The sequence below is a fragment of the Streptomyces sp. WMMC1477 genome (genome assembly GCF_027460245.1).
Taxonomy (GTDB): Bacteria; Actinomycetota; Actinomycetes; order Streptomycetales; family Streptomycetaceae; genus Streptomyces.
Genome location: NZ_JAPZBD010000003.1, coordinates 3,020,001 through 3,076,572 on the forward strand (window position 1 = coordinate 3,020,001; position 56,572 = coordinate 3,076,572).

The window sequence follows — 56,572 nt, forward strand, 5'->3', positions numbered from 1 at the left end:
TCTTGCCGGAGGTAGAGCACTGGATAGGCGATGGGCCTTACCGGGTTACTGACCTTAGCCAAACTCCGAATGCCGGTAAGTGAGAGCGCGGCAGTGAGACTGTGGGGGATAAGCTCCATGGTCGAGAGGGAAACAGCCCAGAGCATCGACTAAGGCCCCTAAGCGTGTGCTAAGTGGGAAAGGATGTGGAGTCGCAGAGACAACCAGGAGGTTGGCTTAGAAGCAGCCATCCTTGAAAGAGTGCGTAATAGCTCACTGGTCAAGTGATTCCGCGCCGATAATGTAGCGGGGCTCAAGTACACCGCCGAAGTCGTGTCACTCACATAGTAGCCTTAACGGGTGTGTGGGTGGGTAGGGGAGCGTCGTGTGCCGGGTGAAGCAGCACCGTAAGGTAGTTGTGGATGGTTCACGAGTGAGAATGCAGGCATGAGTAGCGATACAAGAGTGGGAAACTCTTGCGCCGATTGACTAAGGGTTCCTGGGTCAAGCTGATCTGCCCAGGGTAAGTCGGGGCCTAAGGCGAGGCCGACAGGCGTAGTCGATGGATAACCGGTTGATATTCCGGTACCCGCTGTGGAGCGTCCAACACTGAATCTTCTGATGCTAAGGCCGTGAAGCCCCCTGCTGGACTCTTTGAGTGTGGTGGGTGTGGTGGAGCCGCTGACCCGAGGGGGTAGTAGGTGAGTGATGGGGTGACGCAGGAAGGTAGTCCATCCCGGGCGGTGGTTGTCCCGGGGTAAGGGTGTAGCCCGAGAGGTAGGTAAATCCGTCTCTCGTTATGTGGGTGAGACCTGATGCCGAGCCGTTGTGGTGAAGTGGATGATCCTATGCTGTCGAGAAAAGCCTCTAGCGAGTTTCATGGCGGCCCGTACCCTAAACCGACTCAGGTGGTCTGGTAGAGAATACCGAGGCGTTCGGGTGAACTATGGTTAAGGAACTCGGCAAAATGCCCCCGTAACTTCGGGAGAAGGGGGGCCTCTTCTGGTGATCCCACGTGCTGGGTGAGCTGGGGGTGGCCGCAGAGACCAGCGAGAAGCGACTGTTTACTAAAAACACAGGTCCGTGCGAAGCCGTAAGGCGATGTATACGGACTGACGCCTGCCCGGTGCTGGAACGTTAAGGGGACCGGTTAGCTGCGTTTCGGCGTGGCGAAGCTGAGAACTTAAGCGCCAGTAAACGGCGGTGGTAACTATAACCATCCTAAGGTAGCGAAATTCCTTGTCGGGTAAGTTCCGACCTGCACGAATGGCGTAACGACTTCTTGACTGTCTCAACCATAGGCCCGGTGAAATTGCAGTACGAGTAAAGATGCTCGTTTCGCGCAGCAGGACGGAAAGACCCCGGGACCTTTACTATAGCTTGATATTGGTGTTCGGTTCGGCTTGTGTAGGATAGGTGGGAGACTGTGAAGTCATCACGCTAGTGGTGGTGGAGTCGTTGTTGAAATACCACTCTGGTCGTGCTGGATGTCTAACCTGGGTCCGTGATCCGGATCAGGGACAGTGTCTGGTGGGTAGTTTAACTGGGGCGGTTGCCTCCTAAAGAGTAACGGAGGCGCCCAAAGGTTCCCTCAGCCTGGTTGGTCATCAGGTGGTGAGTGTAAGTGCACAAGGGAGCTTGACTGTGAGACTGACGGGTCGAGCAGGGACGAAAGTCGGGACTAGTGATCCGGCGGTGGCTTGTGGAAGCGCCGTCGCTCAACGGATAAAAGGTACCCCGGGGATAACAGGCTGATCTTCCCCAAGAGTCCATATCGACGGGATGGTTTGGCACCTCGATGTCGGCTCGTCGCATCCTGGGGCTGGAGTCGGTCCCAAGGGTTGGGCTGTTCGCCCATTAAAGCGGTACGCGAGCTGGGTTTAGAACGTCGTGAGACAGTTCGGTCCCTATCCGCTGTGCGCGTAGGAGTCTTGAGAAGGGCTGTCCCTAGTACGAGAGGACCGGGACGGACGGACCTCTGGTGTGCCAGTTGTTCTGCCAAGGGCATGGCTGGTTGGCTACGTTCGGAAAGGATAACCGCTGAAAGCATCTAAGCGGGAAGCCTGCTTCGAGATGAGGGCTCCCTCCTCCTTTGAGAGGGTAAGGCTCCCGGTAGACGACCGGGTTGATAGGCCGGATATGGAAGCCCAGTGATGGGTGGAGTTGACCGGTACTAATAGGCCGAGGGCTTGTCCATAGTTGCTTGCGTCCACTGTGTAGGTTCTGAGACAACAACCGTGTGTTGGCCGGTTTGTTTGTTTCATGGTGTTTCGGTGGTTATAGCGTTAGGGGAACGCCCGGTCACATTCCGAACCCGGAAGCTAAGCCTTTCAGCGCCGATGGTACTGCATGCGGGAGCGTGTGGGAGAGTAGGACGCCGCCGAACAAATTGTGAGAGCCCGGGGTTCTGGATTTATCGTCCAGGACCCCGGGCTTTTTTGTGTTCCGGGTCCTGTGCACCCAGCAACACGGCACGTGCCTGTGCTGTGGACCACAGTGCTGTTTTGTTGTACCCGCTGTCGATACCGTGTGCCGTATGACGGGAACAGCGCGCGTGATGTGGGACGAAGCGGTGACCGGCTACGACTTCGGCTCGGGGCATCCCATGGACCCGGTTCGGCTGGCCCTGACGATGCGGCTCGTCGAGGCTTTCGGGCTCGACGCGAAGAGCGAGGTGCGGGCGGCCAGCCCGGCCGGGGCGTCCACGCTGGGACTGGTCCACCGCCAGGACTACATCGACGCCGTCCGCCGGGTGTCGGCCGAGCCCGGCAGGGCCGACGGTTCCTACGGTCTCGGCACCGAGGACGACCCGGCCTTCGCCGGGATGCACGAGGCTTCCGCGCTGATCGCGGGGCAGTCCATCGCCGGCGCCGAGGCCGTGTGGCGCGGTGAGGTGCAGCACGCCGTCAACTTCGCGGGTGGTCTGCATCATGCGATGCCCGGTACGGCCTCCGGTTTCTGCATCTACAACGACGCCGCCCTCGCCATCGCGCGGCTGCTGGAGCTGGGGGCTGAGCGGGTGGCCTACGTGGACATCGACGTCCACCACGGTGACGGCGTGGAGAGGGTGTTCTGGGACGACCCCCGGGTGCTGACCGTCTCCCTGCACGAGCACCCCCGGACGCTGTTCCCGGGCACGGGCCGGGCCGAGGAGTCGGGCGGTCCGGGGGCCGAGGGGACGGCGGTCAACGTGGCGTTGCCGCCCGGGACGGCGGACGGCGGCTGGCTGCGGGCCCTGCACGCCGTCGTTCCCGAGCTGCTGGCGGCCTTCCGACCGACCGTGCTGGTCACCCAGCACGGCGCCGACACACACCTGGAGGATCCGCTGGCGCATCTGGCGGTGACGGTCGACGCGCAGCGGGCCGCGGCGTCGGCACTGCACGAGTGGGCGCACCAGTATGCGGACGGGCGGTGGCTCGCGCTGGGCGGCGGGGGGTACGCGGTCGTGGACGTGGTGCCGCGCACGTGGACGCACCTGGTGGCCATCGCCGCCGGCGCGCCGATCCCGCCGGACACGGTGGTGCCGGAGGAGTGGCGGCACCAGGTGTACGCGGCGACGAGGGTGCAGGCTCCGCGCCGGATGACGGACGGGCGCGATCCGGTGTGGCGTGACTGGGCGGAGTCGGGCTACGACCCGGCGGACGCGTTGGACCAGGCGGTGCTGGCCGCACGTCGCGCGGTCTTCCCTTCCCACGGTCTCCTGCCGTAGCCGTCCACGGTGCCGTCGTGACGCGGGCGCTGCCCGGCCGTGGTGACGACGCGTGGGGTTCTGACGTCGGCTCAGGCAGCCTGCCGCTCCTCCTGTCCAGGGGGATGCCGCAAGGCGATGTATCGACTTGGAGACACGTTTCGGAGTACACGCGCGCACGTTGTCCTACGTAAGAGGAGTCGCACGTGCAGTGATCAATGCGCCCCAGTGCGCCCCTGGTGCGCCCGGCGTGCGGCCCCGCGCCCCCGGTGCTCCGGGCTCCGGGGGCGCGGGCTCTCCGGTCCCGTGGAATCACACTCCGAGGCGTGGACGCCCGACTGGCTGCGGGGCTGCCGCGCAGGTCGGCGGGGTGTTCACGCGGGGTACGGGCGACGGGAGCGCGGCCGCCGCGTCCGTAGCGGGCCGCGTGCCGCGGGGACGTGACCGGCGATGACGCTGTGCCGCCCGCCCGCTACCGGCCGCGCACGCGCTATGTACTCAAACGCGCCTGTCTGTCACAGTAGGAGGCCGATCGCTACTCCTCTTCCCCACTTGCATCACCCGCCCCTAATCTGGGGAGGAGCGCGCATGCGAGCAGGTGCATCGGAGGGGAAGCCGGTGCCCGACATGTGCGAAAGGTTCAGGTGTGACATGGCTGCTGGTGAGAAGCCTCTCAGCGAGGTCAACTTTCTGACCGTGGCGGAAGTAGCCGCGGTGATGCGCGTGTCCAAGATGACCGTGTACCGCTTGGTGCACAGCGGTCATCTGCCGGCTATCCGGGTCGGCCGTTCGTTCCGGGTCCCGGAGAACGCCGTCCACGAATACCTCCAACAGTCGTATGTGGGGGTGGAAAGCGCCTGAGGCAGGTTCTCGAAAGCCCTCGGATTACGACCATCACTCGGTGCCGGGTAGGCTGGGGCCCCGTAGGTCGTGTGGGCTCGGACGCCCCGCACCGAGTGATCAAGTGAGCGAGGGTAGTCGTGGGCTCTGTTATCAAGAAGCGGCGCAAGCGGATGGCGAAGAAGAAGCACCGCAAACTGCTCAAGCGCACGCGCGTTCAGCGTCGCAACAAGAAGTGAGCGAACGCCTCACACGCAGGTCCTGAGGACCGGCCCGCCTTGGCCCTCCCGCGCGAATCGGCGACGGGAGGGCCGCGGCGTTTCCGGTCGCGGTCCGGTCGGTGATCCGGGCTCGCCGCCCTGGGCTCGCCGCCCTGGGGCCGCCATTCTGGGGTCGCCGCCCTGGACGCGGCGGGCTCCACGCGGCGCATGGCACCGCGCGCAGGTTCCGTCACGGACGCGAAACGTCGACCCGATACGGTGACCGCGGGGATGCAACGGCTGTCAGGAGGGCACGTGGGCCAGGTCGTTCTCGTCACCGGAGCCGCTCGACGGCTGAGCGGGCGGCTGATCCGCCGACTCCAGCGTGCCGAGGGCGTCGACGCGGTTTTGGCCGTGGACACCGTGACACCCCGGCACCCGATCGGGGACGCCGAGTTCGTCGAGACGGACATCCGGCATCCGGCGGTCGGCGCGCTGATCGCGCGACGGGGCGTGAACACCGTCGTCCACCTCGACGTCGGCGGTGGCACGGCACCGCACCGCCGCAGCCGTGCCACGGTCAAGGAGACCAACGTCATCGGCACGATGCAGTTGCTCGGTGCCTGTCAGAAGGCACCGAGTGTGCGGCGGCTGGTGGTGCGGTCCAGCACCCACGTCTACGGCGGTGCGCCACGCGATCCGGCCGTGTGCCGGGAGACGACGGTGTCGGGCAGCGTGCCCGGTGGGGGCTTCGCCGAGGACACGGTCGAGGTCGAGGAGTACGTGCGCGGTTTCGCCCGACGACGTCCCGACGTCGCCGTCACGGTGCTGCGGTTCGCCGACATCCTCGGGCCCACCGCCGACGAGGCGCTCGCGGGCTACCTCACGCTTCCGGTGCTGCCCACCGTCCTCGGCTACGATCCGCGGCTGCAGTTCGTCCACGAGGACGACGCTCTGGCGGCGCTGGAGCTCGCGGCCGGGGAGGCGCGTCGCGGCTCGCTCGCGGCGGGGACGTTCAACGTCGCCGGTGACGGTGTGCTGCTGCTCTCCCAGTGCGCGCGGCGGCTGGGCCGTCCCGTGCTGCCGCTCGTCCGGCCCGCGCTGAGCTGGGCGGGCACGGCCCTGCGCACCGTCGGGATCGCCGACTTCTCGCCGGAGTACGTCCGGCTGCTCACCCACGGGCGGGTGGTGAGTACGGCGCTGATGCGGGAGACGTTGGGTTTCTCGCCGGAGTACACCACCGCCGAGGCTCTCGCCGACTTCGCCGGGCGGCACGGGCCGGGGCTGTTGCCCCCGCGGGCCGTCGCCGGCGCGGTCGACCGGTTCGAGGAGGCGGTCCGCCGTGCCTGACGCCAAGGTCATCCCCTTCGACGACGACCGGGCCCGGCGGCGCGCACGAGGCGTCCCGCACCCGTCGACGCCGCCCGAGGAGCGGCCGTCCGCCGCGGAGCCGGCGTCCGCCCCGGAGCCGGTGGACGGTTCGCCGAGGGAGCCGGGCCCGGGCCGGCCGGCCGGCCCGGGGGACGAGGATCCCTGGCTCGACCGCCTGCTCGGGGCGGGCTGGGACCGCCGGGCCGCCGCGGGGCTCTCATTCCTCCGGCGGCGGCTCACTGGGGAGTACGCCGTCGACGCGTTCGGCTACGACGCCGAGCTCACCGGACAGGTGTTGATGTCGCTGATGCGCCCGGTGTACGAGAAGTACTTCCGGGTGGAGGTGCGCGGCGTCGGGAACCTGCCGGCGGAGGGCGGCGCCCTGGTCGTCGCCAACCATTCCGGGACGCTGCCCTGGGACGGGCTCATGCTCCAGGTGGCCGTGCACGACCATCACCCGGCCGGCCGTCATCTGCGCCTGCTCGCCGCCGACCTGGTGTTCACGCTGCCGGTGGTGGGGGAGCTGGCCCGGAAGGCGGGCCACACGCTGGCGTGCGCCGAGGACGCCGGGCGGCTGCTCGCGGGCGGCGATCTGGTGGGGGTGATGCCGGAGGGGTACAAGGGTGTCGGAAAGCCCTTCGCCGACCGCTACAAGCTTCAGCGTTTCGGGCGGGGCGGATTCGTCTCGACGGCGCTGCGGGGGGGCGTGCCGATCGTGCCGTGTTCCATCGTCGGCGCGGAGGAGATCTACCCGATGATCGGCAACGCGAAGACGCTGGCCCGGGTGTTGGGCCTGCCGTACTTCCCGCTCACTCCGGCGTTCCCCTGGCTCGGGCCACTGGGCGCGGTGCCGCTGCCGACGAAGTGGACGATCGAGTTCGGTGAGCCGATCCCGACGGACGGGTACGCGCCCGGGGCCGCGGACGACCCGATGCTGATGTTCGACCTCACCGACCAGGTGCGCGAGACCATCCAGCGCACGCTGTACCAACTCCTGGTCCGGCGCCGGTCGGTGTTCTTCTGAGGGCTGCCCCGAGGCGGGCCCCAGCGGCGGCCCGCCTCGGCGCGCCCGGTCGCGACGCGTCGACGCGGGCCGGCCCGGCCACGGCATGCGGCTACGGCATGTCCTCGACGTCCACGCCGAGGCCGGGGAGCCCGCCCGGGAGGAGGGGCGGGATGGTGACGTCCGGCCCGGGGAGCGGATCCACGCCGCCCGTCAGGGGGTCTTCCGGGTCGGTGGGGAGCGGGTCGAGCAGGCCGGGGTCGCCGCCGATGAGCCCGTCCTCCGGCGTCTCGCCGCCCTCGCCGGACTCGGTGGGGCTGGGCTCGCGCTCGGAGTCCGGTGAGCTCTCGCCGCCCTGGCCGGGTGTGCCCGCTCCGGAGGAGGGATCCGAGGGCTCCGTGCGGTAGTTCTCGACCGTGCCCTCCTCCGAACCGGGTGCCGAATCCCGGTTCGCTCCGTCCCCGGCGGGGGGCAGCAGCTCGTCCCGCAGCGGTTCGACGTCCTCGTTTATGGCGTCGAACACCGAGTTGACCTCGTCGCCGACGCCCTGGAGCTGGACGGGCAGCCGGTCGCGGAGCTGCACCCACGTGTCGCGGTGGGACTGGGCGAACGCGGAGAGGGAGCGCATCGGCGCGAGGTCGCCGTCGCGTTCGTAGACGCCGCTGAGCAGCCGGTGCCCCTCGGAGGCGTTACTCCGCATGGCGTCGAGCGCGTTGCGGACCTCGCCGAGCGACTCGTGGTCGAGCGCGCCCGCGCGCCCGCGCTCCATGAGCCGACGGGCCTCGTTGAGGCGGGTGGAGGCGTGGTCGAGGTAGAGGACGCCGCGGTCGGAGTCGTTCCCCGCCATGTCGAGCTTGAGGTCCTCCATGCCGCGCTTGAGGCCGTAGAGCGTGTCGCCGGGCAGGGCGTTCGTGCTGGCGCCGGCGACGCCGGTGAACGCCCCGGCCGCGACGCCGACCGTCAGCCCGCCCGCCGCGAGGCCCTTGCCGAGCCGGCTCCGCGGCTTGAAGCGGCTCAGGGCCGGGGCGCGGTGGGCTCCCTTGCCAGAGCGGCCACGCTGCTCGGGGACGTGGGCGCCCCCGCCGGCGAACTGGTTCTCCATCGCGGCGACGAGCTGGGCGCGCTGGACGGCCTTGACCTCTGGGTCCAGCTCGGGGGCGGGGAGGGAGGAGAGCCCCTCGGCGAGTGCCAGCATGGCCCGCTGCTCGGCCTCTTCCGCGGGCCCGCCCCGGGCCGCGGCGGGCGACGCGGCGGGCGCGTCGGAAGCCGGTTGCCCGGAGTTCGGGGTGGCCGCCACGCCCCGCGGGGCGGCCTCGGCATCGTCCGCCGTCGACCCGGCCCGCTCGTCGAGCGCCTGGGCGAAGGCGTTGGCCCGCCGGTTCGTGGACACGGAGCCGATCACGGGCGGCACCTCCTTACGTCAGCACGGTTGACTCCCAGGACCGTTCGGGTGGTTGCGCGGCCCGTTTCATTACACCCGAAAGAGTGAGACCGGGTGGACGAATCGGGACCACGGGGAGTCTGCACACCCCCCAACGAGCGGCAGTGCGTCCGGGTTACGGAGGGGCGATGATGTGATGAAGAAGCTGACGCAGGGGTCATCGATCGTTGCCTGGAGTGAGATGTCGGAGCCCGGTCGCCCCGCCCGGGCCCGGGGCCCGAGGCTCCGGCCCCCGGCCCCCGGAGCCGGGAGCCGTGAGCCCGGGCCCCGGAGCCGGGAACCGCGAGCGTGGGCGGGGGCCCGGGCGGGGACGGGGCCGGGCGGACGGGGCCGGGGGCGTTCAGCGGGCGTCGTCCGGGAGCAGCCGGGCCAGGGTGCGCACGGCCCGGTACTGGAGGGTTTTGATCGCTCCTTCGTTCTTGCCCATGATCCGCGCCGTCTCCGCGACCGAGAGCCCGTGCAGGAAGCGCAGGGTCACGCACTCCTGCTGCTGTGGGTTGAGCCGGCGGACGGCGTCGAGCAGGGTGTCGTTGGACAGCCGCTCCAGGACCGACTCCTCGGGGCTGCGCTCGACCTCGTTGGCGTCGAGCATCTCGCCCGTCGTCACCTCCAGCCGGAAGCGGCTGGACTTGAAGTGGTCGGCCACCAGGTTGCGCGCGATCGTCACCAGCCAGGCGCCGAAGTCGCGGCCCTGCCAGGTGAACGTGCCGATCCGGCGCAGGGCGCGCAGGAAGGTCTCACTGGTCAGGTCCTCGGCGGTGGCCCGGCCGCCCACCCGGTAGTAGATGTAGCGGTAGACGGTGTCCGCGTACTGGTCGTAGAGCATGCCGAAGGCCTCGGCCTCGCCGTCCTGGGCCCGTTCGACCAGGTCCATCATGCGACGGCTGTCGCTGTCCACCGGGCGGCGGGCGGTCGAGGTGCCGGCGGCTCCGGCGCGGCTTCGTCTGCCGAGCGCACTGGCGGAGACGGCGCCGGTGGCCCCGTCGGCGAGCGCGTAGGCGGGGTGGGCGGGGACGGCCCCGGCGAGGGCCGGGACGGCGTAGGCGGTGGGGACGAGCGAGCGCAGCCGGTCGGCGACCGTATCGCGCAGCCTGGCCAGGCCCGAGGCGTCAACCCCGACGTGTGGGTACACGGGACTCCCAGAGGCAGAGCTTCCATCACGTGCAGTGCGGGACCGACCGTCCGATGGTGGGACGTTTGGCACCGGATTACGTCTGAGGAGAATAACCCTTAGTGCTGGCCGTGCTACGCCTAGTTGCTCAAATCACCGATTCGGTTTGTTCAATTACGCATTGATGCTCGATCACAAATCGAACGTGCGGCGTCCTTTGATCGTTCTGATATCAAGTTCGGTCTGTTTCGGGCCGAGTTGAGTATGTGCGACCCGTGGTGGACTACCCTGCCCCGCGCTGGGAAGAATGGCCTGATGCCCCGCCGGAATCTGTGCGGCGGAGCAGGTCGGACGATGCGGCGAGCCGCGTGGTCACGCGGCCGGACGCCGGTGCGCGGTGCCGGGGCACGGTGCCGGTGCGCACCGTGGCGGGCCGGCCGCCGTGGTCAGGGTGAGAGCCGGCGTCGGAGTGCGACGGCCGCCGCCGCGCCGCCCGCGACTGCGCCGACTCCGGCCGCCGCGGGCAGGCCCACGCGGGCCGCCTTCCGCCCCGTCCGGTAGTCCCGCAGCCGCCAGCCGTTGTCCCGCGCGTGCTCGCGCAGGCGGCTGTCCGGGTTGATCGCGTACGGGTAGCCGACGAGCGAGAGCATCGGGATGTCGTTGACCGAGTCGCTGTAGGCGGCGCAGCGGGCGAGATCGAGCTCCTCGGCCGCGGCGAGCGCGCGGACCGCCTCCGCCTTGGCCGGGCCGTGCAGCGGCTCGCCGACCAGACGTCCGGTGTAGACGCCGCCGACCGACTCGGCCACGGTGCCGAGGGCGCCGGTCAGGCCGAGCCGCTGGGCGATGATCGTGGCCGTCTCCACCGGGGCGGCGGTCACGAGCCAGACCTTCTGGCCCGCGTCCAGGTGCGCCTGGGCCAGGGCTCGGGTGCCGGGCCAGATGCGGCCGGCCATGTACTCGTCGTAGATCTCCTCGCCGATGGCCATGAGCTCCGCGACCCGATGGCCCTTGACGATGGACAGCGCGCTGGCCCGCACCTCGGCCATGTGCTCGGGGTTCTCGGTGCCCGCGAGGCGGAAGTACGTCTGCTGCCAGGCGAAGCGCGCCAGCTCCCGCGTCTCGAAGAAGCGGCGCTTGTAGAGGCCGCGGCCGAAGTGGAAGAGGGCGGCGCCCTGCATGACGGTGTTGTCGAGGTCGAAGAACGCCGCGGCGCGGACGTCCCCGGCCACGGGGAACTCCGCTTCCGCGGGTCCGGACTTGCGCGCGGCCTCGGCGGACGCCTCGCCGGCGAGGACGCTCGCCTCGGTGGCGGTTCGCTTACGGGGGGTGAGCCATGCCAGTGCACCCATGGGGCGAGCATAGCCATCGGACGTTCGCGCTCCGGTTACGGCCGGATGTCCCGGTCCCGTCCGGCGGGACAATGGTTCCCATGGAGACCCCAGAAGCGCCCGCCGCGGGCCGCACCGTGACCCTCATCGGCAAGCCCGGCTGTCATCTGTGTGACGACGCCCGGGAGATCGTCGCCGCCGTGTGCGCCGAGACCGGGGCGGCCGTCGAGGAGAAGGACATCGAGCAGGACGCCGAGCTGTACCGCCGGTACTGGGAGCAGATCCCCGTCGTCCTGGTCGACGGCGCGCAGCACGACTTCTGGCGTGTCGATCCGGTGCGGCTGCGCAGGGCCTTGGTGGGCTGAGCGATGGCGGGGTGCGGGTGCCCGGTCGGGGCGGGCGCCGGATCGGTTCCCCTCGCGGGCCGGAAATCGGGGAGGTGTGTGCCCTGGTGTCCGGATTGGCGCGTGTGGCGCCGATCACTTCGCACGGACAAATCGGACACTATCTTTGTGCACGCTTTCACAAAGGCATAGCCTGTGGGAGACGGAGCGGTACCGGGGCGGGCCCTGGCAGGCGGGACCGCTCCCGCCCCCAGCTGACGCGGGGGTGCCGCACCCAGCCGACGTTGGGCGGCGCCCCTAGGAGCAAACGGCAGGAGCACCGTGGCAACTGGCCGAAACCACCGACCGGCGACCCGGAGCCGAGGGATTCCCGAGGCTACCGTCGCCCGACTTCCGCTGTACCTGCGGGCCCTCACGGCGCTCTCCGAGCGCTCGGTGCCCACGGTCTCGTCGGAAGAGCTGGCCGCCGCGGCCGGGGTGAACTCGGCCAAGCTCCGCAAGGACTTCTCCTACCTGGGCTCCTACGGCACCCGCGGCGTCGGCTACGACGTCGAGTACCTCGTCTACCAGATCTCCCGTGAGCTGGGGCTCACCCAGGACTGGCCCGTCGTCATCGTCGGTATCGGTAACCTCGGCGCCGCCCTGGCGAACTACGGCGGCTTCGCCTCCCGCGGCTTCCGCGTCGCCTCGCTCATCGACGCCGACCCCGCGATGACGGGCAAGGTCGTGGCCGGGATCGGGGTCGAACACACCGACCGCCTGGAGCGGATCATCGAGGACAACGGCGTCTCCATCGGCGTGATCGCCACCCCCGCGGGCGCCGCCCAGCAGGTGTGCGACCGCCTGGTGGCCGCCGGGGTGACGTCCATCCTGAACTTCGCGCCCACCGTGCTGTCCGTGCCGGAGGGCGTGGACGTGCGCAAGGTGGACCTCTCGATAGAGCTCCAGATCCTCGCGTTCCACGAGCAGCGCAAGTCCGGAGAGCTGGAGGCCGGGGAGGCCGCCGGGCAGGACACCGCCGCCCCGGCCGCGCCCCCCGCCGTCTCCGTGACGCGCCGGAGCGCCGCGCACGCCGGCGGCGGGGCGGGCAAGGGTACCGACACCGAAGCAGGGCCGGACGGGGATGTCCCCGCCGTGATGCCGGCATGAGCCTGCTCGTCGTCGGTCTGAGCCACCGCAGCGCACCCGTCAGCGTGCTGGAGCGCGCGGCCCTCGCGCCCGAGGCGCGCGGCCCGCTGCTCGCGGACGTCGTGGGCGCCGAGCCCGCCACCGAGGCGGCCGTGCTGTCCACCTGCAACCGCATCGAGCTGTACGCGGACGTGGACAAGTTCCACGCCGGCGTCGCCGAGCTGTCCACGCTGCTCGCGCGGCACAGCGCGGTCGCGCTGGAGGAGCTGACCCCCTACCTGTACGTCCACTACGAGGACCGGGCCGTCCACCACCTGTTCTCGGTGGCCTGCGGCCTGGACTCGATGGTCGTCGGCGAGGGCCAGGTCCTGGGGCAGATCAAGGACGCGCTCGCGCTCGCCCAGGAGGTGCACAGCGCCGGCAAGCTGCTCAACGACCTGTTCCAGCAGGCGCTGCGCGTCGGCAAGCGGGCGCACAGCGAGACCGGGATCGACAAGGCCGGCCAGTCGCTCGTCACCTTCGGCCTGGAGCAGCTCGCCACCGCCGAGAGCGAGGGCCTGGACGTCGAGCGCTGGGCGAAGGACAAGCGCGCGCTGGTGATCGGCGCCGGTTCGATGTCCGCCCTGGCGGCCACCACCCTCGCCCGGGCCGGTGTGGCCGAACTGGTGATCGCCAACAGGACGTTGGAGCGTGCCGGGCGGCTCGCGGACTCGCTGGGCGGCCGGTCCGTCGCCATGGCCGACGTGCCCGCTGAGCTGGCCGCGGCCGACATCGCCGTCTCCTGCACCGGCGCCACCGGCCTCGTGCTGCCGCAGGGCGTCGTGGCCGCGGCGGTCGCCGGCCGGAAGGCGCCGCTGGCCCTGCTCGACCTGGCCATGCCCCGGGACGTCGACGCCGCCGTGCACCGCGTCGAGGGCACCCGGCTGGTGGACATCGAGTCGCTGGCCGAGGCCGCCGCCGACGCGCCGATGGCCGCCGACGTGGACGCGGTGCGCCGCATCGTCGCCGACGAGGTGGCCGCCTTCGGCGCCGCCCAGCGGGCCGCCACCATCACGCCCACCGTCATCGCCCTGCGCACCATGGCCTCCGACCTCGTCGCCGGCGAGATGGCCCGCCTCGAAGGCCGCCTGCCGGGCCTGGACGAGCGGGAGCGCGCGGAGATCACCCAGACCGTGCGCCGCGTCGTCGACAAGCTGCTGCACGCGCCCACCGTGCGCGTCAAGCAGCTCGCCGGCGAGCCGGGCGGCGCCTCCTACGCCGACGCCCTGCGGGAGCTCTTCGACCTCGACCCCCAGACGGTCGCCGCTGTCAGCAAGCCGAACAGGAGCGGCGATGCACACTGAACGGAACGCTCCGCAGAGCACCTCACCGAACACTCCACCGGACACCCCACCGACGCGCGGACGGGCCGGGGAGCGCCCGCTGCGGCTGGGCACCCGGCGCAGCGCTCTCGCCATGGCGCAGTCCGGCCAGGTCGCGCGGGAGATCACCCGGCTGACGGGCCGCGAGGTCGAGCTGGTGGAGATCACGACCTACGGTGACGTCTCCCGCGAGCAGCTGGCGCAGATCGGCGGCACCGGGGTGTTCGTCTCCGCCCTGCGGGACGCGCTGCTGGCCGGGGAGATCGATCTCGCCGTCCACTCGCTCAAGGACCTGCCCACCGCGCAGCCCGAGGGGCTGACCATCGCCGCCGTGCCGCCGCGCGTGGACCCGCGCGACGCGCTCGTCGCCCGCGACGGCCTCACCTTCGAGCGGCTCGCCGCCCAGGGCACGGACGCCCGCCCCGTCCGCGTCGGCACGGGGTCGCCGCGACGGATGTCGCAGCTGAACGCCTGGGCCCGTACGCTGGGCCACCGGATCGAGACGGTGCCCGTTCGGGGGAACGTCGGCACCCGGATCGGATTCGTCCGCTCCGGGGAGCTCGACGCCGTCGTCCTCGCGGCCGCGGGCCTGACCCGCCTCGGCAGCCTGGACGAGGCGACCGAGCTGCTCGACACCGACGCCGTCCTGCCCGCCCCCGGGCAGGGCGCACTGGCTGTGGAGTGCGTCGCGAACGACGCACGACTCGCCGCCCAGCTCGCCGGCCTCGACGACCCGCACACCCGGGCCGCCGTGACCGCCGAGCGAACCCTGCTCGCCGCCCTGGAGGCCGGTTGCAGTGCGCCCGTGGGCGCTCTGGCCGATCCCCGGGACGACGGGAAGTCTGTCACCGAAATGCGCCTGCGTGGCGTCGTCGGCACTGTCGACGGCTCGACGCTGGTGCAGCTGTCCACCACCGGTCACGTACCGGCGTCCGCCGACGAGCAGAGGGCCTGGGCCGAACGCCTGGGCCGGGATCTCGCCGACGCGATGCTTGCCAAGGGTGCGGCCGGTCTGATGGGGGAGCGCGCACATTGAGCCCCACCACCGCCCAGAACGCGACCAAGGCAGGGACCCGCACGTCCCGCGGCAGGACGGACGCGAGCACGCCGAAAGCCGACGCCGCGCCAGCCGCGGCGGCAGCGCCCACCGGTAGCGGTGGCAAGACCGCGCGCGGCGCCACCGCGCCGGTCTCCGCGGCACCGGCGCCCAACCGGCACCTCTACGGCGCCGACGGCCACGTGACCTTCCTCGGCGCCGGTCCCGGCGACCCGGGGCTGCTCACGCTCCGCGCCGTCGAGGCCCTGGCCAACGCCGACGTGCTCGTCGCCGACCCCCAGGTGCACGACGTCGTGCGGCCCCACGCCCGGGCAGGCGTGGACATGCCCGGACAGGCGGCGGCAGACGACTCGACCGAGACTTCCGCCACATCTGCCGTCGCAGCAGATCTTGTCATGGCGGCCGCGCGCTCCGGCAAGCGGGTGGTCCGTGCGGTGCTCGGCGACCCCGGGCTGGACGCCGACGCCGCACGCGAGATGCTCGGCTGCGCCGAGGCGGGCATCACCTTCGAGGTGGTGCCCGGCATCGCGACGGCCGTGGGCGTGCCCGCCTACGCGGGAGTGCCGCTGCGCGACGAGCACGGCACGGACGTCCGCTTCATCGACGCCCGCTCCGCCGACGCCCGCTGCTGGACGGAGGTGGGGGCCTCCGACGCCACCGTCGTCATCTCCACCGTGCTCGACTCGGTGACGGCCGCCGCGGCCGAGCTGGTGACCGCCGGGCGCAAGCCCGACACCCCGCTCACCGTCACCGTCGCCGGGACGACGACGCGCCAGCGCACCTGGAGCGCGACGCTGGGCACCCTCCAGCAGACGCTCAAGCAGGCCAAGGTGCTGCCCGCCGCCGAGGCCGGTCAGCCGGTGATAGCCGTCGTCGGGGAGCGCAGCGCCCCCGCGCAGCGCGACCAGCTCGCCTGGTTCGAGTCCAAGCCCCTGTTCGGCTGGAACGTTTTGGTGCCGCGCACCAAGGAGCAGGCCGCCTCCCTGTCCGACCAGCTCCGCTCCTACGGCGCCGTCCCGGCCGAGGTGCCGACGATCGCCGTCGAACCGCCGCGCACCCCGCAGCAGATGGAGCGGGCCGTCAAGGGCCTGGTCACCGGGCGGTACGAGTGGATCGCGTTCACCTCGGTCAACGCGGTGCGGGCGGTGCGGGAGAAGTTCGAGGAGTACGGCCTCGACGCACGCGCCTTCGCGGGCATCAAGGTCGCCGCCGTCGGCGACCAGACGGCCGCCGCGCTGGTGGACTTCGGCGTCAAGCCCGACCTCGTCCCCTCGGGCGAGCAGTCGGCCGCCGGGCTGCTGGAGGACTGGCCGCCCTACGACCCCGTCTTCGACCCGATCGACCGCGTCTTCCTGCCGCGCGCCGACATCGCCACCGAGACGCTGGTCGCCGGGCTCATCGAGCTGGGCTGGGAGGTGGACGACGTCACCGCCTACCGGACGGTGCGCGCCTCGCCGCCGCCGGCCGAGACCCGCGAGATGATCAAGGGTGGCGGCTTCGACGCCGTCCTGTTCACCTCGTCCAGCACCGTGCGCAACCTCGTCGGGATCGCCGGCAAGCCGCACAATGTGACGGTCATCGCCTGCATCGGACCGGCCACCGCGAAGACGGCCGAGGAGCACGGGCTGCGCGTCGACGTGCTCGCCCCCGAGCCGTCGGTGCACCGCCTGGCCGAGGCCCTCGCCGAGTTCGGCACCCGGCGCCGCAAGGCCGCCGTCGAGGCGGGCGAACCCGTCAAGCGGCCGAGCGAGAAGCGGCCGACGAGGAGGAGAACGCGGTCGTGAGCAGTGTCAACGACAGGTCCGGGGTGAGCGGTGGGTACGGCGGCGCGAGCAGCGCCTACGGCGGCTTCCCCGCGGCGCGCCCGCGGCGGCTGCGTACCACGTCGGCCATGCGCCGCATGGTCGCCGAACACCGCCCGCACCCCGCCGACCTGATCCTCCCGGCCTTCGTCCGGGAGGGCATCAGCGAGCCGGTGCCGGTGTCCTCCATGCCCGGCGTCGTCCAGCACACCCGCGACACCCTGCGCAAGGCGGCCGTCGAGGCCGCGGCGGCGGGTGTCGGCGGGCTCATGCTGTTCGGCGTCCCCGAGCACAAGGACGCCGTCGGCTCCCAGGGCACCGACCCGGACGGCATCCTCCAGCGCGCCCTGCGCGACGTGCGCTCGGAGATCGGCGACGACCTCGTCGTCATGTCCGACCTGTGCCTGGACGAGTTCACCGACCACGGCCACTGCGGCGTGCTGGACGCCGAGGGCCGCGTCGACAACGACGCCACGCTGGAGCGGTACGCCGAGATGGCCCGCGTCCAGGCCGAGGCCGGGGCGCACGTCCTCGGGCCGAGCGGCATGATGGACGGCCAGATCGGGTACGTGCGCCGGGCCCTGGACGAGGCCGGGCACACCGACGTCGCGATGTTCGCCTACACGGCGAAGTACGCCTCCGCGTTCTTCGGACCGTTCCGCGAGGCCGTCGGCTCCTCCCTCAAGGGCGACCGCAAGACCTACCAGCAGGACCCGGCGAACGGCCGCGAGGCGCTGCGCGAGCTGGCGCTCGACCTCGCCGAGGGCGCCGACATGGTCATGGTCAAGCCCGGCCTGCCCTACCTCGACGTCCTGCGCGACTTCACCCGCGAGGTGAACGTGCCCGTCGGCGTCTACCAGGTATCCGGCGAGTACGCGATGGTCGAGGCCGCTGCGGAGAAGGGCTGGATCGAGCGCGAGCGGGCCATTCTGGAGACGCTGACGAGCTTCCGCCGCGCGGGCGCCTCGCTCGTCCTGACGTACTGGGCCGCGGAGGCCGCCCGCTGGCTGCACGAGGGCCGCTGAGCCGCTGGGGCAGGCGGCTCGGCCGCGGCGGGGGAGCGGGCGCCCACGGGGCGCGCGGGCCGGTTCGCGCACCGGGCCGGCGGGCAGGAGGCCGCGCGCCCGCGCGGGTGACGGCTCCCGGCAGCTCCCCCGGTCCGCCGAGCGCCGCCCCGGCCGTGGCCGTGTCGTCTCGTGCGCAGACGCTACCGGGCGGGGCAGGGGCGGGCCGGGGTCGTGGTGGCGTACAGGTAGGCGGAGCCGGGGTGGGTGCGGTGGGCGCAGAGCCGCTCGCGCGGGCCGAGCAGGGTGACGGCTTCGGGGTCGCCGCCGAACGGCACGGCGTTGCGCTGCACCCAGCGGAGGGCGGCCTGTTGGCCGGCGAGCCCCTCGTCGGTGACGGCGACGGTGACGGCGTCCGGGGCGGCCGAGGCCGTGGTGGGGCCGAGGTGGACGTGGACGGGGAGCCCGGCGCCGACGCTCACGCCGCGGGGCGTGGTCACCGTGAGGCGGCGGCAGGCGGGCGTGCAGGAGGGCTGGGTGGCGTCCCGCACCCCGCGCCACTCGATGGTGGGGGAGGCGTAGGGGAGGCCGTGGAAGATCCGCGCGGTGGGGGTGAGTTCGCCCCGGACCGCGCCCTGGTCCGTACGGACGACGGAGGGGTCGGGGTCGCCGTCCGATGCCTGTCCCGCGGCGGTCGGCAGCCCCGCCGCCACGGCGACGGAGATCATCGCGTAGGCCGCCCGCCGCACGGTGCCGCCACGTCTGGTCATGGTCCGCATGACGATGACGCTAGGCACTCGACGGACGGTCGAGGAGCCGGCCGGCCCCCGGGCCCGGGGTGGGGGGTGCCCCACCCCGGCCTCGGGGACTACAGGCGCTCGGGGGCGCGGATGCCGAGCAGCTCCATGCCCTGGTGCAGCGTGCGGGCCGTGAGCTCGCACAGGAAGAGCCGGTTCTCGACTGTGGCCGCGTCCTCCGCCTTGAGCACGGGGCAGTGCTCGTAGAAGGACGTGTAGTGCGTGGCCAGGGCGTAGAGGTAGGCGGCCAGCTTGTGCGGCTCGTAGGTCTCCGCGACGCCCGCCAGCGTCTGCGCGAACTCGTCCAGGTGCAGGCCGAGGGCGCGCTCCGCGGGGGCCAGGGCCAGCTCCGGGTGGGCGACGGGCCGGGCGTCCCCCGCCTTGCGCAGGATCGACTGGATGCGGGCGTAGGCGTACTGGAGGTAGACGCTGGTGTCGCCGTTGAGGGACACCATCCGGTCCAGGTCGAAGACGTAGTCGCGGGACATGGAGGTGGAGAGGTCCGCGTACTTGACGGCGCCGATGCCGACCTGGGCGGCCCGCTCGGCGATCTCCTCGTCCGTGAGGTCCTGGGCCTTCTCCCGGACGACGTCGGCCGCCCGGTCCACGGCCTCGTCGAGGAGGTCGACCAGCCGGACGGTCTCGCCCTCCCGGGTCTTGAACGGCTTGCCGTCCTTGCCCAGGACCGTGCCGAACGCGAGTTGCAGCGCGGCGCCCTCGGGCAGCCAGCCGGCCCGCCGCGCGGTCTCGAAGACCATCCGGAAGTGCAGCGCCTGCCGGGCGTCGACGACGTAGAGCAGCTTGTCGGCCTTCAGGGTGCCGATCCGGTCGCGGATGGCCGCGAGGTCGGTGGCGGCGTAGCCGAAGCCGCCGTTGGACTTCTGGACGATGAGCGGGCTCGGCGTGCCGTCGGGACCCTTGACGTCGTCGAAGAAGACGCACAGCGCGCCGTCGGAGCGCACGGCCACACCGGAGGATTCCAGGTCCTTCACGACCTGCTGGAGGTCATGGTTGTAGGCGCTCTCGCCCACCACGTCCTCGTCGCGGATCTCGACGTCCAACTGCGCGTAGACGGCCTGGAAGTAGATCTTTGACTCGTCCACGATCTTGTGCCAGAGGGCGAGGGTCTCCTCGTCGCCGCCCTGTAGCTGCACGACCCGGTCCCGGGCGCGGGTCTTGAACTCCTCGTCGGAGTCGAACAGGGCCCGGGACGCCTTGTAGAGCCGGTCGAGCCGGGCCATGGCGGCCTCGCCGCCCTCGGCGTCCGAGCTGTGGTCCAGCTCGTGCGGGTGCTCGACCAGGTACTGGATGAGCATGCCGAACTGGGTGCCCCAGTCCCCGATGTGGTGCCGCCGGACGACGTGCTCGCCCCGGTGCTCCAGGATGCGCATGACCGCATCGCCGATCACCGTCGACCGCAGGTGGCCGACGTGCATCTGCTTGGCCACGTTCGGCTGCGAGTAGTCGATGACGGTGGTGCCGGGGTGCTCGGCCCGGGGCACGCCCAGCCGCTCGTCGGCGGCCCGGGCGGCCAGCGTCCGCACGATGGCCCCGTCCGTGACGCTGATGTTCAGGAAGCCGGGGCCCGAGACCTCGACGGAGGCGAGGACGTCGTCCTCCTCCGGCAGCCGTTCCACGACCTGTCCGGCCAGCTCGCGCGGGTTCCCCTTCAGCTTCTTGGCGAGCGCCAGCATGCCGTTGGCCTGGAAGTCCGCCCGGTCGCTGCGTCGCAGCAGCGGGTCGGCGGAGGCGGCCTCCGGCAGGGCGCCCGCGAGGGCGTCCGCGACGCGCTGGTGGACCGTAGCGGTGAGCGAAGTGACCGAAGCCATGAAAGGTGAACCGTTCCGTTCGGTGGTGTGGACGCGTGGACGTTCGAACGTCCCGAGGACGTGTCGGCAGTATCCCACGCGGGGCCCCGCGACCCGGCGTGGTTTCTCACCGTGCGGACGCGGGGGGCCGACGTCCGTCTGGGACAATGGGCCTCACGAAAGCACCCGGGGACACGCGGGTCCGTGCCGGCCCGGGCGGGCCGCGCGGGGGCCCGCGGGGCCCGCGGGACACGCACCACAGGAACACACGGAAGCTAAGGACGTGCCGAACGTGGCTCAGAGCACCGAGACCGACTGGGTCTCCCGATTCGCGGACGAGGTCATCGCCGAGGCGGAGCGACACGCCCCCGGCAAACCCATCGTCTGCGCCTCGGGCCTCAGCCCCTCGGGGCCGATCCACCTGGGCAACCTGCGCGAGGTCATGACGCCGCACCTCGTCGCCGACGAGATCCGGCGCCGCGGTCACGCGTGCGTGCACCTCATCTCGTGGGACGACTACGACCGTTTCCGCAAGGTCCCGGCCGGGATCGACCCGTCCTGGGCCGAGCACATCGGCAAGCCGCTGACCTCCGTGCCCGCCCCGCCCGGCAGCGAGCACCCGAACTGGGCCGAGCACTTCAAGTCGGCCATGGTGTGGGCGCTCGCGGAACTGGGCGTCGAGTTCCGGGGCGTCAGCCAGACGCAGATGTACACCTCCGGCGCCTACCGCGAGCAGATCCTGCTGGCCATGCGCGAGCGCGGCACGATCGACGGCGTCCTGGACCGCTACCGCACCAAGGACAAGCCGGCCGGCGGGAAGGGCGGCAAGGGCGGCAAGCAGGGCCAGAAGCCGGTGGACGAGGCCGAGCTGGCCGCCGCCGAGGGCTCGGGCGCCGCGTCCGAGGACGACGGCAGCGGCACCGGCGGCGCCTACTACCCGTACAAGCCCTACTGCGGGAACTGCGAGAAGGACTACACGACCGTCGTCGCCTACGACGACGAGACCACCGAGCTGACCTACACCTGCACCTGCGGCCACCGCGAGACGGTGCTGCTGCGCGAGTACGACCGCGGCAAGCTGGTGTGGAAGGTCGACTGGCCGATGCGCTGGGCCTACGAGGGCGTGACCTTCGAGCCCTCCGGCGTCGACCACTCCTCGCCCGGCTCGTCGTTCGTCGTCGGCGGGCAGATCGTCCGCGAGGTCTTCGGCGGCCGGCAGCCCATCGGGCCGATGTACGCGTTCGTCGGCATCAGCGGCATGGCGAAGATGTCCAGCTCGCGCGGTGGCGTGCCCACGCCCGCCGACGCGCTGGAGATCATGGAGGCGCCGCTGCTGCGCTGGCTGTACGCGCGCCGCAAGCCGAACCAGTCCTTCAAGATCGCCTTCGACCAGGAGATCCAGCGCACCTACGACGAGTGGGACGCGCTGGAGCGCCGGATCGCCGACGGCACGGCGCAGCCCGCCGACGCCGCCGCGCACGCCCGGTCCGTGCGCACGGCCGCCGCCGAGCTGCCCCGCACCCCGCGTCCGCTGCCCTACCGCACGCTGGCCTCGGTCGTCGACATCACCCAGGGCTCGGCGGAGCAGACCCTGCGCATCCTCGGCGAGCTCGACCCGGAGCGCCCGGTCACCTCGCTGGACCAGACCCGGCCCCGGCTGGACCGCGCCGAGCGCTGGATCTCCACCCAGGTCCCCGCCGACCAGCGCACCCGGGTGCGGGACGAGCCGGACACCGAGCTGCTGGCCTCGCTGGACGAGCGGCAGCGCGAGGGCCTGCGGCTCCTGCTGGAGGGGCTGGACACCCACTGGTCGCTGGACGGGCTGACGACGCTGGTCTACGGCGTGCCGAAGGTGCAGGCCGGGCTCGACCCGGAGGCCAGGCCGACGCCCGAGCTGAAGCTGGCCCAGCGGGCGTTCTTCGCGCTGCTGTACCGGCTGCTGGTGAGCCGGGACACCGGCCCGCGCCTGCCCACGCTGCTGCTGGCCGTCGGCGCCGACCGCGTCCGCAAGCTGCTCGCCGCGTAGGCCTGTCCGGCGGATCGGCCGCTGGCTGCCGGGTTGCCCGGTCCGGTGCATCGCCTGCTGCGGGTGCGTCGTGGCCGGCCGCGCGGTTCCCCGCGCCCGGTGCGGGCGCGGGCCCGCGGGGCTTCAGCCGACCACGCCGATCTCCTCGTTGAGGCGTTCGCGGCACTCGCGCACGTACGGGCGCAGGTAGTGCTCGCTGAGCAGGCTGCCGTCCTGGTTCCGTACTCCGAACCGTTCGTCGAGGGCCTTGGACAGACGACGGGCGTTCGGCCGCTCGCCCTTGGCGGCCAGCGCGCGGTACGCCTCGTAGAACACGTCCTCCAGCGGGACGCCGTCGGGGAGGCCCACCGGCTCGTCGGTGGGCTCGGCCGGGGCCGGGGGCTCCGGAGGACGGCGGATCGGACGGCGGCCCTGGCTGCCGGGGACGTACGCGGGCGCGGGCTCCGGCGCGGGCGCGGGCTCCGGCGCGGGCGCGGGCTCCGGCTCCGGCGCGGTCGCGGGCTCCGGGGTGGCGGCCAGGGCCGGGGGCGTCGGCTCCGGGGCCGCCGGGGCGGGCTTCGCCTCCGCCGGGTGCTCGGTGGCCGCGAGGGCGCGGGTGCTCTCCGCGAGGGGTATGCCGTAGCGCGCGAGCTTCAGGGGCATGAGCGCCTCCACGGGCGCCCTGCGGCGCCAGGCCCGCCCGTACCGGGCGCGCAGCCGCGTCTGGTAGACGAGCCGCTCCTGCTCCAGCCGGATGACCTCGTCGTAGGAGCGCAGCTCCCACAGCTTCATGCGGCGCCACAGCCGGAAGGTCGAGGGGAAGGCGAGCAGCCAGCGGGAGACGCGGACGCCGTCCATGTGCTTGTCGGCGGTGATGTCGGCGATGCGCCCGATGGCGTGCCGGGCGGCCTCCACGGCGACCACGAACAGCACGGGGATGACCGCGTGCATGCCGACACCGAGCGGGTCGGGCCAGGCGGCGGCGCCGTTGAAGGCGATGGTGGCGGCGGTGAGCAGCCAGGCGGTCTGGCGCAGCAGCGGAAAGCCGATGCGCAGCCACGTCAGCAGCAGGTCCAGCGCGAGCAGGACGACGATGCCGGCGTCGATGCCGATCGGGAAGAACGGGGCGAAGGCGCCGAAGCCCTTGCGCTCGGCGAGGTCCCGCACGGCGGCGTAGGAACCGGCGAACCCGATCGCCGCGATCACCAGCGCCCCGATCACGACCACGCCGACGAGCACACGGTGCGTTCGGCTGAGCTTCATCGCGGACACCCGCGGTCTCCTCCCGCTCTGGACACGTGAGCGGCGCCCAGCCTGGCACACGTTGTCAAGGGCATGCCCGGCGGGAGGGGGGTCCCGGATTACTCCTCGGTCTCGCCGCCGGCCTTGTCCTCCGCCTGGCCCTCGGCGTCGTCCTCCGGCTGGTCCTTGGCCTTGTCCAGGGCCGCGATGGTCTGCTTCGCGGCCTTCTCGGCGGGTTCGCCCAGGTCCTTCGCGCTCGGCTTCTCGCCGTCCTCGAAGCCGGTGCCGCCGTAGTCGACGACGACGACGACGTTGCCGGCCCGGGCCACGATGGTGCGGGTGCGGTAGTCGTCGCCGTCGGACGTGTGCTCGTAGGCGATGCCGGTGGCCTCGTCGCCGACGCCCTCGACCGCGGCCTGGTCGACGCCCTTGAGGGCCTTGTCGCCGGTGAGCTTCTTGATCTGGGACTCGGCGTACCGCGCGGCGCGTTCGTCACCGCTGCCGACCCCGACCTCCGACTCGTGCCGGCGCAGGGAGATCACCAGGGAGCGGTAGTCGTAGTCCTCCAGCGCGGACCACTGGCAGCCGTTGTAGGTGGCGACGTCGGAGGTCTTGAGCGGCTCACCGCTCTTGTAGTCGACCTCCGGCACGAGCTCCTCGACGAGCTTCTCCGGCACCAGCTCGCAGGTGACCGGCAGCGTGGCGTACGTCACCGGGTCGGGCGTGGGCTCGGCGGACTCGGCCTTCGGGGACGGGGACTCGGCCCCCTTGCCGTCGTCCCCGCCGCCGAGGCAGCCGGTGACGAGCAGCGCGGGTATGGCCGCGAGCGCGAGCGCGCGGCGCAGGGTCGGGGCGGTGTGGAACATGGTGGCTTCGCTTTCCCGGTCTCGGATCAACTGTCGAGCCGCCGGGCGATCTGCTTCGCGAGGCGGTCGGCCTGCCGCTGCAGCTCTTCGCTGTCGGGCAGGCGGCGCTTGTCGGTGGACCACTGGTTGTACTGGACGGTGACGATGACGTTGCCGGTGCGGAAGACCAGCGTGACGTCCCGGTGGACGCCGGCGTCGGCGGTGACCAGCTCGTCGTCGAGGTAGGCGTTCTCGCCCACGTCGTCCAGGGGACGCGGGGCGAGCTCCGGGTCGAGGCCGGGCGTGGCCCGGCCGCTGGGTCCGTCACCGGTGGCCCCGTCCGTGGGCGGCGGCTCCTGGCCCGCGGTGGCGGGCTGGGTGGCGCCCCCGCCGTCGTCCGGGGCTCCGGCGTCGTCCCCGGCGTCCTTCGCGGCTGCGCTGGCCGGTTCGTCCGACGCGGTGCCGGAGGCGGGGGGCGAGGCGGAACCCGAGGGCTCCTCCGACGGCTCGCCGGTCTCCTCCCCGTCCCCGTCGCTGCCCCCGTCGCCGTCCTCGCCCGCGTCCCCGGTCGGCGGCTCGGCCGGGATGCCGGCCTCCGCGGCGCGCAGGTCGAAGAGCTCGAGGGCCCGGTCGTCGTCGCTGACCTCGGGGTCGTAGGAGACGACGCGCTCGAAGTCCAGCGTGAGGTGGCGGCTGCCCAGCGGGGTGGAGCTCTTCCAACTGCACCCGACACGGCGGTCGGTGTCGAAGGTGACGGCCGCCTCGCCGTCCAGGACGGAGTCCGCGGGGTGGGCGGACGCCGTGGAGCCCTCGCCGCCGCCCTCCGGGAACAGCGCCTTGCGCAGCGCGTCCCGGTCCAGCGAACCGCACGGCTCGGGAAGGGTGCGGTACCGGCCGGGCTTCATGTCGGGCGTCGAGCTGGCGGAAGCGTCGGACTTGCCGTCGTTCGGGCCGCCGCCGACGCCGTCCGTGCAGCCCGTCAGGACCACGGTCAGCGCCGCGAGGGCCGCGGGGCCGCCCAGGTACGCCCTGCGCCGCACGTTGGCCTCCCTGCACTCGCTCGTCGCGTCGATCGGCTCGACGTCGAAAACGTGTTGCCGCCCGCACGGGGCGGCAGAAGACAATGTCTACAGCAACCCACGCACCGACGTCCGGCCTGCCGGGCTGTTTGTTGTGCCTTGTCCGGTTTCTGCGGTGGGTTGAGAATCGTCACGTAGGGGGAGTTGAGGGCCATGTCGTACACCGAAGTCCAGGGGGTGCGGGTCCCGATCCGGATGTGGACGGACCCGGCCGGGGTCGAGGACGTGGCGATGCGGCAGCTGCGGAACACGACGACCCTGCCGTGGATCGAGGGCCTGGCCGTCATGCCGGACGTCCACTTCGGCAAGGGCGCGACGGTGGGCTCCGTCATCGCCATGCGGGGCGCGGTGTGCCCGGCCGCCGTCGGTGTGGACATCGGCTGCGGCATGTCCGCCGTCCGCACCTCGCTCACCGCGAACGACCTGCCCGGGGATCTCTCGCGGCTGCGGTCGAAGATCGAGGCGGCGATCCCGGTGGGCCGCGGCATGCACGGCGAGGCCGTCGACCCGCGGCGCCTGCACGGCTTCCAGGCCGCGCGCTGGGACGACTTCTGGGCCCGCTTCGACGGCGTCGCCGAGCCCGTCCACTTCCGGCGCGACCGGGCGGCCAAGCAGATGGGCACCCTGGGGTCCGGGAACCACTTCTGGGAATTGTGCGTGGATACGTCCGGTTCCGTGTGGGTCATGCTGCACTCCGGCTCCCGCAACATCGGCAAGGAGCTGGCCGACCACCACATCGGCGTCGCCCAGAGCCTGCCGCACAACCAGGGCCTGATCGACCGCGACCTGGCGGTCTTCGTCGCCGACACCCCGCAGATGGCCGCCTACCGGCACGACCTGTTCTGGGCGCAGGAGTACGCGCGGCACAACCGCGAGGTCATGATGGCGCTCTCGCTCGACGTGATCCGCAAGGAGTTCAGGAAGGCCAGGCCGACCTTCGACCCGGTGATCTCCTGCCACCACAACTACGTCGCCGAGGAGCGCTACGCGGGCATGGACCTGCTCGTCACCCGCAAGGGCGCGATCCGTGCGGGCAGCGGCGAGTACGGCATCATCCCCGGCTCGATGGGCACCGGCTCCTACATCGTGAAGGGGCTCGGCAACCCCGCGTCCTTCAACTCCGCCTCGCACGGCGCCGGGCGCCGGATGAGCCGGAACCAGGCGCGCAAGCGGTTCACGACGCAGGACCTGGAGCGGCAGACCCACGGCGTGGAGTGCCGCAAGGACTCCGGCGTCGTCGACGAGATCCCCGGCGCCTACAAGCCGATCGAGCAGGTCATCGACCAGCAGCGGGACCTGGTCGAGGTCGTGGCCCAGCTCAGGCAGGTGGTGTGCGTGAAGGGCTGACCGCTTCTCAGCCCTCGCGGTGCACCTTGCGGTTGGCGGCCTGGGCGCGCGGGCGGACGACGAGCAGGTCCACGTTGACGTGCGGGGGACGGGTGACGGCCCAGCCGATGGTGTCGGCCACGTCCTCCGCCCGCAGCGGGTCGGGCACGCCCGCGTACACGGCCTCGGCCCGTTCCGCGTCGCCCCGGAAGCGGGTGAGCGCGAACTCCTCGGTGCGGACCATGCCGGGCGCGACCTCGACGACGCGCACCGGCTCCCCGCACAGCTCCAGCCGCAGGGTCTCCGTCAGGGCGTGGGCCCCGTACTTCGCCGCCGCGTAGCCGCCCCCGCCCTCGTACACTCCGTGCCCGGCGGTCGAGGACACGACGACGACCGTGCCGCCGTCGGGCGCGGCGGTGAGGGCGGGCAGGAGGGCCTGCGTCATGTGGAGGACGCCGAGCACGTTGATCTCGTACATCGCCCGCCAGTCCGCCGGGTCGCCCTCGGCCACGGACTCGGTGCCCAGCGCCCCGCCCGCGTTGTTGACCAGCACCTGCACGCCCCCGGGGCCCAGCGAGGCGGCGAAGGCGTCCACCGCCGCCCGGTCGGTGACGTCCAGCGGGCGGGCCTCGGCGGCCAGCCCCGCCGCCGTCAGCTCCTTCTCCAGCGCCGCCAGCCGGTCGGCCCGCCGGGCGGTCAGCACGACGCGGTAGCCCTCCTCGGCCAGCCGACGCGCGGTCGCCGCGCCGATCCCGCTGCTGGCTCCGGTCACGACGGCGGTACGGCTGGTCATGCGCGGTTCCCTTCCTGGTGTTCCTGCTGTTCCTGGCGCTTCCGGCGTCCTTGGCGTTCCCGGCGGGGTGCCCCCGACGCGGCCGGCGTGCTCGCTAGCCACGCGGTGGGTACATGATGACCGCCACGCCGACGAGGCACACGAGGGCGCCGATGACGTCCCAGCGGTCGGGGCGGAAGCCGTCCACGATCATGCCCCAGGCCAGCGACCCGGCGACGAACACCCCGCCGTAGGCCGCCAGGATGCGGCCGAAGTGGGCGTCGGGCTGGAAGGTGGCCACGAAGCCGTAGCCGCCGAGGGCCAGCACGCCCGCGCCCACCCAGAGCCAGCCGCGGTGCTCGCGCACGCCCTGCCACACCAGCCACGCCCCGCCGATCTCCAGCAACGCGGCGAGCAGGAACAGCAGCACGGATCGTCCGAGGGTCATGCCGGGAGGGTAGTCCGCGCTCAGCGGGTGACGAGGGTGACCTCCGTCGCCTTGACGCTCGTCCACACCGCGACGCCCTCGGCCAGGCCCAGTTCGGCGGCGGCCCCCGGGGTGATCTCGGCGACGAGGTCGGGCGCCGCGTCGGACGCCACGAGCACGCGCAGGCGGCTGCCGAGCCCGGTGATCTCGCGCACGGTGCCGGGCCAGACGTTGCGGGGGCTGCCGCCGGGCCGGTCGCGGTGCACGGAGACGGCCTCCGGCGGGATGATCGCCAGGGCCTCGCCCCCGGCCGGTCCGGGCTCGGCGACGACGAGGTGCCCGCCCCCGGCCAGGGCCAGTCCCTCGGCCGTCCCGGTGCCCGGCCAGGCGTTCCGGCCCAGCATCCGGGCGACCCAGGGGGAGCGCGGGTGTCGGCTCACCTCGGCGGGCGGGGCGTCCTGGAGGGCGCGGCCCTCGTCCAGCACGAGGACGCGGTCGGCGAGCGAGACGGCCTCCACGGGGTCGTGCGTGACGATGAGGCACACCCCGCCGAAGTACCGCAGATGGGTGCGCAGGGTGTGGCGGACGTGGGCGCGGGTGGTCTGGTCGAGCGCGGCGAGGGGCTCGTCGAGCAGGAGCAGCCGGGGCCGGGTGGCCAGGGCCCGGGCGAGGGCGACGCGCTGGGCCTGCCCGCCGGAGAGCTGGGCGGGCCTGCGGTGGGCGAGGTGGCCGACGCCGAGCCGCTCCAGCCAGATGCGGGCGGCCCGGCGGGCGACCACGCGGCCGGTACCGAGGGCCCGCAGCCCGTACGCGGTGTTGGACAGGGCGGACAGGTGGGGGAAGAGCGCGCCGTCCTGCGGAACCCAGGCCACGTGGCGGCGGTGCGGCGGGCGGCCGGTGACGTCGTCGTCGCCCAGGCGCAGGGTGGCGTGGGCACGGGGCGTGAGGCCGAGGAGGGCCCGCAGCAGGGTCGTCTTGCCCGCGCCGTTCGGGCCGACGACGGCGATGGTGGTGCCCGGCTCGGCGTCGAGGGTGAGGCGGGTGAAGCCGGTCAGCTCGGCGTGCAGGGCCCAGCGGCGGTCGGCGGGAGCCTCCTCGGGCAGCCGGGCCCCGCGTCCGGTGACCCGCGCCTCGGGCTCCGGGCCCGATTCCCGTTCCGCCGCCGGGGCGGGCCCCGGGCGTCCCGGCCCCGGGCCGGTGCCCACGGCCGTCCACCGGCCGCGCAGGGCGACGAGGACGGCCATCGCGACGGCGAGCAGCAGGAGGGAGACGGAGGTGGCGGCCTGCGGCTCGTCCTGGAGCAGGAGGTAGACCTCCAGCGGCAGGGTCTGGGTGACGCCGGGGAGGTTGCCCGCGAAGGTGATGGTCGCCCCGAACTCGCCCAGGGCGCGGGCCCAGGTCAGGGCCGCGCCGGCGGCGAGCCCGGGGGCCACCATCGGCAGCGTCACCGTGGCGAAGACCCGCAGCGGGGACGCGCCCAGCGAGGCCGCCGTCTCCTCGTACCGGGGCCGCAGCCCGGCGAAGGCGCCCTCCAGGCTGATGACGAGGAACGGCATGGACACGAACGTGGCCGCGACGACGGCGCCCGAGGTGTGGAACGGCAGCGTGACGCCGAACGTGTCCTCCAGCCACGGCCCGAGCAGCCCGCGCCGGCCGAGGCCGAGCAGCAGCGCCACCCCGGCCACCGTCGGGGGCAGCACCATGGGCAGCAGCACCAGGGAGCGGACGATCGCCTTGCCGGGGAACGGCACCCGGGCGAGCACCCACGCGAGCGGCACGCCCAGGAGCAGAGACAGGCCCAGCGCCCAGCCGGAGACGACGAGGGAGAGCCGCACTGCCTCGACCGTGCGCGGGTCGGCGAGGTGCCCGCCCAGCTCGTCCCACCGGGTCCGGCTCAGGACGCCGAGCAGCGGCAGGACCAGGAACGCCACGGCGAGCAGGGCGGGCAGCACGAGCGCGAGGGGCGCGCGGGGTCCGCGACGCGGACCGGGGGCCCGGGGGGCCCGCGGGGTTCGAGGAGCGGGTGCGGCGGATCGGGGCATCGCGGACACGTTCCGGGGGTCGGGGGCGGGGAGGGGCCGGTGCTGGGGGCGCTACGGCTGCTGGAAGCCGTGGTCGGCGAGGATCTTCCGCGCCTCCGGGCCCCGCAGCCACTCCACGAACCCGGCCGCGGCCTCCGGCTGCCCTGATTCCTTCAGCACGGCCACGGGGTAGGAGGCGAGCTGGTTCTGCTCCTCCGGTATCGCGACGGCGTCGACGTTCTCGGCGGCGGTGGCGGCATCCGTCCGGTAGACGATGCCCGCGTCGGCCTCGCCCAGCTCCACCTTGCTGAGGACGGCCCGCACGTTGGGCTCCTCGGAGACCGCCCGCACCGCGACGTCCTGCCGGTCGAGCACCTGGCGGCCGTAGCCGCCGACCGGGACCTCCGGCGCGGCGAGAACGACCTTGAGCCCGGGGTCGGCCAGGTCGGTCAGCGCGGCGACCCCGTGCGGATTGCCCTCGCCGACGACGATGACCAGCCGGTTGGTCGCGAAGGTGGCCCGGTGCTCGGTGTCGTCCGCGATGCCGTCCATCGTCCGGGTGTCGGCGGTGGCGATCACGTCGGCGGGGGCGCCCTGGCGCACCTGGGAGACGAGCTCCTGCGAGCCCGCGAAGGAGAACGTCACCTCCGTGCCCGGGTTGTCCTTCGCGTAGGCGGCGCCGGCCTCCTCGAAGGCGTCGGTGAGGGAGGAGGCGGCGAGCACGGTCAGCCCGGCGCCGTCCCCGTTCCCGCCGCTGCCCCCGCTGCCGCAGGCCGCCAGCGGGACGAGCAGGGCGATGGCGAGCAGGGCGGCGGCGCGGCGCCGGGCGGTGCGTCTGGCGGTGGACACGGAAGCTCCTCGCGGGCGGATCACCGGCGGATCACGGACGGTCGATGTGGACGCTGGTGGACTTCACGCGGGCGACCGCCCGGACGCCCACCTCAAGCCCCAGCTCCTCGACGGCCTCCCTGGTCAGGAGGGAGACGAGGCGGTGCGGCCCGGCCTGGATCTCCACCTGCGCCGCGACGTCGCCGAGCGTGACGCCCGTGACGATGCCGGAGAAGGCGTTGCGGGCCGAGGTGTAGGCCACCTCGTCCTCGCCGTGCGCTCCCTGGCCCAGCTCCACGGCGAAGGCGGCCAGGTCGCGGCCGTCGACGAGGCGGCGCCCGGAGTCGTCGCGGTGGGTCGCGACCCGGCCGGCGTCCGCCCAACGGCGCGCGGTGTCGGGACTGACGCCGAGCAGCCGGGCCGCCTGCCCGATGGTGTAGGACTGCATGTGCGCCAACCTACGGCCGCCTGGCTTGCACCTGCAAGGAAATCCGGAGCTTCACCCTGGTAGCTGCGTCTCAGCTTGGAGTTTCCTCCGAGGGGCTACCCCAGGCTGCGCGCGGCCACCTTCTTCACATGCGCCGCGAAGACGGCCTCCGCCTCCGGGGTGAGGGAGCGCAAGGCGACCATCGCGGTGAGGATCACGTCGCACAGCTCGTCCTGCACGTCCTCCCAGGTGTGGCTGTGACCCTTGCGCGGGTTCTGCCCCAGCGCCCCGATCACGGCCTGCGCCACCTCGCCCGCCTCCTCACTGACCTTGAGCATGCGCAGCAGCCGCTCCTGCTCGGCCGGCACCCGGCTCTCCCGCTCCAGCCAGGCCAGCAGCTCCGCCACCGTCGGCCACACCGGCGCCGTCACCGGGCCCGCTCCTCGGCCAGTGCCCGGAACGCGCGCGCCGTGGCCTCGTCCGACGGAAAGAACGACTCGATCGCCAGCTCGGACAGGGTGACGTCGGCCGGGGCGCCGAACGTCGCGATCGTGCTGAACATCGACAGCTCCCCGTGCGGGCCGCGCAGCCGCACCGGCAGCGCCACCGGCCCCGCCGCCTGCCCGCCCGCGCCGTGGCCCTCCGGCTCCTCCACCGGGGGTCCGTATGCTGCGACCTCCTCGTGCAGGGCCCGCAGCTCCGCGTCCCCGCTCGCCCGCGCCTGCCGCCGCAGCCGGTCGAGCAGGTGGTGGCGCACCTCGTCCGCGTTCACGACCCGCGTCAGCAGTCCCTCCGGGTGGAGTGCCATCCGGTACACGTTGGCCGGCGGTTCCGTCAGGCCATCCGGAAGCCCGCCGAGCAGCGCCCCCATCGCCTCGTTGGCCGACACCACGTTCCACACCCGGTCCACGACGACCGCCGGGTACGGTTCGTGCGCGGTGAGCATGACGTCGAGCGCCGAGCGGACGGCGGCCATCTCGGCGGCGTCCATCGCCGACTCCCGGAACGCGGGCGCGTAACCGGCCGCCAGCAGCAGCGTGTTGCGCTCCCGCAGCGGCACGTCCAGCGTCTCCGCCAGGCGCAGCACCATCTCCCGGCTCGGCCTGGCCCGGCCCGTCTCCACGTACGACACGTGCCGCGCGGAGGAGTCGGCGTCGAGTGCGAGTTGCAGCTGACTGAGCCTGCGGTGCTGCCGCCACTCGCGCAACAGCGTGCCCACTCCGGGCAGTTCGGCGGTCTCCATGCCCGGAGCGTAGCGAGCGGCCGGTGCGCTCGGCCATGACCTCCGTCGTCATCGAGCCCGCGACCTCCGCGCTGCGAAGGTCGCGGCAACCGACCGGAAAGACGGAGGCCGACATGACGCCGCACACCCTCGACCACCGCCCGCTCACCGCCCCGGCCGCTCCCGCCGTCTTCGCCGACGTCGAGTACCTCGCCCTGCGCCGCATGCGGTGACGTCACACCCCGCCGGCGGCGCGGGCGTGCCCGGACGGGGCCCGCGTCGTACGGTGGGGATGGATACCAGGGGGCCGGACGACCGTGGGTAAGGAGCCCCGTGATGCGGAGTCCCGACAGCGAGTACTGCGTCAGCGTCCACCTGACGGGCTGCGGCCACGAGACGGCCAGCGTGGTCTTCGGCGCGCTGGAGGCCGCGTACCCGGAGGGCTGCGACCCGACACCGCGCGCCGCGCGCGGCACCGCCGAAGCGGAGCACCACGTCGTCTGGACCTCGACGGTGGACACCGAGACGCCCCGCTTGGGCCTGCCGACGGTGCCGGTGCCGCTGGACGAGGACGTCGCGGCGGAGATCCACGGCGCGGCCGACCCCGTGCGGCGGGTCCACGAGGTGCTGATGGCGGCCTTCGTCTCCGAGGACCACGGCACCGTCCCCGGTGAGCACGAACTCGAGACCCGCCTCCGCCTCACCGCCACCCGCCGCCCCGTCGCCTGACCCGTCCGGGACCGCCCGTCACGTCGGCCGGCCTGCACCAGGGCGTCGCCACGGCCAGGGACGCGGCGGCCCGGGCCGCGCGGACGGAGCTGTTGGGGGCGGCTGTCGCCGAGTTCGATCCGCTGCCGTTCGACAGTGAAGCGGCGGCCCGGTACGGCACGCTGGTCTCGCTGACGCTCGCGGCGCGCCGCGACCCGCGCCCCCGCAAGCTGGATCTGATGACCGCGGCCATCGCCTCCGTTCGCGGGCTACCGCTCTTCACCCGCAACGCCGACGACTCCAAGGCGCTGGACGGCGTCGTCACCGTCGTGCCCGTCTGACCTCAGCCGCCGGGCGTACGCGGATCGGCGAAGACCGGCGCCGCTCAGCTCCGGCCCATGTTCGGATCACGGGTCAGCGAGGGCCTCGTCCGCCCCGTTGCGGGCGGGGCCGGGGCGTGGGGAACAGGGCGGTCAGGGCCAGACGAGGCAGTAGGGTTCGTGGCCGGCGTCGTGGAGGCGGTGGCTGAAGTCCTGCCACTGGTGCAGCAGGCGGTAGACGTCGAACGCGTCGCGGGGGCCGCTGCGGTCGGGGACGGTGGACCAGATGAAGGCCGCGGCGCCGACGGACTCCTCGCCGACGCCCCGCAGGGGGTCCACGACGGTCATGGGGAGCTTGACGACGGCGTAGTCGGGGTGGAGGACGACGAGCTCCAGGGGCGGTACCCGGTGCAGGGGTATGCCCTCGAGACCGGTGAGAACCATCGCGGCCATCGTCTCGGGCTTGATGCGGGTGAACATGCCGTGGCCGAGCTCGTCGCCCCCGAGGTCCTGGGGGCGCATGGACAGGGGTACCCGGGCCGCCGTCGCGCCGTCGGGGGCGCCGAAGTACTTGTAGGTCACCTCCATACGGCCGCCGCCCCGCCCGAGGCCCTCGCTCTCGGCCGCCTCCCCGCGGTGTCGGCCGCGGGGCACGCGTTCCGGTTCGAGGTCCCCGGCGCCATCGCCCGGTCCGCCTCCGCGCTGCATGTCACCACCCGACTGTTCGCCGCATTCTCCCCCGGACTCCGCCCAAGGGTGCCCCCATACGCCCGCGGCCCGTGCCGCGCGACCCGATCATCGTCCCAGAGACCTCCCCCGCCCACGGCGGCCGAAACGCCCGGCCGCACACCCGCACGAAGCTCTGTCACCATGGCCCCTGTGAGCTATCCGTACCAAGCACCAGTATCGCAGTCCCTCTTCGACCGTGCGGCCGTCGTGACACCGGGAGGCGTGAACTCTCCGGTGCGGGCTTTCGGAGCCGTGGGCGGTACGCCCCGGTTCATGGTCTCCGGTTCCGGCCCGTACCTCACGGACGCCGACGGCCGCGAGTACGTGGACCTCGTCTGCTCCTGGGGGCCGATGATCCTCGGGCACCGGCACCCGGCCGTCCAGGAGGCCGTGGAGGCGGCCGTGGCCCGCGGCACCTCGTTCGGAACCCCTGGCCAGGGCGAGGTCGAACTGGCCGAGGAGATCGTCTCCCGCGTCGCACCGGTGGAGCAAGTCCGGCTGGTGTCCTCCGGCACGGAGGCCACGATGTCCGCGATCCGGCTGGCCCGCGGTTTCACCGGCCGGGCGAAGGTGGTCAAGTTCGCGGGCTGCTACCACGGCCACGTGGACGCGCTGCTGGCCGCCGCCGGCTCCGGGGTGGCGACGTTCGCGCTGCCGGACACCCCGGGGGTGACGGGCGCGCAGGCCGGGGACACGCTGGTGCTGCCGTACAACGATCTGGACGCGGTTCGTGAGGCGTTCGCCGCCCACCCCGACCAGATCGCCTGTGTGATCACCGAGGCGTCGCCGGGCAACATGGGCGTCGTCCCGCCAGGAGAGGGCTTCAACGCGGGGCTGAAGTCGCTGTGCCGGGAGCACGGCGCGCTCTACGTGTCCGACGAGGTCATGACCGGTTTCCGGGTCTCGAAGGCCGGCTGGTTCGGGCTGGACGGCGTCGTGCCGGACCTGATGACGTTCGGCAAGGTCATGGGCGGCGGCTTCCCGGCCGCGGCCTTCTGCGGACGGGCGGACGTCATGGCGGCCCTCGCCCCGGCCGGTCCCGTCTACCAGGCGGGGACGCTCTCCGGGAACCCGGTCGCGACGGCGGCGGGCGTGGCCCAGCTGAGGCAGCTGGACGACGCGGCCTACGCGCGGCTCGACGCGTCGGCCGCCACGCTGCGCGGGCTGGTCACGGACGCGCTGACGAAGGAGGGCGTGGCCCACACGCTCCAGCAGGCGGGGAACATGTTCTCCGTCTTCTTCACGGACCGGCCGGTCACGGACTACGACGGCGCCCGGGCGCAGGAGACGTTCCGCTTCACCGCGTTCTTCCACGCCATGCTGGCGGCCGGGGTGTACCTGCCGCCGTCGGCGTTCGAGTCGTGGTTCGTGTCGACGGCGCTGGACGACGCCGCGACCGAGCGCGTCGCCGCCGCGCTGCCGGGGGCCGCCCGGGCCGCCGCCGAGGCGGTGCCGGCATGAGCGGGGCGCCGAACGGCGAGGCGGGGGCGGGCGCGCCGAAGCCGCCCGCACGGGACAAGACGGTCACGATCGTGCACCTCATGCGGCACGGCGAGGTGCACAACCCCGACGGCATCCTCTACGGCCGGCTGCCCGGGTACCACCTCTCCGAGCTGGGCCGCCGCATGGCCGACCGGGTGGCGGAGTCGCTGGCGGGCAACGACATCGCCCACGTCGTCGCCTCGCCGCTGGAGCGGGCGCAGGAGACGGCCGCTCCCATCGCGAAGGTGCACGGCGCCGACGTGGCGACGGACGAGCGGCTGATCGAGGCGGGCAACTCCTTCCAGGGCAAGACCTTCGGCGTCGGTGACGGCGCCCTGCGGCGGCCCGGGAACTGGCGCCTCCTGCGTAACCCGTTCCAGCCGTCCTGGGGCGAGCCGTACCTCGAGCAGGTGGTGCGGATGATGGGCGCGCTGGACGCCGCCAAGGACGCGGCCCGGGGCCGGGAGGCGGTGTGCGTCAGCCACCAGCTCCCCATCTGGACGGTGCGGAGCTTCGTCGAGGGCCGCAGGCTGTGGCACGACCCCCGCAAGCGTGAGTGCACGCTCGCCTCGCTGACCAGCTTCACCTACGTCGGGGACAAGATCGTCTCCGTCGGCTACTCGGAGCCGGCCCGCGACCTGGTGCCGCCGCACCTGCTGGCCGGGGCTCGCCCGGCGAAGGGGAAGGGGAAGGTCCAGGGCAAGGGGTTCGGCGCCTGACGCCCCCTGGCCCAGGAGGCGCTTGGGGGGCGGTGGTCGGCTCCCGTCGCACCCCAGGGCCCCGGCTCCGCGCGGAAGCGCGGCCCGCCGGGGCCCTCGTGTGTCCGGGCCCCACCGCCGTGACCGGGCCCCAGCCGTCGCCCGCTACGGCCTCGTCGCGTCCGCGTGGGCCTGTCCGAGGCGGGTGACGTGGGAAGTTATGTCCGAAACGGGGGGCGTGTGAGGGGGCGCGACGGCGCATGCGAAACTTTTCACATGACTATGAGCTCGGCCCGTCGACCCCGGACCCGGCGCGGTGCCCGCGTCGCCGCCGCTCTCCTCACGGGCTCCCTGGCCCTGACCCTCGCCGGGTGCTCGGACCAGGAGGTCAGCAGTGCCGAGGGCGCGAACTTCGTGTCCGGCAACGGCCAGGTCAGCGTCATTCCGGCCGGTGACCGCGTGGCCGCCCCCGACATCGGCGGGGAGACGGTTCAGGACGACGGCAAGGGCGAGGTCAAGCTCTCCGACTACGCGGGCGACGTCGTCGTGCTCAACGTCTGGGGCTCCTGGTGCGGCCCCTGCCGGGCCGAGGCGCCGCACTTCAGCAAGGTCGCCAAGGAGCTGGAGGCGGAGGGCGTCCAGTTCCTGGGGATCAACACCCGCGACCTCGACGTCGTGCCCGCGCGGCGCTTCGAGGAGCGGTTCGGGGTTCCGTACCCGAGCATCTACGACCCCAGCGGCCGGCAGATCCTGAAGTTCCCCCGCGGGTCCCTCTCTCCGAAGGCCATCCCCTCCACGCTCGTCGTCGACCGCGACGGCAGGATCGCCGCGCGGGCGCTCAAGCCCCTGAGCGAGGAGGACCTGCGCGAGCTCGTCGAGCCGGTCCTCGCGGACAAGTGACGGCTTCGGCGGCACCCTCATGAACCAGATCCTCCTCGCCGGCACCACCGACACGGTCACCAGCGGTGCCCTTCTCCTGGCCGCGCCCATCGCCCTGCTCGCCGGCCTCGTCTCGTTCTTCTCTCCCTGCGTCCTGCCGCTCGTCCCCGGCTACCTCTCGTACGTGACGGGCATCTCCGGCGCCGACCTCGCCGACGCCCGGCGGGGCCGGATGCTCGCCGGCGCGCTCCTCTTCGTCGGCGGCTTCACCGCCGTCTTCGTCTCCACCGGGGCCCTGTTCGGCTACTTCGGCGACACCCTCCAGGTGCACCAGGAGGTCATCACGCGGGTCCTCGGCGTGCTGACGATCGCGATGGGGCTGTCGTTCATGGGTCTGCTGCTGCCCGGGCTGACCCAGCGGGAGTTCCGCATCCACCGCAAGCCCGCCGTGGGCCTGCTCGGGGCGCCGCTGCTGGGCATCCTGTTCGGCATCGGCTGGACCCCCTGCGTCGGCCCCACCCTGGGCGCGGTGCAGGGGCTCGCGCTCACCGAGGCCAGCGCCGGGCGGGGCGCGGCGCTCATGGTGGCCTACTGTCTGGGGCTCGGCCTGCCGTTCGTCGTCGCCGCCATCGCCTTCCGCAAGGCGCTCGGCGCGTTCGGCTGGGTCAAGCAGCACTACAAGCTGGTCATGCGGGTCGGCGGCGGCATGCTCGTCGGCGTCGGCCTGCTGCTGGTGACCGGAGTCTGGACCGAGATCGTGTACGAGCTGCAACTGTGGTCGTCCGACTTCACCGTGGGGATCTGAGCCGATGAGCACAGTCGAGAGCGCCGAGACGGCAGCCCGCGACGGCGAGGAGCGCGCCGCCGGAGAGCAACTCTCCACGGCACCGCGCGAGGAGCCGCCGGAGCCCGTGGGCATCGGGATCACCGGGTGGGCGCGCTGGTTCTGGCGTCAGCTCACCTCCATGCGGACGGCGCTCCTCCTGCTCCTCCTCCTGGCGCTGGCCGCCGTACCGGGCTCGATGATCCCGCAGAACGGCGTGGACCAGCTCAAGGTCCAGCTGTTCCAGCAGGACCACCCCACCCTCACGCCGATCTACGAGAAGCTCCAGCTGTTCGACGTCTTCAGCTCGGTCTGGTTCTCGGCGATCTACCTGCTGCTGTTCGTCTCCCTCATCGGCTGCATCGTCCCGCGGACCTGGCAGTTCGTCGGCCAGCTCCGGGCCGCCCCGCCGCGGGCGCCGCGCCGCCTCGACCGCATGCCCGCCCACGCGAGCTGGCGCACCGAGGCCGCGCCGGACGAGGTGCTGGACGCCGCCCGGGGCCTGCTGCGCGGCCGCCGCTTCCGGGTCGCCGACGGCGAGGGCTCGGTGGCCGCCGAGAAGGGCTACCTGCGCGAGACCGGGAACCTGCTCTTCCACCTGGCGCTCGTCCTCATGCTCATCGCCTTCGCGGTCGGCCAGCTGTGGAAGGTCGAGGGCGGCAAGCTGCTCGTCCGTGGCCACGCCTTCGCCAACACCCTCACGCAGTACGACGACATCTCCTCCGGCAGCTTCTACGACTACAACGACCTCGACGAGTTCGGTTTCACGCTCGAGGAGTTCCACTCGTCCTTCGAGCCCGACGGCCCGCAGAAGGGCACGCCACGCGAGTTCCGGGCCGACGTCACCGTCTGGGAGGGCGTCGACGGACCCGAGCGGAAGGCCAGCATCGAGGTCAACGACCCGCTGGAGATCGGCGACTCCAAGATCTATCTGATCGGCCACGGCTACGCGCCCGTCGTCTCGGTGACCGACGGGCAGGGCGAGCTGGCTTTCCGGGGCCCGGTGCCGTTCCTCCCGCGTGACGAGCAGGGCACCGCGACGGGCGTCATCAAGGTCACCGACTACAAGAACGCCGAGGGCGAGCGCGACCAGCTCGGCTTCCCCGGCGTGTTCACCCCCACCTACGGTCTGGACGCCGAGCTCGGGCCGCACTCCACCTTCCCCGGGCTCGAGTACCCCGTGCTGTCGCTGTCCGGCCGCCACGGGGACCTCGGGCTGGACTCCGGGCTGTCGCAGAACGTCTACCAGCTCGACGAGCGCAACCTGGAGCCGTTCGAGGACGAGAACGGGGAGATCCTCAAGAAGGGTCTGCGCCCGGGCGAATCCTGGGAGCTGCCGGACGGCGCGGGCACGCTGACGTTCGAGGGCGTCGAGCGGTGGGCGTCGTTCAACATCTCCCAGAAGCCCGCGAGCGGCTGGGCCCTGTTCGGGTCGCTCGCCGCCATCGCCGGGCTCGCGGGCTCGCTGTTCATCCAGCGCCGCCGCGTGTGGGTCCGGGCCCGGCGGGACGGCGACGGGCACACCGTCGTCGAGCTGGCCGGGCTGGGCCGCAGCGAGTCGGCGCGGCTCCCGGAGGAGCTGAACCGGATCGTGGCCGACCTCGCCGCCCGGGCGGAGCCGGTGGAGGCCGAGTCCGCGACCGGAACGGAAGCCGACGCCGACGCCGGGACCAAGGCCGACGCCGACGCCGGGACCAAGGCCGAGTCCGCGACCGGGACCAAGGCCGAGTCCGACTCCGCGACCGAGCCCGACGCCGAGGCCGGGACCGAAGACGAGCCCGAGGCCGAGCGCGGCGGCGCCGCCGGCCCCGCCGACCCCTCGCCGGACGGCTCCTCCGCCGTCGGCGCCGACCACCGCCGAAGGAGCTGACCCCGTGAACGTCGCAGCGGCGAACAACCAGTCACTGGCCGATCTCAGCACCACCCTCGTCCACATGGCGATGGCGGTCTACGTCCTCGCCTTCCTCGGCCACGTGGCCGAGTGGGTCTTCGGCTCGCGCAGCAAGGTCGCCAGGACGGCGGCCGCCCTGAGCCCGCAGAAGCGCGCCGCCGCCGTTCCGCAGGTGCGGGTGAACGGGGGTGCGAAGACGGCCAAGGCCGGCGGCACCGCCGTCCTGGACCGGCCGCGGGTCGTGACGCGCTCGGCCACCGGCCGCGCCGACGTGCCCGACGGGCCGGGCGCCGCAGCCGGTGACGAGCAGGGCGACCTCTACGGGACGATCGCGCTGGCCCTGACGATCCTGGCCTTCCTCATCCACGGCGTCGGCGTCGTCACCCGCGGGCTGTCCGTGGAGCGGGTGCCGTGGGCGAACATGTACGAGTTCTCCACGATGTTCTCCATGCTGGCCGTCGGCGCCTACCTCGTGCTGCTGCTGGCGAAGAAGAACGTCCGCTGGCTCGGTCTGCCGCTGGTCACCACCGTCCTGCTGGACCTGGGCCTGGCCACCACCGTCCTGTACACCGAGAGCGACCAGCTGCCGCCCGCGCTCGACTCGTACTGGCTGGTCATCCACGTCTCGCTGGCGATCGCCTGCGGGGCCCTGTTCTACCTGGGCGCCGTCGGCACCGGGCTCTACCTCTTCCGCGACCACTACGAGCTGAAGCTGGAACACGGCGGGAAGCCCGGCGCGCTCGCCACCTCGGTGCTGGAGCGGCTGCCCTCGGCCGCCTCGTTGGACAAGTTCGCCTACCGCATCAACGCGGCCGTCTTCCCGTTCTGGACCTTCACCATCGTGGCCGGGGCCATCTGGGCGGAGAGCGCCTGGGGCCGGTACTGGGGCTGGGACCCGAAGGAGGTCTGGTCCTTCATCACCTGGGCTGCCTACGCCTGCTACCTGCACGCCCGCGCGACGGTCGGCTGGAAGGGCCGCAAGGCGGCGTACCTGGCCCTGTTCGCCTTCGCCACGTTCCTGTTCAACTACTACGGCGTGAACTTCCTCTTCAACGGCAAGCACTCCTACGCGGGCGTCTGAGCACGACGCGGGGGACGGCCGGGGCTCAGGCGGCGCCGGACAGGAAGCTCTTCCAGCCCGCCGCCGGAGCCTGCCCCACAGGCAGATTCCGCAGCCGGGTCAGGACGGCCGGGTCCTGCACGTCCAGCCAGTCGACCAACTGCCGGAACGAGACCAGCCGCACGTCGGAGTAGCCCCCGTCCGCCATCCGCTTCAGGGACTCCTCGACGGCGTCCATGTAGATGCCGCCGTTCCACTCCTCGAAGTGGTTGCCTATGAACAGCGGGGCCCGGTTCGTCTCGTAGGCGCGCTGGAAGCCCTGGACGTAGGTGTCGATGGCCTGCTGACGCCACCTCGGATAGTTGGCGGGCGGGCCCTTGGTCGTCGCCTTGGACTGGTTGGCGAGGATGTTGTAGTCCATGGACAGCACCTCGAAGCTGTGCCCCGGGAACGGGAGCGACTGGAGCGGGAGGTCCCAGACCCCCTCCCGCTTGCGCGGCCACACCTGGAGCCCGCCCGAGGAGCTGGCGTCATAGCGCCATCCCAGTTCCGCCGCCGTCGGCAGCAGGTTGTCCTGGCCGAGCAGGCAGGGCGTGCGGGCGCCGATGAGCTCCTTGTCGTAGTCGAACGGCAGCGGTTCCAGATCGGTGAACCCGGTGTTCGTGCGCCACTCGGTGACGAACCTCTTCGCCTGCTCGATCTCCGAGCGCCACTCCTGCGGTGTCCAGTGCTCCACCGAACCGGAGCCGCCGCAGAAGTGGCCGTTGAAGTGCGTGCCTATCTCGTGGCCCGCCAGCCAGGCGGCCCGCAGGTTCTCCAGCGTGAGCCGGATGTTGGCGTCCTTGAGGTAACCGATGTCGGAGGCGCCCACCGCGTTGCCCGGCGGGCGGTACTTGTTCCGCTGCGACTCCGGCAGTACGTAGATGCCGGAGAGGAAGAACGTCATCGCCGCGCCGTGCTCCTCGGCCACCTTGCGGAACCGGGGGAACAGCCCGTTGCCGACCTCGCCCGCGCCGTCCCAGGAGAAGACGACGAACTGGGGCGGCTTCTCGCCCGGCTCCAGCGGCCTGGGCGCGGGCGGCTGGTTCGGCTGCGGCCCGGTGTCGGCGGTCGAGCCGTCACCGATCGGCCTCTCCTTCGGGCCCTCGGTGCTCTTGCCCGGGCCCTCGCTCCGGTCGGCCGGGGGCCGCGCCTCGACGTCCGTTCCCCCCGAGCAGCCGGTCAGCCCCGCCGCGAGCGATGCCGTCGCCGCGGCACCCAGCCCGAGCAGTGTCCGTCTGTCCATCCCGGCCATGGCTGACTCTCCCTCGTCACGACGCCGCCGTCACCGGCAAGGAGGCAGTCTGCGCCCGGGGGGTTCCGTCCGGCCGCCGATTTGCCCAGCCTTTGCCCCGGGGCGGCCTCGGGCCGGGCCCGGGCCGGGCTGTGTCGGGGGCGGGGCCGGGTCGGCGTCAGCGGGACGGGGGCGGGTCCTCGGGGCCCGCGTCGCTCGCGGGGGGCTCGTCGTCGGCGTCCCTGCGCAGGCGCCGCTCCCGCTCCCGGTCCTGGTGCTCCCCGTCCCGGTGCTCCCGGTCCCGGCGCTCCCGCTCCTGCCCTCGCCCCTGCTCTCCGTCGCGCTCGTCGAGGGACTTCAGGAAGTTCGGGTTGTCGTCCGGGGCGACCCAGCGGCGCTCGTCCGAGCGCACGGCGCCGTAGGGCGCGTTGCGCCGCGGGCGTCCCGCGATGAACCAGGCGATCGGGCCCAGCGGCACGAACAGCAGGATGATGAGCACCCATGCCACCTTGGGGAGCTTGCGCACCTCCTGCTCGGGCGTGTTGAGGCACTCCACGAAGGCGTAGATCCACACCGCGAGCATCAGCAGGAACGGAAGAGTCCGCAGCATTGTGGGCAGCCCCCAGAGCATGTGACCCGCGCGGGGTTCCGCACGGCCGAGCGCGTCGTACGCCACCAGCCTACGGTGCGTACGCGCCGCGGCGCCCGCCCCGCCGCCGCGGGCGCGCGGCGATGGCGGATACTGGCACCCATGGCATTCGAGGATCTCCGTTCGCTGCTGCGGGCGCTGGAACGCGATGGTGATCTCAAGCGCGTGACGGCTGAGGTCGACCCGTACCTGGAGGTCGGGGAAATCACCGACCGGGTGAACAAGGCGGGCGGCCCCGCTCTGCTGTTCGAGAACGTCAAGGGCTCGGCGATGCCGCTGGCCATGAACGTCTTCGGCACCGACCGACGGCTGCTGAAGGCGCTCGGCCTGAAGTCCTACGGAGAGATCTCCGAGCGCATCGGCGGGCTGCTGAAGCCCGAGCTGCCGCAGGGCTTCGTCGGCTTCCGGGAGGCCTTCGGCAAGCTGGCGGGCATGACCCACGTCCCGCCGCGCAAGGTGAAGGACGCCCCCGTGCAGGACGTCGTCCGCATGGGCGACGACGTCAACCTGGACGAGCTGCCCGCGCTGTTCACCTGGCCCGAGGACGGCGGCTCGTTCTTCAACCTGGGCCTCACCCACACCAAGGACCCGGACACCGGCGTCCGCAACCTCGGCCTGTACCGGCTCCAGCGCCACGACCGCCGCACGATCGGCATGCACTGGCAGATCCACAAGGACAGCCGCAACCACTACCAGGTCGCCGCCCGGCGCGGCGAGCGGCTGCCCGTCGCGATCGCCTTCGGCTGCCCGCCCGCCGTGACCTACGCCTCCACGGCCCCGCTGCCGGGGGACATCGACGAGTACCTGTTCGCCGGCTTCCTCCAGGGCCGCCGGGTGGAGATGGTGGACTGCAAGACCGTCCCGCTCCAGGTGCCCGCGCAGGCCGAGGTCGTCGTCGAGGGCTGGCTCGAACCGGGCAGGATGCTGCCGGAGGGACCCTTCGGGGACCACACCGGCTTCTACACGCCGCAGGAGGACTTCCCGGCGCTGACGATCGACTGCGTCACCACGCGCAAGCGCCCGCTGCTGCAGTCGATCGTCGTCGGCCGCCCGCCGACCGAGGACGGCCCGCTGGGCCGCGCCACCGAGCGTTTCTTCCTCCCCCTGCTGAAGATCATCATCCCGGACATCGTGGACTACCACCTGCCCGAGGCGGGGGGCTTCCACAACTGCGCGATCATCTCGATCGACAAGAAGTACCCCAAGCACGCCCAGAAGGTCATGCACGCCGTGTGGGGTGCCCACATGATGTCGCTGACCAAGCTGATCATCGTCGTCGACTCGGACTGCGATGTCCACGACCTGCACGAGGTGGCCTGGCGGGCCCTGGGCAACACCGACTACGCCCGCGACCTCAGCGTCGTCGAAGGCCCGGTGGACCACCTGGACCACGCCTCCTACCAGCAGTTCTGGGGCGGCAAGGCGGGTATCGACGCCACCGCGAAGTGGCCCGAGGAGGGCTACACCCGCGGCTGGCCGGAGATGGTCACCTCCGACCCGGACACGGCGGCCACCGTGGACCGGCGCTGGCGGGAGTACGGGCTGTGAGCGCAGCGGAGTCGCTGACCGGGCCGCCGCCCGCCCCGGCGCCGTCCGGCCGGGTGCGCGCGTTCCTGCGGCTGGTCATGGTCGAGCACTCGGTCTTCGCCCTGCCCTTCGCCTACATCGCCTCGCTCACCGCGATGTACCTGCACGGCGGCTCGGTGCAGTGGTGGACGCTGTTCCTGGTCACCGTGGCGATGGTGACGCTGCGCACCTTCGCGATGGCGGCGAACCGGATCATCGACCGGGAGATCGACGCCCGCAATCCCCGCACGGCCTCTCGTGAGCTCGTCACGGGTGTCGTGTCCGTGCGCACCGCGTGGACGGGCGCGCTGATCGCGCTCGCCCTCTTCCTCGCCGCGGCCGCCGCGCTCAACCCGCTGTGCCTCGCGCTGTCGCCGCTCGCCGTCGTCCCGATGGTCGTGTACCCCTACGGCAAGCGGTTCACGACCTACCCGCACGCCATCCTCGGGCTGGCGCAGGCGATCGGCCCGATCGGCGCCTGGCTCGCCGTCACCGGCGCCTGGTCCTGGGACGCGGTCCTGCTCGGCCTGGCCGTCGGTATCTGGATCGGCGGCTTCGACCTGATCTTCGCCTGCCAGGACGTCGAGGCCGACCGCGAGGAGGGCGTCGGCTCGGTACCCGCCCGCTTCGGCGTCGCCGCCGCCCTCTACGCCTCCCGGGCCAGCCACGTCGTCACGCTCGGCCTGTTCGTCTGGTTCGCCCTGGCCACGGACGCCGGCGCGTTCTTCTGGGCGGGCCTCGTCGTCGTCGCCGCCGCGTTCGCGTACGAGCACGCCATCGTCCGGCCCGGCGACCTCTCCCGTCTCAACCGCGCCTTCTTCACGGTGAACGGTTTCATCGGCATCGCCCTCTTCGCCTGCGCCCTCGCCGACCTCGCCGTCCGCGGCCTCACGCTCTGATCTCTGGGCGACCCCGAGCTTCACCTGTTCGGGTGTGACGTCCGCGGTATCCGCCCACGCGGCATGAGGGCGTTCGTGCCGATCGACGCTGCGTCACCCTGTGGAACCCGGGGCCTGACGGCTACCGGGGGCGGGACACGTTCCCGTACGGCGGGACGGTGAGCTGGACCGGCTGACGAGCTGAGCCGGCGGTCGCCCGGGGCGGCGACGTCAGCGGTCCAGAAGGAAGGCCAGCGGCCGGCGGAGGTCCGCCGGTTCGCGGTAGTGGACGCCGGTCATCCCGAGCCCGGCCGCGGCCTGGACGTTCTCGAGGCGGTCGTCCACGAAGAGGCACCGGTCGGCGGGGACGGCGGCTCGCCGCGCCGCGATCTCGTAGATCTCCCGGTCCGGCTTGGCCACGCCCACCCCGGCGCTGTTGACGACGTGGTCCGTGAGGTCCGCCAGCCCCATCAGGGCCAGGTCGTCGTCCAGTTCCACGCTGCCATTGGTCACCAGCACCAACGGCAGCGTCGCCGACGCCTGACGGAGCAGGGCGACCACCGCTTCGTCGGCCCGGAACGGTGCCGTAGCCAGCGCGGTGCCCAGGTCACGCGCTCGCTCCCTGGGCAGCCGGTCGGCGAGGGCGCCCGCTATGGACTCCACCCACCGCCTCCTGGAGATCCTCCCCAGCAGCAGGGGCGTCACGATCTCCGGGGAGAACGCCGCTCCCGCGGTCGTTCCCTCCGGCAGGCCCAGTTCGCGTTCCAGGCCCGTGAGCCGGGAGGTGTCGTAGAAGCGGATCACGTTGTCCAGATCGCACAGCACCGCGTCGAACGGCGTGCCGGTGGCCGTGGGTGAGGTCATCGCACCTGGATAGCACGACCGGCCAGCGGGTCGGCGGCGTAGGTGACGCGGGTGACGCCGTCGGCGTGCCGCCGCACGGTGGCCGCGACGCCGAACACCTCGGCCAGCAGCGCGGAGTCGAGCGTTTCCGGGACGGGCCCCCGAGGCCACGACGGCGCCCTGGTGGAGGACGACGACGCGGTCGCAGAGCCGGACGGCGAGATCGAGGTCGTGGAGGACGGCGAGGGTGGTCACGCCGGTCGAGCGGACGAGCTCCAGGACTCGGGGCGTACGCGGGGAGAAGCCCGGTGCCGCTCGTACGGGGGGCGGGTGCCGGGCGGCCGTCAGCTCCAGGGGCTCGGCCCGGCGCCGTAGGGCGCTGGACGGCGGCGACGCCGGGGCGGGGTGCGGCGCAGCCAGAACGCCGCCAGCACGCCGCCGATCAGCCCGAACAGGTGGCCCTGCCAGGAGACGCCCGAGGACGTGGGCAGGACGCCCCACAGGATCGAGCCGTAGAGCAGGAGCACGGTGATGCCCGCCGTGATGTCGAGGGCGTCGCGCTCCACGAAACCGCGCACGAGCAGGTAGCCGAAGAGGCCGAAGACGACGCCGGAGGCGCCCGCGGTGTTGGTGCCGGCGGGGGCCGTCAGCCAGACGCCCAGCCCGCTCGTCACGATGATGACGAGGACGACGCCGAGGAACCGGCCCATGCCGCGCAGCGCCGCGAGGAAGCCGAAGATCACCAGCGGGACGGTGTTCGCGAGGACGTGGTCCCAGCCGAAGTGCAGGAACGCGGCGGGGAAGATGTCCAGCAGCTCGTCGGTGTCCCGCGGCTGGATGCCGTACTCGCGCACGATCGGGCCGCTCGCGCCGTCCAGCGCGGTCAGGAACCACATCAGCGCGACCCAGGACAGCATGAACGTGCCGGCGGTGACGACGCGTGAGCGGCGTGACGGGTCGGTTCCCGTCCCGCTCGGTCCGTACGGCATGCAGACCCCCAACCCCCCGGTTCGGTTTACTCCAGATCAAGCGTACGCAAGGTGCGCAACAGCGAGGCGAGCCGTGGCTCGTGCAGGTCGGCGTAGGTGAGCGCGGCCAGCAGGTCCTGGGGCCGCAGGCGTGGCGCGTCGTGCGGCGCGGCGACGCGGGCCACCTGGCCGGGCGCGAACTCCAGCCGCAGCGGGAGCGTCGCCGCCCCGGGGCCGTCGGGCGCACGCGGGTCGAGCCGGGCGAGGTCCACGGTGAGCGAGGACAGGGCGCCGTCGCGCAGGGCGAGGTCGAGCTCGACGGGACGGTCGGGGACGCGCTCGGCCGCGCCCAGGTCCGGGTCGCCTACGCGGTAGCGGATCGGCTCCAGGGCGGCCGCCAGGGCACGGGCGGCGTCCCCCGCGGGCAGGGTCACGGTCAGGTGCCGGACGCCGCCGCGCTCCCCGGCGTCCCGCAGGGCGCCCCGCGTCGTGAGGACGTCGCGCACGGCACCGACGAGGTGCTGCCGGACCTCGTCCGAGGTCAGCAGGGTGGTGGAGCGGGCGATCCGCTCCGCCGGAGCGTGCGGTCGCCCGCCGAGGGCCTCGGCGAACTCGCCGAACTCCGCCGCCTCCACCCGCACCCACGCGCCGCGCAGCGCCGCCCGTACGGAGTGCAGCGCGGACGGCAGCTCGTCGGCGAGCGCCTCCAGCTCCGGCGCGTCCCGCAGGACCGGGCCCCGCCAGCGGGTCTCCGCCGCCATGGCCGAGAGCCCGAAGCGCAGGTGGAGCTGTTCGTCCACGGTGACGAGGCCGAGGACATCCTCGCCGCCGAATCCGACGGACGCGGCCAGGTCGACCCGGTCACCGGGGGAGAGGTCGCGCAGGTGCCCCTCGGTCCGCACGGCGACGGCCACCTCCAGGTCGGCCAGGAGCCGGGCCTGCTCGCGCAGCCGCTCGCCGTCCGCCCCGGCCCCGGCGCGCTGCCGCAGATAGGCGAGGACGGCGTCGGGCTCGGCGTCGAGCCGGGCGGTGACGGAGGCGGTGTCCAGCCTGCCGAGCCGCTCGACGGCCTCCTGCAGGCGCAGGGCGGTGGTGAGCTTCTGGGCGGTCGTGCAGGCCACGGCCCCGCCGCCGAGCAGCGGGCCGACGCACAACAGGAGGACGAGGAGCAGTCTGCGGGCCCGGCCGCGGGGCCGGGGCTCACCCGGGCGGCCGAGCGGGACGCGGACCCGGGGGCCGCCCGGGCAGCGGAGCCGGGCGCGGAACCGGGGCCAGGGGCGCGGTGCGGTGCGAGCGGTGATGGCGGGCTCCCGGGCTGGTCGGCGGGCGGCGCCCCGGCATCCCGGGGCGGGCACCATTGTGGCGCCCCGGCGCTGCGCCCCGGTTCCACGCCCCCTCCCCACGCCCACGGCTCCCGGCGTTCGGCGTGCGCTCCACCGCAGGCCCTCGCGCCGGGGCCGCACGGTGCCCGCGGCTCCCCGGCCCACCGCCCGTCCGCCCCGGCCCGTAGGCTCGGCGGTGTGACCGACGCCCAGCGCCGCCCGTGGATCGTCGGCGTCTCCGGTGCCTCCGGGACGCCGTACGCCGCCGCCGTCCTCCGCGCCCTGATCGCCGCCGGGGAGCCGGTGGACCTGGTGGTCAGCCGCGCCGCCCGCCTCACCCTCCTGGACGAGACCGGGCACCCCTTTCGGGACGCCCACTGGCGGGACGACCTGCGGCGCTGGCTCGCCCGCGGCGCGGACGGCGACCCGGACGCCTTCCCCGAGGCCCTCCCCGCCGACGGCGACCCCGGCGCCGACCCCGACGCCGTCCGGTACTGGCCGGCCGGCGACCTGGCCGCCGGGCCCTCCTCGGGCTCGTACCCGGCCCGGGGCATGCTCATCGTCCCGGCCTCCACGGCCTGCGTCGCGGGCGTCTCTCTCGGGCTGTCCAAGGACCTCCTCCAGCGGACGGCGAGCGTCACCCTGAAGGAGCGGCGCCCGCTCGTCGTCGCCGTCCGGGAGACCCCGCTGAGCGGGCCGACACTCCAGCAGCTCGTGGCGCTCGACCAGGCCGGGGCCGTCGTCCTTCCCGCCTCCCCCGCCTTCTACGCCGGGGCCCGCCACATCCAGGACCTCGTGGACTTCGTCGCCGGGCGGGCTCTGGACGCCGCCGGGATCCCGCACACGCTGTACCGGAGGTGGAGGGGCGGGCTGGGTAGTGCAGGTGCACCGGGCTCGATGGCTTAGATTCTGATAGCGAAGCCAACTGCTGCCGGACAACTGAAGGGCGACGGACCCATGGATGCCGTGGACAGACAGCTCATCCAGGCGCTGAGGGAGAACGGCAGGGCCTCCTACGCGGAGCTGGGCCGCCTGGTCGGCCTGTCCGGCCCCAGCGTCACCGACCGGATCAACCGGCTGGAGGCGGCGGGCGTCATCACCGGCTACCGCGCCACCGTCGACGCCCCCAGCCTGGGTCTCGGCGTCACGGCCCTCGTCGGCGTCCAGCTCTCCGACGCCACGGACCACGACGACGTCGCCCAGCGCCTCCGCGAGCTGGAGGAGATTGAGGACTGCTGGTTCATCGCGGGCGACGACTCCTACATGCTCAAGGTCCGCGCGACGGACGTCGACGGGCTGGAGCGGACCATCCGCCGGCTGTCGGGTACCAAGGGCGTCTCGCGCACCCGCACGACCATCGTGCTGTCGACGAAGTGGGAGAACCGCGTCGGCGAGCTGCCCGAGGGCGAGCTCCCGGGTGCCTGAGCCGCGCCGCGGACGGCCCCGGGCGACGGACCGGGCCACGGCCCCGGGCGAGGGGCCGGAGACGGCCCGTGCGGGGAGGGGACGGCCCGGTGGCCGGCCCCTACCCGCCCGGCTTGCCCCGAATGGTCGTGGCGTACGCTCGAGAGGCGCGAGCGGAGACCTGCGCAGACTTCTAGGGAGGCGCGACGCATGGACGCTGGGCTCAAGCGGGAGCTGGAGGAGAAGGTCCGCGCGGGCGAACGGCTGACCCGTGAGGACGGCATCGCCCTCTACGAGTCCGACGACCTGGCCTGGCTCGGCGGCCTGGCCCACGAGGTCCGCACCCGCAAGAACGGCGACGTCGTCCACTTCAACGTCAACCGTCACCTCAACATGACCAACGTGTGCACCGCGTCCTGCGCGTACTGCTCCTTCCAGCGCAAGCCGGGGGAGAAGGACGCCTACACGATGCGCATCGAGGAGGCCGTCAAGCTCGCCAAGGCGATGGAGGGCGACAACCTCACCGAGCTGCACATCGTCAACGGCCTCCACCCCACCCTCCCGTGGCGGTACTACCCGCGCTCGCTGCGCGCCCTCAAGGAGGCGCTGCCCGAGACGGTCTCGCTGAAGGCCTTCACCGCCACCGAGATCCACCACTTCGAGACGATCTCCGGGATGAGCGCCGACGAGATCCTCGACGAGCTGATCGACGCGGGCCTGGAGTCGCTCACGGGCGGCGGCGCGGAGATCTTCGACTGGGAGGTCCGGCAGCACATCGTGGACCACGCCACCCACTGGGAGGACTGGTCCCGCATCCACCGCCTCGCCCACTCCAAGGGCCTCAAGACGCCCAGCACCATGCTCTACGGGCACATCGAGGAGCCGCGCCACCGCGTCGACCACGTGCTGCGGCTGCGCGAACTCCAGGACGAGACCGGCGGCTTCCAGGTCTTCATCCCGCTGCGCTACCAGCACGACTTCGTCGACATGAAGGACGGCAAGGTCCGCAACCGGCTCCAGGCCCGCACGACGATGGCCACCGGTGCCGAGGCCCTCAAGACCTTCGCCGTCTCCCGGCTGCTGTTCGACAACGTGCCACACGTCAAGGTCTTCTGGGTCATGCACGGCGTGCAGACCGCCCAGCTCGCCCTCCAGCACGGCGCCGACGACATGGACGGCTCCGTCGTCGAGTACAAGATCACCCACGACGCCGACGACTTCGGCACCCCGGACAAGCTCACCCGCGAGGACCTGCTGGAGCTGATCCGGGACGCCGGTTTCCGTCCCGTCGAGCGCAACACCCGCTACGAGACGGTCCGCGAGTACCCGGGCCCGGACGCCGAGCGCCGCGAGACCCCGCAGCCCATGCGGCTCTGACCAGGTCCTTCGCAGGTGCGGTACATTCTCGACCCCGGAACGGACCGGGCCACGCTCGACGGCGTGGCCCGGCTGTGGGCCGACGTCGTCAACACGGGCGGGGCCGTCGGCTTCGTCCCGCCCGTCACGGCGGACGACGTACGGCCCGAGCTGCTCAAGCACCTGACGGCGATGACCGAGGGCCGCACCCGCCTGCTCGCCGGTTTCGACGACGCCGGTGAGGTGAAGGCCACCGCCTTCCTCACCCTGAACACCCACCGGCTGATGCGACACTGGGTGTGGCTGTACACCGTGATGGTGCACCCCGCGTACCAGCGCTCCGGTGAGGGGCGGGCCCTGATGGCCGCCGCCGAGGAGGCCGCCCGCGGCCTCGACGGCGTCCGCGGCATCCGGCTCACCTGCCGCGGCGGGCTCGGCCTGGAGCACTTCTACGCGGCGTGCGGCTACAAGGAGGTCGGCCGGGTCCCGGACGCGATCAAGGTGGCCGACGCGGACCTCCGCGACGACATCACGATGTGGCTGCCCCTGACCTGACCCCTGACCCGAACGGCCGCCCGCAGGCCCCCGTAGCACCGCAGGACGAGAAAGAGACCGCCGTGACCAGCACCCCGAGCACGACCTCCCGCGCCACGCTCCGATACACGCTGATGCGCCTCGGGCTGTTCGCCGCGAGCTTCGCCGTCGTCTCCGTCCTGGCGTACGCCGGCGTCATCCCCGAGGGGATCGGCAAGTCCAACCCGCTGTGGCTGGTCGCCCTCGCCATCCTCGTCTCCGCGCCGCTGAGCTTCGTCCTCCTGCGCCGTCAGCGGGACGAGATGGCCGAGCACATCGCGCCGCGCGTCGAGCGCGTGTCCGGCACCATGAAGGCCCGTCTCGCGGCCAACCGCGACCAGGAGGACGACGCCGCGTAACGCTCGTCACACCCTTACCAGCACCCTGTCGGGAATCCCCTTCCCCCGGCGGGGTGTTGTCGTCTCACGTGCCCTGCTCCCCAAGTGATCCTTTGGGAGCCCATAAGTCCCAGTGTTAGCGTGAGGCCCATGACGACCGCAGCCCCGAAGCGCCCCGCACCGCGGAGTGCCCTCCTCGTGGAGCGGCTGCACGTCGACCTCTGCCGCTGTCGGACGACGGCCTGTCGCCCCTGACGCAGCCCCGGCCTGAACCGGGCCCGGCGCCTGAACCGGGCCCGGCGCCTGAACCGGGCCCGGCCTGAACCAGGCCCGCCTGACGCCGGGTCTGGCGACATCTCCGAGCCCGCACGACCATGTCCGGTGCTCACCCCTGCCGCGTAACGCCCCACCACCTCACCGGAGTGTGCCCGTGTCCCCCACGCCGCCCGACACGTCCGAGACGTCACCGGCCGCGCCGTCGTCCCCCCGCCGACCCCGCCTCCCCAAGGTGCCCTTCTGGGCCCAGATCCTCACCGGTCTCGTGCTCGGCGTCCTGCTGGGCTGGGCCGCGCGCAGCGGTGGCGTCGACTGGCTCGGCACCGGCCTGGAGAAGACCGGCGACATCTTCGTCCAGCTCCTCAAGCTGGCCGTCGCCCCGCTGGTGTTCTTCGCCATCGCCATCTCGATCACCAACCTCCGCAACGTCTCCAACGCCGCCCGGCTCGCCGGGCGCACCCTGCTGTGGTTCCTGGCCACCTCGCTGATCGCCGTCGCCATCGGGCTGGCCATCGGCCTGCTCACCGACCCCGGCGCCGGTACCGGCCTCACCCCCGAGGACGGCGCGCGCCCGGAGAGCGCCGGCTCCTGGCTCGACTTCCTCACCGGCATCGTCCCCACGGACGTCATCACGCCGTTTACCGAGCTCAACGTCCTCCAGATCGTCTTCATGGCCGCCGTCACCGGCGTCGCCGCCCTCAAGCTCGGCGACAGGGCCGAACCCCTCCTCGCCTTCGGCGAGTCCGTGCTCGCCCTCCTCCAGAAGGCGCTGTGGTGGGTCATCCGCCTCGCCCCCCTCGGCACCCTCGGCCTCATCGGCAACGCCATCAACCGGTACGGCTGGGACCTGATCGGCCAGTACGCCACCTTCACCGCCGACGTCTACATCGGCTGCGCCCTCGTCATGTTCGGCGTCTACCCGCTGCTGCTCGGCCTCGTCGCGCGCGTCAGCCCGCTCCAGTTCTTCCGCGGCGCCTGGCCCGCCATCCAGCTCGCCTTCGTCTCCCGCTCCTCGGTCGGCACCATGCCCGTCACCCAGAAGGTCGTCGAGCGGCTCGGCGTCCCCAAGGAGTACGCGAGCTTCAGCGTCCCGTTCGGGGCCACCACGAAGATGGACGGCTGCGCCGCGATCTATCCGGCGCTCGCGGCGATCTTCGTCGCCGAGATCTTCGGCGTCAGCCTCGGTGCCCAGGACTACCTGCTGATCGCCTTCGTCTCCGTCGTCGGCTCCGCCGCGACCGCCGGCCTCACCGGCGCCACGGTGATGACGACCCTCACCCTGTCCACCCTGGGCCTGCCCCTCGAAGGCGTCGGCCTCCTCCTGGCCATCGACCCGGTGCTCGACATGATCCGCACCGCCACCAACGTCACCGGCCAGGCCGTCGTCCCCGTCCTCGTCTCGGCCCGCGAACGCATCCTCGACACCACCGCGTTCGCCAAGGCCACGTCCTTCGACCTGGACACCTGGGACGACACCCCTGCCGAGCCCACCGCCCCGGTCCCCGCCACCGCCTCGTAGCCCCCACACCCCACCCCGAGCCCCGCCGGCCCCGCCGGCGGGGCTCGGTCGTGGCACGCTGCGGGGTACCCGGGTTCAGGCTCGGCCAAGCCGGCTGCCCGGCGCGGCGACGTCTGACCCCGGCCGGATCGCCGACCCCGGCCGGGACCACATCCGGGGGACCCTCGGCCGCACCCGGTGGACCGGGAGGTCCTCGGGGGCCCGTCAGGCCGTGCGTGGCACGTCGTGACGGCTGCCACGGCCCACGAGGGCGCGCAGGAAGGGGACGTCGACGTCCTCCAGGCTGGTGCGGACGGTGCGGCCCGGGGCCGCCGGGATCGGGGACAGTGACGGGACGGCGAGGACGGGGCAGCCCGCGGCCTCGGCGGACGCGACGCCCGTGGGCGTGTCCTCGACGGCCACGCAGGCCGCGGGCGGGTGGCCCAGCGCCCGGGCGGCGGCCAGGTACGGGTCGGGGGCCGGCTTGGTGCGGGCGGTGTCGTCGGCGGTGAGCGTGACGGCGAACCGGCCCGCGCCCAGGGCGGGGAGGACGCAGTCCACGACGGTGCGCGGGGACGCCGTGACCAGGGCCGTGGGGACGGCGGCCCGCCGGAGCCGGTCGAGCAGCTCCAGCGCGCCCGGGCGGGGGACGACCTGGTCCCGGACGCGGGCGGTGAACTCCCGGTGCAGCGCGGCGGTCAGGGAGCCGAGCCCGGGGCCCGTACCGGCCCGGGCGGTGACGTGCCGCAGGTGGGCGGCTGTGTGTTCCACGGGGCGCCCGAGGACGTCGGGGAGGTCGGCCGCGGTGAGCTCGTACGCCAGCGTGGCCGCGACGTGCTCGACGGCGCGCCACCACAGCTCCTCGGTGTCGACGAGGGTGCCGTCCATGTCGAACAGGACGGCGCGCAGGGTCAACGGGCCACCCGCGGGGCGACGAGGACCGGGCGGTCGGGGAGCGAGAGGCGCACCGCGGTGCCGGGGGTGAGGGCCGTGGCCTCGTAGGTGGGGACGTCGGCCTTGACGACGGTGCCGTCGGCGGCGCGGCGCAGGGTCACCCGGGTCACGGCGCCCAGGAACGAGGCGGTGACGACCTGGGCGTCGCCGTCCGGGTCGGCCTCGACGCGTACCGCTTCGGGGCGGACGAGGACGTCGACCTCGGGCTCGCCGTCCGGCGCGGCGCCGTGGACGGGGAGACGGCGGCCGAGGACCTCGACCGTGCCCGGGCCCTCGCCGAGCCGGCCCGGGACGCGGCTCGTCGTGCCGACGAACTCGGCGACGAACGCGGTGGCGGGGCGGCCGTAGACGTCGGCGGGGGTCGCGCACTGCTCCAGGCTGCCGTGGTTCATCACGGCGACGCGGTCCGCCATGGACAGCGCCTCCTCCTGGTCGTGCGTGACGAAGAGGGTCGTGATCCCCAACTCCTGCTGGAGGCGCCGGATCTCCTCGCGCAGGGTGAGGCGCACCTTGGCGTCGAGGGCGGAGAGCGGCTCGTCGAGGAGCAGTACCCGGGGGCGCAGGGCGAGGGCCCGGGCGAGGGCGACGCGCTGCTGCTGGCCGCCGGAGAGCTGGTGCGGGTAGCGCCCGCCCTGCTGCGGCAGGCCGACGAGGTCGAGCAGCTCGGCGGCGCGGGCGCGGCGCGGTCCCGCGCGTTCGCCGCGCATGCGCAGGCCGAAGGCCACGTTGTCGACGGCGTTCAGGTGCGGGAAGAGGCTGTAGGACTGGAAGACCATCCCGGCGTCCCGGCGGTGCGCGGGGACGCGGGTGACGTCCTCGCCGTCCACCAGCACGTCGCCGGCGTCGGGGTGTTCGAACCCGGCCAGCATGCGCAGCGCCGTGGTCTTACCGCAGCCGGACGGGCCGAGCAGCGCGAGCAGTTCGCCGGCACGGACGGCCAGGTCGAGGCCGTCGAGGGCGAGGGTGCCGCCGAAGTCGCGGCGCAGGCCCCGGAACTCCACGGAGGCGGGGGAACCGGTCGCCGGGCCGGCGGTGCCGGGGCTGGCGATGGTGGTGACTGCCACGGTCTGTCACTCCTGGGGGGTGGTGCGGGCGGCGGGGCGGCGCCCGCCGAGGAACGCCAGTGTCAGCAGCAGAGCCCAGGTGACCAGCAGGCTCATGACGGACACGGCGACGGACAACTGGGCCTGTGAACCGGAGATGTTGACGATCCACACGGCGAAGGGGGCGAAGCCGAGGAGCTGGGCGACGGTGAACTCGCCGAGCACGAGGGCCAGCGTCAGGAACGAGGCGTTGAGCAGGGCGGTGCGCAGGTTGGGCAGGACGACGCCGAGCAGGGCCCGGGGCCAGCTCGCCCCGCAGGCGCGCGCCGCCTCGACGAGGGTGCGGACGTCGAGGGCGCGGAGCCCGGCGTCCAGGGCCCGGTACACGAACGGCAGGGCCATCACGGTGTAGGCGAGGACGAGGACGACGGGGAACCCGGGGTCCTGGATCGCCACGAAGGTCTGGAAGAACGGGGTGGCGGCCAGGTGGTCGGGCCCCCAGCGCAGGACGGTGCCGAGTCCGGCGACGAAGGCGATCGGCGGGACGACGAGCGGCATCGAGCACACCAGCTCCACGACCGGACG

At 72.8% G+C, this 56,572-nt stretch carries 53 protein-coding genes, 2 rRNA genes and 2 pseudogenes (2 of these 57 only partly in view); 32 read left to right on the forward strand and 25 right to left on the reverse strand.

Annotated elements, in window-relative coordinates:
* From O7609_RS13910 to O7609_RS13940, 7 genes are all read left to right on the forward strand, one after another.
* Window positions 1–2,176, forward strand: a 23S ribosomal RNA gene (locus O7609_RS13910); it begins 951 nt to the left of the window's first position.
* Window positions 2,177–2,248: 72 nt separating this feature from the next.
* Window positions 2,249–2,365, forward strand: a 5S ribosomal RNA gene (gene rrf / locus O7609_RS13915).
* 150 nt (window positions 2,366–2,515) lie between these two features.
* Window positions 2,516–3,688 (forward strand): acetoin utilization protein AcuC, encoded by a 1,173-nt coding sequence (locus tag O7609_RS13920; RefSeq protein ID WP_269736624.1) that lies wholly within the window; start codon window positions 2,516–2,518, stop codon window positions 3,686–3,688.
* Window positions 3,689–4,318: 630 nt separating this feature from the next.
* Entirely contained in the window at window positions 4,319–4,528 is a 210-nt protein-coding gene (locus O7609_RS13925; protein ID WP_191211255.1) for a helix-turn-helix domain-containing protein, read from the forward strand.
* Between the two features lie 119 nt (window positions 4,529–4,647).
* Window positions 4,648–4,746, forward strand: a complete 99-nt coding sequence (locus O7609_RS13930; protein WP_003948845.1) for a 30S ribosomal protein bS22 — start codon at window positions 4,648–4,650, stop codon at window positions 4,744–4,746.
* Between the two features lie 276 nt (window positions 4,747–5,022).
* Window positions 5,023–6,057 (forward strand): NAD-dependent epimerase/dehydratase family protein, encoded by a 1,035-nt coding sequence (locus O7609_RS13935; RefSeq protein WP_269743645.1) that lies wholly within the window; start codon window positions 5,023–5,025, stop codon window positions 6,055–6,057.
* Window positions 6,050–7,102 (forward strand): lysophospholipid acyltransferase family protein, encoded by a 1,053-nt coding sequence (locus O7609_RS13940; protein WP_269743646.1) that lies wholly within the window; start codon window positions 6,050–6,052, stop codon window positions 7,100–7,102. Before O7609_RS13935 ends, O7609_RS13940 begins: the two co-directional genes overlap by 8 nt.
* A 91-nt stretch (window positions 7,103–7,193) precedes the next feature.
* Here the strand turns inward: O7609_RS13940 and O7609_RS13945 are convergent, their stop codons facing one another.
* The 3 genes from O7609_RS13945 to O7609_RS13955 all read right to left on the reverse strand — a co-directional run bounded on the left by O7609_RS13945 (window position 7,194) and on the right by O7609_RS13955 (window position 10,982).
* Entirely contained in the window at window positions 7,194–8,483 is a 1,290-nt protein-coding gene (locus O7609_RS13945; RefSeq protein ID WP_269743647.1) for a DUF5667 domain-containing protein, read from the reverse strand.
* Window positions 8,484–8,862: 379 nt separating this feature from the next.
* Complete coding sequence (locus O7609_RS13950; RefSeq protein WP_269736620.1) at window positions 8,863–9,654, reverse strand: ECF subfamily RNA polymerase sigma factor, BldN family; 792 nt, start codon at window positions 9,652–9,654, stop codon at window positions 8,863–8,865.
* A 425-nt stretch (window positions 9,655–10,079) separates the two neighbouring features.
* On the reverse strand, window positions 10,080–10,982 hold the full coding sequence (locus tag O7609_RS13955) for an HAD family hydrolase (RefSeq protein ID WP_269743648.1): 903 nt from the start codon (window positions 10,980–10,982) through the stop codon (window positions 10,080–10,082).
* A gap of 80 nt (window positions 10,983–11,062) precedes the next feature.
* On the opposite strand from O7609_RS13955, the gene O7609_RS13960 reads away from it, so the two are divergent.
* The 6 genes from O7609_RS13960 (at window position 11,063) to hemB (ending at window position 17,678) form a co-directional block, all read left to right on the forward strand.
* Entirely contained in the window at window positions 11,063–11,326 is a 264-nt protein-coding gene (locus tag O7609_RS13960) for a glutaredoxin family protein (RefSeq protein WP_269736618.1), read from the forward strand.
* 300 nt (window positions 11,327–11,626) lie between these two features.
* The gene (locus tag O7609_RS13965; RefSeq protein WP_269736617.1) at window positions 11,627–12,454 is read left to right on the forward strand and encodes a redox-sensing transcriptional repressor Rex; all 828 of its coding nucleotides are present in this window, start codon (window positions 11,627–11,629) and stop codon (window positions 12,452–12,454) included.
* Entirely contained in the window at window positions 12,451–13,776 is a 1,326-nt protein-coding gene (locus O7609_RS13970; RefSeq protein ID WP_269736616.1) for a glutamyl-tRNA reductase, read from the forward strand. Before O7609_RS13965 ends, O7609_RS13970 begins: the two co-directional genes overlap by 4 nt.
* On the forward strand, window positions 13,766–14,830 hold the full coding sequence (hemC, locus tag O7609_RS13975; RefSeq protein WP_269736615.1) for a hydroxymethylbilane synthase: 1,065 nt from the start codon (window positions 13,766–13,768) through the stop codon (window positions 14,828–14,830). The genes O7609_RS13970 and hemC overlap by 11 nt, the downstream gene beginning before the upstream one ends.
* Window positions 14,831–15,033: 203 nt before the next feature.
* A complete protein-coding gene (locus tag O7609_RS13980; RefSeq protein ID WP_269737265.1) occupies window positions 15,034–16,635 on the forward strand; it encodes a uroporphyrinogen-III synthase in 1,602 nt (533 codons plus the stop codon).
* Entirely contained in the window at window positions 16,632–17,678 is a 1,047-nt protein-coding gene (gene hemB / locus O7609_RS13985) for a porphobilinogen synthase (protein ID WP_269736614.1), read from the forward strand. Before O7609_RS13980 ends, hemB begins: the two co-directional genes overlap by 4 nt.
* 182 nt (window positions 17,679–17,860) lie before the next feature.
* Here the strand turns inward: hemB and O7609_RS13990 are convergent, their stop codons facing one another.
* On the reverse strand, window positions 17,861–18,436 hold the full coding sequence (locus O7609_RS13990) for a carboxylesterase family protein (protein WP_269736613.1): 576 nt from the start codon (window positions 18,434–18,436) through the stop codon (window positions 17,861–17,863).
* Between the two features lie 89 nt (window positions 18,437–18,525).
* Window positions 18,526–20,283 carry an arginine--tRNA ligase gene (gene argS, locus O7609_RS13995; RefSeq protein ID WP_269736612.1) on the reverse strand — a complete coding sequence of 586 codons (1,758 nt, stop codon included), beginning with the start codon at window positions 20,281–20,283 and terminating at the stop codon, window positions 18,526–18,528.
* A 262-nt stretch (window positions 20,284–20,545) separates the two neighbouring features.
* Here argS and lysS point away from each other — a divergent pair, with 262 nt between their 5' ends.
* Window positions 20,546–22,288: a lysine--tRNA ligase gene (gene lysS / locus O7609_RS14000; protein WP_269736611.1), complete on the forward strand. Its 1,743-nt coding sequence runs from the start codon at window positions 20,546–20,548 to the stop codon at window positions 22,286–22,288.
* 123 nt (window positions 22,289–22,411) lie between these two features.
* Here lysS and O7609_RS14005 read toward each other — a convergent pair whose 3' ends face one another.
* The 3 genes from O7609_RS14005 to O7609_RS14015 all read right to left on the reverse strand — a co-directional run bounded on the left by O7609_RS14005 (window position 22,412) and on the right by O7609_RS14015 (window position 25,394).
* Window positions 22,412–23,539: a DUF2637 domain-containing protein gene (locus tag O7609_RS14005; RefSeq protein ID WP_269743649.1), complete on the reverse strand. Its 1,128-nt coding sequence runs from the start codon at window positions 23,537–23,539 to the stop codon at window positions 22,412–22,414.
* 89 nt (window positions 23,540–23,628) lie between these two features.
* Entirely contained in the window at window positions 23,629–24,375 is a 747-nt protein-coding gene (locus tag O7609_RS14010) for a DUF3558 domain-containing protein (protein ID WP_269736610.1), read from the reverse strand.
* A 26-nt stretch (window positions 24,376–24,401) separates the two neighbouring features.
* Window positions 24,402–25,394 (reverse strand): DUF3558 domain-containing protein, encoded by a 993-nt coding sequence (locus O7609_RS14015; protein WP_269736609.1) that lies wholly within the window; start codon window positions 25,392–25,394, stop codon window positions 24,402–24,404.
* 192 nt (window positions 25,395–25,586) lie between these two features.
* On the opposite strand from O7609_RS14015, the gene O7609_RS14020 reads away from it, so the two are divergent.
* On the forward strand, window positions 25,587–26,780 hold the full coding sequence (locus tag O7609_RS14020; protein ID WP_269736608.1) for an RtcB family protein: 1,194 nt from the start codon (window positions 25,587–25,589) through the stop codon (window positions 26,778–26,780).
* A gap of 7 nt (window positions 26,781–26,787) precedes the next feature.
* On the opposite strand, the gene O7609_RS14025 is transcribed toward O7609_RS14020, so the two are convergent.
* The 7 genes from O7609_RS14025 to O7609_RS14055 all read right to left on the reverse strand — a co-directional run bounded on the left by O7609_RS14025 (window position 26,788) and on the right by O7609_RS14055 (window position 32,477).
* Window positions 26,788–27,552, reverse strand: coding sequence for an SDR family NAD(P)-dependent oxidoreductase (locus tag O7609_RS14025; protein WP_269736607.1), 765 nt, complete (start codon window positions 27,550–27,552; stop codon window positions 26,788–26,790).
* Window positions 27,553–27,646: 94 nt separating this feature from the next.
* Window positions 27,647–27,979, reverse strand: a complete 333-nt coding sequence (locus tag O7609_RS14030) for a YnfA family protein (protein WP_269736606.1) — start codon at window positions 27,977–27,979, stop codon at window positions 27,647–27,649.
* A gap of 20 nt (window positions 27,980–27,999) precedes the next feature.
* Entirely contained in the window at window positions 28,000–30,000 is a 2,001-nt protein-coding gene (locus tag O7609_RS14035; protein ID WP_269736605.1) for an ABC transporter permease, read from the reverse strand.
* A 51-nt stretch (window positions 30,001–30,051) separates the two neighbouring features.
* Entirely contained in the window at window positions 30,052–30,828 is a 777-nt protein-coding gene (gene modA, locus O7609_RS14040) for a molybdate ABC transporter substrate-binding protein (RefSeq protein ID WP_269736604.1), read from the reverse strand.
* A 31-nt stretch (window positions 30,829–30,859) separates the two neighbouring features.
* On the reverse strand, window positions 30,860–31,255 hold the full coding sequence (locus O7609_RS14045) for a TOBE domain-containing protein (RefSeq protein WP_219090770.1): 396 nt from the start codon (window positions 31,253–31,255) through the stop codon (window positions 30,860–30,862).
* Window positions 31,256–31,350: 95 nt separating this feature from the next.
* On the reverse strand, window positions 31,351–31,665 hold the full coding sequence (locus tag O7609_RS14050) for a MazG-like family protein (protein WP_269736603.1): 315 nt from the start codon (window positions 31,663–31,665) through the stop codon (window positions 31,351–31,353).
* Window positions 31,662–32,477 carry a helix-turn-helix transcriptional regulator gene (locus tag O7609_RS14055; RefSeq protein ID WP_269743650.1) on the reverse strand — a complete coding sequence of 272 codons (816 nt, stop codon included), beginning with the start codon at window positions 32,475–32,477 and terminating at the stop codon, window positions 31,662–31,664. The genes O7609_RS14050 and O7609_RS14055 overlap by 4 nt, the downstream gene beginning before the upstream one ends.
* A gap of 23 nt (window positions 32,478–32,500) precedes the next feature.
* On the opposite strand from O7609_RS14055, the gene O7609_RS14060 reads away from it, so the two are divergent.
* The 3 genes from O7609_RS14060 to O7609_RS14070 all read left to right on the forward strand — a co-directional run bounded on the left by O7609_RS14060 (window position 32,501) and on the right by O7609_RS14070 (window position 33,505).
* Window positions 32,501–32,689 (forward strand): hypothetical protein, encoded by a 189-nt coding sequence (locus O7609_RS14060; protein ID WP_269743651.1) that lies wholly within the window; start codon window positions 32,501–32,503, stop codon window positions 32,687–32,689.
* A 103-nt stretch (window positions 32,690–32,792) separates the two neighbouring features.
* The gene (locus O7609_RS14065) at window positions 32,793–33,185 is read left to right on the forward strand and encodes a hypothetical protein (RefSeq protein ID WP_269736601.1); all 393 of its coding nucleotides are present in this window, start codon (window positions 32,793–32,795) and stop codon (window positions 33,183–33,185) included.
* Between the two features lie 92 nt (window positions 33,186–33,277).
* Window positions 33,278–33,505 carry a hypothetical protein gene (locus O7609_RS14070; RefSeq protein WP_269736600.1) on the forward strand — a complete coding sequence of 76 codons (228 nt, stop codon included), beginning with the start codon at window positions 33,278–33,280 and terminating at the stop codon, window positions 33,503–33,505.
* A 132-nt stretch (window positions 33,506–33,637) separates the two neighbouring features.
* Here the strand turns inward: O7609_RS14070 and O7609_RS14075 are convergent, their stop codons facing one another.
* The gene (locus O7609_RS14075) at window positions 33,638–34,192 is read right to left on the reverse strand and encodes a hypothetical protein (RefSeq protein ID WP_269736599.1); all 555 of its coding nucleotides are present in this window, start codon (window positions 34,190–34,192) and stop codon (window positions 33,638–33,640) included.
* 162 nt (window positions 34,193–34,354) lie between these two features.
* On the opposite strand from O7609_RS14075, the gene hemL reads away from it, so the two are divergent.
* The 6 genes from hemL (at window position 34,355) to ccsB (ending at window position 41,067) form a co-directional block, all read left to right on the forward strand.
* A complete protein-coding gene (gene hemL, locus O7609_RS14080; protein ID WP_269736598.1) occupies window positions 34,355–35,674 on the forward strand; it encodes a glutamate-1-semialdehyde 2,1-aminomutase in 1,320 nt (439 codons plus the stop codon).
* Window positions 35,671–36,414, forward strand: coding sequence for a histidine phosphatase family protein (locus O7609_RS14085; protein ID WP_443072121.1), 744 nt, complete (start codon window positions 35,671–35,673; stop codon window positions 36,412–36,414). Before hemL ends, O7609_RS14085 begins: the two co-directional genes overlap by 4 nt.
* 261 nt (window positions 36,415–36,675) lie before the next feature.
* On the forward strand, window positions 36,676–37,293 hold the full coding sequence (locus tag O7609_RS14090) for a TlpA family protein disulfide reductase (protein WP_269737262.1): 618 nt from the start codon (window positions 36,676–36,678) through the stop codon (window positions 37,291–37,293).
* A 19-nt stretch (window positions 37,294–37,312) separates the two neighbouring features.
* Complete coding sequence (locus O7609_RS14095) at window positions 37,313–38,077, forward strand: cytochrome c biogenesis CcdA family protein (RefSeq protein ID WP_269736597.1); 765 nt, start codon at window positions 37,313–37,315, stop codon at window positions 38,075–38,077.
* Window positions 38,078–38,081: 4 nt separating this feature from the next.
* Window positions 38,082–39,965: a cytochrome c biogenesis protein ResB gene (locus tag O7609_RS14100; protein WP_269743652.1), complete on the forward strand. Its 1,884-nt coding sequence runs from the start codon at window positions 38,082–38,084 to the stop codon at window positions 39,963–39,965.
* A 4-nt stretch (window positions 39,966–39,969) separates the two neighbouring features.
* The gene (ccsB, locus tag O7609_RS14105) at window positions 39,970–41,067 is read left to right on the forward strand and encodes a c-type cytochrome biogenesis protein CcsB (RefSeq protein WP_269743653.1); all 1,098 of its coding nucleotides are present in this window, start codon (window positions 39,970–39,972) and stop codon (window positions 41,065–41,067) included.
* Between the two features lie 25 nt (window positions 41,068–41,092).
* On the opposite strand, the gene O7609_RS14110 is transcribed toward ccsB, so the two are convergent.
* Window positions 41,093–42,340: a hypothetical protein gene (locus tag O7609_RS14110; protein WP_269743654.1), complete on the reverse strand. Its 1,248-nt coding sequence runs from the start codon at window positions 42,338–42,340 to the stop codon at window positions 41,093–41,095.
* A 157-nt stretch (window positions 42,341–42,497) separates the two neighbouring features.
* On the reverse strand, window positions 42,498–42,995 hold the full coding sequence (locus tag O7609_RS14115; protein ID WP_443072122.1) for a PLD nuclease N-terminal domain-containing protein: 498 nt from the start codon (window positions 42,993–42,995) through the stop codon (window positions 42,498–42,500).
* 75 nt (window positions 42,996–43,070) lie between these two features.
* Between O7609_RS14115 and O7609_RS14120 the strand changes: the two genes are divergently transcribed.
* The gene (locus tag O7609_RS14120; protein WP_269736593.1) at window positions 43,071–44,516 is read left to right on the forward strand and encodes a menaquinone biosynthesis decarboxylase; all 1,446 of its coding nucleotides are present in this window, start codon (window positions 43,071–43,073) and stop codon (window positions 44,514–44,516) included.
* On the forward strand, window positions 44,513–45,433 hold the full coding sequence (gene mqnP / locus O7609_RS14125) for a menaquinone biosynthesis prenyltransferase MqnP (RefSeq protein ID WP_269736592.1): 921 nt from the start codon (window positions 44,513–44,515) through the stop codon (window positions 45,431–45,433). Before O7609_RS14120 ends, mqnP begins: the two co-directional genes overlap by 4 nt.
* Before the next feature lie 210 nt (window positions 45,434–45,643).
* Here the strand turns inward: mqnP and O7609_RS14130 are convergent, their stop codons facing one another.
* From O7609_RS14130 to O7609_RS14145, 4 genes and pseudogenes are all read right to left on the reverse strand, one after another.
* A complete protein-coding gene (locus O7609_RS14130; protein WP_269736591.1) occupies window positions 45,644–46,276 on the reverse strand; it encodes an HAD-IA family hydrolase in 633 nt (210 codons plus the stop codon).
* Window positions 46,273–46,537, reverse strand: a pseudogene (locus O7609_RS14135) (ABC transporter ATP-binding protein); the annotation flags it as partial. The pseudogene O7609_RS14135 and the gene O7609_RS14130, both read right to left, overlap by 4 nt.
* A 62-nt stretch (window positions 46,538–46,599) precedes the next feature.
* Window positions 46,600–47,244 carry a rhomboid family intramembrane serine protease gene (locus O7609_RS14140; protein ID WP_269736590.1) on the reverse strand — a complete coding sequence of 215 codons (645 nt, stop codon included), beginning with the start codon at window positions 47,242–47,244 and terminating at the stop codon, window positions 46,600–46,602.
* A gap of 26 nt (window positions 47,245–47,270) precedes the next feature.
* Complete coding sequence (locus O7609_RS14145) at window positions 47,271–48,578, reverse strand: hypothetical protein (RefSeq protein WP_269743655.1); 1,308 nt, start codon at window positions 48,576–48,578, stop codon at window positions 47,271–47,273.
* A 165-nt stretch (window positions 48,579–48,743) separates the two neighbouring features.
* On the opposite strand from O7609_RS14145, the gene O7609_RS14150 reads away from it, so the two are divergent.
* From O7609_RS14150 to O7609_RS14175, 6 genes are all read left to right on the forward strand, one after another.
* A complete protein-coding gene (locus tag O7609_RS14150) occupies window positions 48,744–49,451 on the forward strand; it encodes a UbiX family flavin prenyltransferase (protein ID WP_269736588.1) in 708 nt (235 codons plus the stop codon).
* A 51-nt stretch (window positions 49,452–49,502) separates the two neighbouring features.
* Window positions 49,503–49,970, forward strand: a complete 468-nt coding sequence (locus O7609_RS14155; RefSeq protein WP_269736587.1) for an Lrp/AsnC family transcriptional regulator — start codon at window positions 49,503–49,505, stop codon at window positions 49,968–49,970.
* 189 nt (window positions 49,971–50,159) lie between these two features.
* Window positions 50,160–51,326 (forward strand): aminofutalosine synthase MqnE, encoded by a 1,167-nt coding sequence (gene mqnE, locus O7609_RS14160; protein WP_269736586.1) that lies wholly within the window; start codon window positions 50,160–50,162, stop codon window positions 51,324–51,326.
* A gap of 15 nt (window positions 51,327–51,341) precedes the next feature.
* A complete protein-coding gene (locus tag O7609_RS14165) occupies window positions 51,342–51,860 on the forward strand; it encodes a GNAT family N-acetyltransferase (protein WP_269736585.1) in 519 nt (172 codons plus the stop codon).
* A gap of 62 nt (window positions 51,861–51,922) precedes the next feature.
* Window positions 51,923–52,237 carry a DUF4229 domain-containing protein gene (locus O7609_RS14170; RefSeq protein WP_269736584.1) on the forward strand — a complete coding sequence of 105 codons (315 nt, stop codon included), beginning with the start codon at window positions 51,923–51,925 and terminating at the stop codon, window positions 52,235–52,237.
* A 487-nt stretch (window positions 52,238–52,724) separates the two neighbouring features.
* On the forward strand, window positions 52,725–54,011 hold the full coding sequence (locus O7609_RS14175; RefSeq protein ID WP_269737260.1) for a dicarboxylate/amino acid:cation symporter: 1,287 nt from the start codon (window positions 52,725–52,727) through the stop codon (window positions 54,009–54,011).
* A 243-nt stretch (window positions 54,012–54,254) separates the two neighbouring features.
* Here O7609_RS14175 and O7609_RS14180 read toward each other — a convergent pair.
* The 3 genes and pseudogenes from O7609_RS14180 to O7609_RS14190 all read right to left on the reverse strand — a co-directional run.
* Window positions 54,255–54,905 (reverse strand): annotated as a pseudogene (locus O7609_RS14180) (HAD family hydrolase); the annotation flags it as partial.
* Window positions 54,902–56,008, reverse strand: coding sequence for an ABC transporter ATP-binding protein (locus tag O7609_RS14185; RefSeq protein ID WP_443072123.1), 1,107 nt, complete (start codon window positions 56,006–56,008; stop codon window positions 54,902–54,904). The pseudogene O7609_RS14180 and the gene O7609_RS14185, both read right to left, overlap by 4 nt.
* Before the next feature lie 6 nt (window positions 56,009–56,014).
* Window positions 56,015–56,572 carry the 3' portion of an ABC transporter permease gene (locus O7609_RS14190; protein ID WP_269743656.1) on the reverse strand. The gene runs 297 nt beyond the window's last position, so 558 of the gene's 855 nt are visible here — the last part of the coding sequence; the start codon falls outside the window, past its right edge; its stop codon occupies window positions 56,015–56,017.

Coding starts and splice junctions, on each gene's coding strand:
- O7609_RS13920 (WP_269736624.1), top strand. CDS start 2,516: ATGACGGGAACAGCGCGCGTGATGTGGGACGAAGCGGTGACCGGCTAC.
- O7609_RS13925 (WP_191211255.1), top strand. CDS start 4,319: ATGGCTGCTGGTGAGAAGCCTCTCAGCGAGGTCAACTTTCTGACCGTG.
- O7609_RS13955 (WP_269743648.1), bottom strand. CDS start 10,982: ATGGGTGCACTGGCATGGCTCACCCCCCGTAAGCGAACCGCCACCGAG.
- O7609_RS13960 (WP_269736618.1), top strand. CDS start 11,063: ATGGAGACCCCAGAAGCGCCCGCCGCGGGCCGCACCGTGACCCTCATC.
- O7609_RS13970 (WP_269736616.1), top strand. CDS start 12,451: ATGAGCCTGCTCGTCGTCGGTCTGAGCCACCGCAGCGCACCCGTCAGC.
- hemC (WP_269736615.1), top strand. CDS start 13,766: ATGCACACTGAACGGAACGCTCCGCAGAGCACCTCACCGAACACTCCA.
- O7609_RS13990 (WP_269736613.1), bottom strand. CDS start 18,436: ATGCGGACCATGACCAGACGTGGCGGCACCGTGCGGCGGGCGGCCTAC.
- argS (WP_269736612.1), bottom strand. CDS start 20,283: ATGGCTTCGGTCACTTCGCTCACCGCTACGGTCCACCAGCGCGTCGCG.
- O7609_RS14010 (WP_269736610.1), bottom strand. CDS start 24,375: ATGTTCCACACCGCCCCGACCCTGCGCCGCGCGCTCGCGCTCGCGGCC.
- O7609_RS14020 (WP_269736608.1), top strand. CDS start 25,587: ATGTCGTACACCGAAGTCCAGGGGGTGCGGGTCCCGATCCGGATGTGG.
- O7609_RS14025 (WP_269736607.1), bottom strand. CDS start 27,552: ATGACCAGCCGTACCGCCGTCGTGACCGGAGCCAGCAGCGGGATCGGC.
- O7609_RS14030 (WP_269736606.1), bottom strand. CDS start 27,979: ATGACCCTCGGACGATCCGTGCTGCTGTTCCTGCTCGCCGCGTTGCTG.
- O7609_RS14035 (WP_269736605.1), bottom strand. CDS start 30,000: ATGCCCCGATCCGCCGCACCCGCTCCTCGAACCCCGCGGGCCCCCCGG.
- O7609_RS14045 (WP_219090770.1), bottom strand. CDS start 31,255: ATGCAGTCCTACACCATCGGGCAGGCGGCCCGGCTGCTCGGCGTCAGT.
- O7609_RS14055 (WP_269743650.1), bottom strand. CDS start 32,477: ATGGAGACCGCCGAACTGCCCGGAGTGGGCACGCTGTTGCGCGAGTGG.
- O7609_RS14065 (WP_269736601.1), top strand. CDS start 32,793: ATGCGGAGTCCCGACAGCGAGTACTGCGTCAGCGTCCACCTGACGGGC.
- O7609_RS14075 (WP_269736599.1), bottom strand. CDS start 34,192: ATGCAGCGCGGAGGCGGACCGGGCGATGGCGCCGGGGACCTCGAACCG.
- hemL (WP_269736598.1), top strand. CDS start 34,355: ATGGCCCCTGTGAGCTATCCGTACCAAGCACCAGTATCGCAGTCCCTC.
- O7609_RS14085 (WP_443072121.1), top strand. CDS start 35,671: ATGAGCGGGGCGCCGAACGGCGAGGCGGGGGCGGGCGCGCCGAAGCCG.
- O7609_RS14090 (WP_269737262.1), top strand. CDS start 36,676: ATGAGCTCGGCCCGTCGACCCCGGACCCGGCGCGGTGCCCGCGTCGCC.
- O7609_RS14095 (WP_269736597.1), top strand. CDS start 37,313: ATGAACCAGATCCTCCTCGCCGGCACCACCGACACGGTCACCAGCGGT.
- O7609_RS14100 (WP_269743652.1), top strand. CDS start 38,082: ATGAGCACAGTCGAGAGCGCCGAGACGGCAGCCCGCGACGGCGAGGAG.
- O7609_RS14110 (WP_269743654.1), bottom strand. CDS start 42,340: ATGGCCGGGATGGACAGACGGACACTGCTCGGGCTGGGTGCCGCGGCG.
- O7609_RS14120 (WP_269736593.1), top strand. CDS start 43,071: ATGGCATTCGAGGATCTCCGTTCGCTGCTGCGGGCGCTGGAACGCGAT.
- O7609_RS14130 (WP_269736591.1), bottom strand. CDS start 46,276: ATGACCTCACCCACGGCCACCGGCACGCCGTTCGACGCGGTGCTGTGC.
- O7609_RS14140 (WP_269736590.1), bottom strand. CDS start 47,244: ATGCCGTACGGACCGAGCGGGACGGGAACCGACCCGTCACGCCGCTCA.
- O7609_RS14155 (WP_269736587.1), top strand. CDS start 49,503: ATGGATGCCGTGGACAGACAGCTCATCCAGGCGCTGAGGGAGAACGGC.
- mqnE (WP_269736586.1), top strand. CDS start 50,160: ATGGACGCTGGGCTCAAGCGGGAGCTGGAGGAGAAGGTCCGCGCGGGC.